At 72.6% G+C, this 55,948-nt stretch carries 61 protein-coding genes (1 of these 61 only partly in view); 27 read left to right on the forward strand and 34 right to left on the reverse strand.

Going from position 1 to position 55,948, the window contains the following annotated elements:
- Positions 1–261: 261 nt before the first annotated feature.
- The 3 genes from EV190_RS03245 to EV190_RS03255 form a co-directional block, all read right to left on the reverse strand.
- On the reverse strand, positions 262–1,353 hold the full coding sequence (locus EV190_RS03245) for a chaplin (protein ID WP_133739865.1): 1,092 nt from the start codon (positions 1,351–1,353) through the stop codon (positions 262–264).
- Positions 1,354–1,881: 528 nt separating this feature from the next.
- A complete protein-coding gene (locus EV190_RS03250) occupies positions 1,882–3,327 on the reverse strand; it encodes a catalase (RefSeq protein WP_133739866.1) in 1,446 nt (481 codons plus the stop codon).
- 89 nt (positions 3,328–3,416) lie between these two features.
- On the reverse strand, positions 3,417–3,875 hold the full coding sequence (locus tag EV190_RS03255) for a Fur family transcriptional regulator (protein ID WP_133739867.1): 459 nt from the start codon (positions 3,873–3,875) through the stop codon (positions 3,417–3,419).
- A 267-nt stretch (positions 3,876–4,142) separates the two neighbouring features.
- On the opposite strand from EV190_RS03255, the gene EV190_RS03260 reads away from it, so the two are divergent.
- Complete coding sequence (locus tag EV190_RS03260; RefSeq protein ID WP_133739868.1) at positions 4,143–5,288, forward strand: CapA family protein; 1,146 nt, start codon at positions 4,143–4,145, stop codon at positions 5,286–5,288.
- A 43-nt stretch (positions 5,289–5,331) separates the two neighbouring features.
- On the opposite strand, the gene add is transcribed toward EV190_RS03260, so the two are convergent.
- A complete protein-coding gene (add, locus tag EV190_RS03265; protein ID WP_133739869.1) occupies positions 5,332–6,360 on the reverse strand; it encodes an adenosine deaminase in 1,029 nt (342 codons plus the stop codon).
- A 749-nt stretch (positions 6,361–7,109) separates the two neighbouring features.
- On the opposite strand from add, the gene EV190_RS03270 reads away from it, so the two are divergent.
- Together EV190_RS03270 and EV190_RS03275 are read left to right on the forward strand one after the other, a co-directional pair.
- A complete protein-coding gene (locus EV190_RS03270) occupies positions 7,110–7,691 on the forward strand; it encodes a TetR family transcriptional regulator (protein WP_133740153.1) in 582 nt (193 codons plus the stop codon).
- Between the two features lie 300 nt (positions 7,692–7,991).
- A complete protein-coding gene (locus EV190_RS03275) occupies positions 7,992–8,864 on the forward strand; it encodes an alpha/beta hydrolase family protein (protein WP_133739870.1) in 873 nt (290 codons plus the stop codon).
- Positions 8,865–8,874: 10 nt separating this feature from the next.
- Here EV190_RS03275 and EV190_RS03280 read toward each other — a convergent pair whose 3' ends face one another.
- A complete protein-coding gene (locus EV190_RS03280) occupies positions 8,875–10,236 on the reverse strand; it encodes an FAD-dependent oxidoreductase (protein ID WP_133739871.1) in 1,362 nt (453 codons plus the stop codon).
- A 231-nt stretch (positions 10,237–10,467) separates the two neighbouring features.
- Here EV190_RS03280 and EV190_RS03285 point away from each other — a divergent pair, with 231 nt between their 5' ends.
- On the forward strand, positions 10,468–11,094 hold the full coding sequence (locus tag EV190_RS03285) for an HD domain-containing protein (RefSeq protein ID WP_133739872.1): 627 nt from the start codon (positions 10,468–10,470) through the stop codon (positions 11,092–11,094).
- A 1-nt stretch (position 11,095) separates the two neighbouring features.
- On the opposite strand, the gene EV190_RS03290 is transcribed toward EV190_RS03285, so the two are convergent.
- Both EV190_RS03290 and EV190_RS03295 read right to left on the reverse strand, forming a co-directional pair.
- Positions 11,096–11,848, reverse strand: a complete 753-nt coding sequence (locus tag EV190_RS03290) for a sulfite exporter TauE/SafE family protein (RefSeq protein WP_133739873.1) — start codon at positions 11,846–11,848, stop codon at positions 11,096–11,098.
- A gap of 254 nt (positions 11,849–12,102) precedes the next feature.
- Complete coding sequence (locus EV190_RS03295; protein WP_133739874.1) at positions 12,103–12,888, reverse strand: ABC transporter ATP-binding protein; 786 nt, start codon at positions 12,886–12,888, stop codon at positions 12,103–12,105.
- Between the two features lie 157 nt (positions 12,889–13,045).
- Between EV190_RS03295 and EV190_RS03300 the strand changes: the two genes are divergently transcribed.
- The 4 genes from EV190_RS03300 to serB all read left to right on the forward strand — a co-directional run bounded on the left by EV190_RS03300 (position 13,046) and on the right by serB (position 16,596).
- Complete coding sequence (locus tag EV190_RS03300; protein ID WP_133739875.1) at positions 13,046–13,834, forward strand: hypothetical protein; 789 nt, start codon at positions 13,046–13,048, stop codon at positions 13,832–13,834.
- 119 nt (positions 13,835–13,953) lie between these two features.
- Positions 13,954–14,589 (forward strand): DUF1707 SHOCT-like domain-containing protein, encoded by a 636-nt coding sequence (locus EV190_RS03305; RefSeq protein ID WP_133739876.1) that lies wholly within the window; start codon positions 13,954–13,956, stop codon positions 14,587–14,589.
- Between the two features lie 35 nt (positions 14,590–14,624).
- Positions 14,625–15,251 (forward strand): DUF1707 SHOCT-like domain-containing protein, encoded by a 627-nt coding sequence (locus tag EV190_RS03310; RefSeq protein ID WP_133739877.1) that lies wholly within the window; start codon positions 14,625–14,627, stop codon positions 15,249–15,251.
- A 115-nt stretch (positions 15,252–15,366) separates the two neighbouring features.
- Entirely contained in the window at positions 15,367–16,596 is a 1,230-nt protein-coding gene (gene serB, locus EV190_RS03315; RefSeq protein ID WP_133739878.1) for a phosphoserine phosphatase SerB, read from the forward strand.
- Positions 16,597–16,598: 2 nt separating this feature from the next.
- Here serB and EV190_RS03320 read toward each other — a convergent pair whose 3' ends face one another.
- The 5 genes from EV190_RS03320 to EV190_RS03340 form a co-directional block, all read right to left on the reverse strand.
- Complete coding sequence (locus tag EV190_RS03320) at positions 16,599–17,075, reverse strand: SixA phosphatase family protein (protein WP_133739879.1); 477 nt, start codon at positions 17,073–17,075, stop codon at positions 16,599–16,601.
- 224 nt (positions 17,076–17,299) lie between these two features.
- On the reverse strand, positions 17,300–19,663 hold the full coding sequence (locus EV190_RS03325; protein WP_133739880.1) for a sodium-translocating pyrophosphatase: 2,364 nt from the start codon (positions 19,661–19,663) through the stop codon (positions 17,300–17,302).
- Positions 19,664–20,351: 688 nt separating this feature from the next.
- The gene (locus tag EV190_RS03330; RefSeq protein WP_243742302.1) at positions 20,352–20,831 is read right to left on the reverse strand and encodes a DUF309 domain-containing protein; all 480 of its coding nucleotides are present in this window, start codon (positions 20,829–20,831) and stop codon (positions 20,352–20,354) included.
- Entirely contained in the window at positions 20,824–21,741 is a 918-nt protein-coding gene (locus EV190_RS03335; RefSeq protein WP_133739882.1) for an alpha/beta fold hydrolase, read from the reverse strand. The genes EV190_RS03330 and EV190_RS03335 overlap by 8 nt, the downstream gene beginning before the upstream one ends.
- Positions 21,742–21,763: 22 nt before the next feature.
- Positions 21,764–22,198: a phage holin family protein gene (locus EV190_RS03340; protein WP_243742303.1), complete on the reverse strand. Its 435-nt coding sequence runs from the start codon at positions 22,196–22,198 to the stop codon at positions 21,764–21,766.
- 140 nt (positions 22,199–22,338) lie between these two features.
- Here EV190_RS03340 and EV190_RS03345 point away from each other — a divergent pair, with 140 nt between their 5' ends.
- The 10 genes from EV190_RS03345 to EV190_RS03390 all read left to right on the forward strand — a co-directional run bounded on the left by EV190_RS03345 (position 22,339) and on the right by EV190_RS03390 (position 29,983).
- The gene (locus EV190_RS03345; protein WP_133739884.1) at positions 22,339–23,139 is read left to right on the forward strand and encodes an oxidoreductase; all 801 of its coding nucleotides are present in this window, start codon (positions 22,339–22,341) and stop codon (positions 23,137–23,139) included.
- A 921-nt stretch (positions 23,140–24,060) separates the two neighbouring features.
- Positions 24,061–25,149: a septum site-determining protein Ssd gene (gene ssd / locus EV190_RS03350; RefSeq protein WP_133739885.1), complete on the forward strand. Its 1,089-nt coding sequence runs from the start codon at positions 24,061–24,063 to the stop codon at positions 25,147–25,149.
- Positions 25,146–26,345, forward strand: coding sequence for a TadA family conjugal transfer-associated ATPase (locus EV190_RS03355; RefSeq protein ID WP_133739886.1), 1,200 nt, complete (start codon positions 25,146–25,148; stop codon positions 26,343–26,345). The genes ssd and EV190_RS03355 overlap by 4 nt, the downstream gene beginning before the upstream one ends.
- Positions 26,342–27,106 carry a type II secretion system F family protein gene (locus EV190_RS03360; protein WP_341770510.1) on the forward strand — a complete coding sequence of 255 codons (765 nt, stop codon included), beginning with the start codon at positions 26,342–26,344 and terminating at the stop codon, positions 27,104–27,106. Before EV190_RS03355 ends, EV190_RS03360 begins: the two co-directional genes overlap by 4 nt.
- A gap of 276 nt (positions 27,107–27,382) precedes the next feature.
- Positions 27,383–28,129 (forward strand): type II secretion system F family protein, encoded by a 747-nt coding sequence (locus EV190_RS03365; RefSeq protein WP_133739887.1) that lies wholly within the window; start codon positions 27,383–27,385, stop codon positions 28,127–28,129.
- 184 nt (positions 28,130–28,313) lie between these two features.
- The gene (locus EV190_RS03370; protein ID WP_279536602.1) at positions 28,314–28,514 is read left to right on the forward strand and encodes a DUF4244 domain-containing protein; all 201 of its coding nucleotides are present in this window, start codon (positions 28,314–28,316) and stop codon (positions 28,512–28,514) included.
- A complete protein-coding gene (locus EV190_RS03375) occupies positions 28,507–28,887 on the forward strand; it encodes a TadE family type IV pilus minor pilin (protein WP_133739888.1) in 381 nt (126 codons plus the stop codon). The genes EV190_RS03370 and EV190_RS03375 overlap by 8 nt, the downstream gene beginning before the upstream one ends.
- Positions 28,888–28,897: 10 nt before the next feature.
- Positions 28,898–29,086, forward strand: coding sequence for a hypothetical protein (locus EV190_RS03380; protein WP_133739889.1), 189 nt, complete (start codon positions 28,898–28,900; stop codon positions 29,084–29,086).
- 1 nt (position 29,087) lies between these two features.
- Complete coding sequence (locus tag EV190_RS03385) at positions 29,088–29,606, forward strand: Rv3654c family TadE-like protein (RefSeq protein ID WP_133739890.1); 519 nt, start codon at positions 29,088–29,090, stop codon at positions 29,604–29,606.
- Positions 29,606–29,983, forward strand: coding sequence for a hypothetical protein (locus tag EV190_RS03390; RefSeq protein ID WP_133739891.1), 378 nt, complete (start codon positions 29,606–29,608; stop codon positions 29,981–29,983). Before EV190_RS03385 ends, EV190_RS03390 begins: the two co-directional genes overlap by 1 nt.
- Before the next feature lie 333 nt (positions 29,984–30,316).
- On the opposite strand, the gene EV190_RS03395 is transcribed toward EV190_RS03390, so the two are convergent.
- Positions 30,317–32,602, reverse strand: coding sequence for a DEAD/DEAH box helicase (locus EV190_RS03395; protein WP_208112997.1), 2,286 nt, complete (start codon positions 32,600–32,602; stop codon positions 30,317–30,319).
- Positions 32,603–32,819: 217 nt separating this feature from the next.
- On the opposite strand from EV190_RS03395, the gene EV190_RS03400 reads away from it, so the two are divergent.
- Both EV190_RS03400 and EV190_RS03405 read left to right on the forward strand, forming a co-directional pair.
- The gene (locus tag EV190_RS03400) at positions 32,820–33,167 is read left to right on the forward strand and encodes an STAS domain-containing protein (RefSeq protein WP_133739892.1); all 348 of its coding nucleotides are present in this window, start codon (positions 32,820–32,822) and stop codon (positions 33,165–33,167) included.
- A 17-nt stretch (positions 33,168–33,184) separates the two neighbouring features.
- Positions 33,185–33,733 carry an ATP-binding protein gene (locus EV190_RS03405; protein WP_133739893.1) on the forward strand — a complete coding sequence of 183 codons (549 nt, stop codon included), beginning with the start codon at positions 33,185–33,187 and terminating at the stop codon, positions 33,731–33,733.
- 179 nt (positions 33,734–33,912) lie between these two features.
- On the opposite strand, the gene EV190_RS03410 is transcribed toward EV190_RS03405, so the two are convergent.
- From EV190_RS03410 to nth, 3 genes are read right to left on the reverse strand one after another with little or no spacing between them, the layout of a single operon-like run.
- Positions 33,913–35,091, reverse strand: coding sequence for a MarP family serine protease (locus tag EV190_RS03410; RefSeq protein ID WP_133739894.1), 1,179 nt, complete (start codon positions 35,089–35,091; stop codon positions 33,913–33,915).
- A gap of 15 nt (positions 35,092–35,106) precedes the next feature.
- Positions 35,107–35,742: an NUDIX hydrolase gene (locus EV190_RS03415; RefSeq protein WP_133739895.1), complete on the reverse strand. Its 636-nt coding sequence runs from the start codon at positions 35,740–35,742 to the stop codon at positions 35,107–35,109.
- Positions 35,743–35,771: 29 nt separating this feature from the next.
- Positions 35,772–36,545, reverse strand: coding sequence for an endonuclease III (gene nth / locus EV190_RS03420; protein ID WP_133739896.1), 774 nt, complete (start codon positions 36,543–36,545; stop codon positions 35,772–35,774).
- Positions 36,546–36,793: 248 nt separating this feature from the next.
- Between nth and EV190_RS03425 the strand changes: the two genes are divergently transcribed.
- Entirely contained in the window at positions 36,794–37,477 is a 684-nt protein-coding gene (locus EV190_RS03425; protein WP_133739897.1) for a Crp/Fnr family transcriptional regulator, read from the forward strand.
- Between the two features lie 67 nt (positions 37,478–37,544).
- On the opposite strand, the gene EV190_RS03430 is transcribed toward EV190_RS03425, so the two are convergent.
- From EV190_RS03430 to EV190_RS03455, 6 genes are all read right to left on the reverse strand, one after another.
- Positions 37,545–38,804: an RNA polymerase sigma factor gene (locus EV190_RS03430; RefSeq protein ID WP_133739898.1), complete on the reverse strand. Its 1,260-nt coding sequence runs from the start codon at positions 38,802–38,804 to the stop codon at positions 37,545–37,547.
- An 84-nt stretch (positions 38,805–38,888) separates the two neighbouring features.
- Positions 38,889–39,323: a YciI family protein gene (locus EV190_RS03435; protein ID WP_133739899.1), complete on the reverse strand. Its 435-nt coding sequence runs from the start codon at positions 39,321–39,323 to the stop codon at positions 38,889–38,891.
- A gap of 174 nt (positions 39,324–39,497) precedes the next feature.
- Positions 39,498–40,307 (reverse strand): MBL fold metallo-hydrolase, encoded by an 810-nt coding sequence (locus EV190_RS03440; protein ID WP_133739900.1) that lies wholly within the window; start codon positions 40,305–40,307, stop codon positions 39,498–39,500.
- A 35-nt stretch (positions 40,308–40,342) separates the two neighbouring features.
- On the reverse strand, positions 40,343–41,260 hold the full coding sequence (locus EV190_RS03445; protein ID WP_166655373.1) for an NUDIX hydrolase: 918 nt from the start codon (positions 41,258–41,260) through the stop codon (positions 40,343–40,345).
- Between the two features lie 49 nt (positions 41,261–41,309).
- Entirely contained in the window at positions 41,310–41,771 is a 462-nt protein-coding gene (locus EV190_RS03450; RefSeq protein ID WP_133739901.1) for a RidA family protein, read from the reverse strand.
- Between the two features lie 2 nt (positions 41,772–41,773).
- Positions 41,774–41,944: a DUF4177 domain-containing protein gene (locus EV190_RS03455; RefSeq protein WP_133739902.1), complete on the reverse strand. Its 171-nt coding sequence runs from the start codon at positions 41,942–41,944 to the stop codon at positions 41,774–41,776.
- A 108-nt stretch (positions 41,945–42,052) separates the two neighbouring features.
- Between EV190_RS03455 and EV190_RS03460 the strand changes: the two genes are divergently transcribed.
- Positions 42,053–43,084: an ArsA-related P-loop ATPase gene (locus EV190_RS03460; protein ID WP_243742306.1), complete on the forward strand. Its 1,032-nt coding sequence runs from the start codon at positions 42,053–42,055 to the stop codon at positions 43,082–43,084.
- Positions 43,081–44,226: an ArsA family ATPase gene (locus tag EV190_RS03465; RefSeq protein ID WP_133739904.1), complete on the forward strand. Its 1,146-nt coding sequence runs from the start codon at positions 43,081–43,083 to the stop codon at positions 44,224–44,226. Before EV190_RS03460 ends, EV190_RS03465 begins: the two co-directional genes overlap by 4 nt.
- A 122-nt stretch (positions 44,227–44,348) precedes the next feature.
- On the opposite strand, the gene EV190_RS03470 is transcribed toward EV190_RS03465, so the two are convergent.
- Positions 44,349–44,657 (reverse strand): WhiB family transcriptional regulator, encoded by a 309-nt coding sequence (locus EV190_RS03470; protein WP_133740158.1) that lies wholly within the window; start codon positions 44,655–44,657, stop codon positions 44,349–44,351.
- A 468-nt stretch (positions 44,658–45,125) separates the two neighbouring features.
- On the opposite strand from EV190_RS03470, the gene EV190_RS03475 reads away from it, so the two are divergent.
- Positions 45,126–47,522, forward strand: a complete 2,397-nt coding sequence (locus EV190_RS03475) for a penicillin-binding protein (protein ID WP_133739905.1) — start codon at positions 45,126–45,128, stop codon at positions 47,520–47,522.
- 58 nt (positions 47,523–47,580) lie between these two features.
- Here the strand turns inward: EV190_RS03475 and EV190_RS03480 are convergent, their stop codons facing one another.
- Entirely contained in the window at positions 47,581–48,033 is a 453-nt protein-coding gene (locus EV190_RS03480) for a GatB/YqeY domain-containing protein (RefSeq protein WP_133739906.1), read from the reverse strand.
- A 118-nt stretch (positions 48,034–48,151) separates the two neighbouring features.
- On the opposite strand from EV190_RS03480, the gene EV190_RS03485 reads away from it, so the two are divergent.
- A complete protein-coding gene (locus EV190_RS03485) occupies positions 48,152–49,087 on the forward strand; it encodes a metallophosphoesterase (RefSeq protein ID WP_243742307.1) in 936 nt (311 codons plus the stop codon).
- Between the two features lie 90 nt (positions 49,088–49,177).
- On the opposite strand, the gene EV190_RS03490 is transcribed toward EV190_RS03485, so the two are convergent.
- The 10 genes from EV190_RS03490 to gvpO form a co-directional block, all read right to left on the reverse strand.
- Entirely contained in the window at positions 49,178–49,525 is a 348-nt protein-coding gene (locus EV190_RS03490) for a gas vesicle protein K (RefSeq protein WP_243742308.1), read from the reverse strand.
- 6 nt (positions 49,526–49,531) lie between these two features.
- Positions 49,532–49,801, reverse strand: coding sequence for a gas vesicle protein (locus tag EV190_RS03495; protein WP_243742309.1), 270 nt, complete (start codon positions 49,799–49,801; stop codon positions 49,532–49,534).
- Positions 49,798–50,625 carry a GvpL/GvpF family gas vesicle protein gene (locus tag EV190_RS03500; protein ID WP_133739907.1) on the reverse strand — a complete coding sequence of 276 codons (828 nt, stop codon included), beginning with the start codon at positions 50,623–50,625 and terminating at the stop codon, positions 49,798–49,800. Before EV190_RS03500 ends, EV190_RS03495 begins: the two co-directional genes overlap by 4 nt.
- A complete protein-coding gene (locus EV190_RS03505; RefSeq protein ID WP_394345485.1) occupies positions 50,622–50,993 on the reverse strand; it encodes a gas vesicle protein in 372 nt (123 codons plus the stop codon). The genes EV190_RS03500 and EV190_RS03505 overlap by 4 nt, the downstream gene beginning before the upstream one ends.
- A gap of 36 nt (positions 50,994–51,029) precedes the next feature.
- A complete protein-coding gene (locus tag EV190_RS03510; protein WP_133739908.1) occupies positions 51,030–52,076 on the reverse strand; it encodes an SRPBCC family protein in 1,047 nt (348 codons plus the stop codon).
- A complete protein-coding gene (locus tag EV190_RS03515) occupies positions 52,069–52,653 on the reverse strand; it encodes a hypothetical protein (protein WP_166655362.1) in 585 nt (194 codons plus the stop codon). The genes EV190_RS03510 and EV190_RS03515 overlap by 8 nt, the downstream gene beginning before the upstream one ends.
- Positions 52,654–52,673: 20 nt before the next feature.
- Positions 52,674–52,925, reverse strand: coding sequence for a gas vesicle protein GvpG (locus tag EV190_RS03520; protein ID WP_133739910.1), 252 nt, complete (start codon positions 52,923–52,925; stop codon positions 52,674–52,676).
- A 10-nt stretch (positions 52,926–52,935) separates the two neighbouring features.
- Positions 52,936–53,676, reverse strand: coding sequence for a GvpL/GvpF family gas vesicle protein (locus tag EV190_RS03525; protein WP_133739911.1), 741 nt, complete (start codon positions 53,674–53,676; stop codon positions 52,936–52,938).
- A complete protein-coding gene (gene gvpJ, locus EV190_RS03530; RefSeq protein ID WP_243742310.1) occupies positions 53,673–54,122 on the reverse strand; it encodes a gas vesicle protein GvpJ in 450 nt (149 codons plus the stop codon). The genes EV190_RS03525 and gvpJ overlap by 4 nt, the downstream gene beginning before the upstream one ends.
- Before the next feature lie 137 nt (positions 54,123–54,259).
- On the reverse strand, positions 54,260–54,544 hold the full coding sequence (gvpO, locus tag EV190_RS03535) for a gas vesicle protein GvpO (protein WP_133739913.1): 285 nt from the start codon (positions 54,542–54,544) through the stop codon (positions 54,260–54,262).
- A 272-nt stretch (positions 54,545–54,816) separates the two neighbouring features.
- Here gvpO and EV190_RS03540 point away from each other — a divergent pair, with 272 nt between their 5' ends.
- Both EV190_RS03540 and EV190_RS03545 read left to right on the forward strand, forming a co-directional pair.
- On the forward strand, positions 54,817–55,845 hold the full coding sequence (locus EV190_RS03540; protein ID WP_133739914.1) for an NAD(P)-dependent alcohol dehydrogenase: 1,029 nt from the start codon (positions 54,817–54,819) through the stop codon (positions 55,843–55,845).
- 29 nt (positions 55,846–55,874) lie between these two features.
- Positions 55,875–55,948: the 5' portion of an amidohydrolase family protein gene (locus tag EV190_RS03545; protein ID WP_133739915.1), read on the forward strand. 976 nt of this gene lie beyond the right edge of the window; 74 of the gene's 1,050 nt are visible here — the first part of the coding sequence; the start codon lies at positions 55,875–55,877; its stop codon lies beyond the right edge, outside the window.

The following is a 55,948-nucleotide window of genomic DNA, read 5'->3' on the forward strand; positions in this document are numbered from 1 at the left end:
GTTTGGGGGGCTGGGTGTTTGTTGGCGCGGGTGGGGGGCAGTCGGGCGGGGGGGGGGCCCCCCCGCCCACCCCCCCCACGACCGTCAACGGACCCCTCACGCAACGGACAGCATGGGCGCGGCCCCGACCCCCGCCCGCCGTCGCCGCCCCCGTCACCGCGCCACGCACGAGGACACCCCGACGATCCGGCCGGCGGATTCCCGGCGCCGAACCGCCCCCGGCCGGAGCGGCCGGGAGCGGGCTCGGATCGGGCGGGGCCGCTACTCCTGCGACGCGGCCGCGGCCGCCTTCTTCCTGCGGCTCAGGTACATCGCCGCGCCGCCGCCGCCCAGGGCCGCGACCGCGGCGGCGACCAGTCCGCCGAGGGCGACACCGGTCACCGGCAGGCTGCCGTCCGCAGCGGGCCTCTCGTCGGCCTCGGCCTCCTCGCCCCCGCGGTCGTCACCGGGGCCCTCCGAGTCGTCTCCGGGCTCCTCGCCGTCGGAGTCCCCGGGCTCCCCGGGCTGCTCCGGGCCCTCCGAGTCGTCTCCGGGCTCCTCGCCGTCGGAGTCCCCGGGCTCCCCGGGCTGCTCCGGGCCCTCGCCGTCCCCGGGCTCCCCGCCGTCGGTGATCTCCTCCATGCACTCGGTCTCGGCCAACGACAGCACGGTGACCGCGTTGCCGCAGACGTCGACCGCGGCGTCCACCGGGATGTTGACCTGGTTCCCGCTGGCCACGCCCCCCGAGCCGTCGGACGCCTGCCCGCCGCCGCCCTCGTTGTCGGACGAGGCGCTGATCGCGTCGACGACCGTCTCGCACTCGGCCTTGGAGACGCCCAGGACCCCGATGGAGTTGCCGCAGACCTCGACCGCGATGTTCACCGGGATGTTGATCTGGTTCCCGCTGGCCACGCCCCCCGAGCCGTCGGACGCCTGCTCGTTCTCCGAGGAGCCGGCGATCTCGTGGACCACCTCGGTGCACTCGGCCTTGGACAGGCCGCCGACCGCGACCGAGTTGCCGCAGACGTCGACCGCGGCGTCCACCGGGATGTTGACCTGGTTCCCGCTGGCCACGCCCCCCGAGCCGTCGGACGCCTGCCCGCCGGCCGCCTGTCCCTCGTCACTGGCGGCGTAGAGGACCCGGGAGACCTCGGTGCACTCGGCCTTGGACAGACCCAGCGCGGCCAGGGCGTTGCCGCAGAGCCCGGCCTCGACATCCACCGGCACGTTGACCTGGTTCCCCCCGGCCACACCGCCCGAGCCATCGGTGATCTGGTCCGCGAACGCGAAGGGGGAGAAGGGGGAGAAAGCGCCCACCAGGCCGACGGTGAGCGCGGCGGTGGAGGCGGTGGCGAGCATCTTCTTCTTGCGCATGTTTCGGCACGACCTTTCGCCCATCAAAAACTTTGAGTGAGCAATCAAGGACGGAGAGTCACCGCGAGCGGATCGGTGAATCGCCGCCCGACTAACGAGAAGCGTGGATCAGCACCCGAAGGGCGCCGGGGACCGGCCCGGTCGATCAGCAGCGCAGGCCGTCCGGAATAGAGAGCGGAAAACCGCTCCCACCTGCTGACGAACGGCAACGCTAGCAGCCTTTCGGACGACTGGAAGGGCTTTGGACAGAATTCCCGTAAATCCTGGAACACAGTCGGCCAAGTTCCTAAAATGTCCGCTTTGACCGGCCATGACGCGGCAACGGCAAAACAGGCCCCCGCACACGGAGAAGGATGGAATTCCGATTCTCGGGCCTCCCGGCAACCCAATAAGAGGGGAATTCATCGCATTTCCACAAAACCCGTCAAACCCCCCGGGGCGTCCGTGCCTCCCCTCGGACGCGAAGAACCCCGGTCGGGATCCGTGGATCCCGACCGGGGTTCGCCGACAGCGGGCTCTGCCCGGGTCCTAGCCCTGGACGCCCAGGCCCTTGGCGACGCCGCCGCCCAGGTCCGGGTGGACGTTGGTCCAGTACTCGACGACGCGCCTCTTCATGTCCGCCGTGACCTCGGGGGCCGAGGCGTGGCCGACGATGTTGCCCACCAGGTTGGCGCGCTCGGAGTCGGTCAGGACCTTCTCCCACAGCGCGCGCGGCTGGGCGAAGTCGTCGTCCTCCTTGTGCAGCTCGTAGGCCGAGCGCACGATCTCACCCGCGACGTGGTAGTCCGCGCCCGTGAACAGCTCCTGGTCGGCGACCGGGCCGCCCACGGTGTTCGGGGCGTAGACCGGGTCCGGGCTGGCGTGGAAGGCCATCGCACCGTCACGGTTGTAGCTGTGCACCGGCGACAGCGGGCGGTTCACCGGCAGGTGCAGGAAGTTCGGGCCGATGCGGTAGCGCTGGGTGTCCGGGTAGGAGAACAGGCGCCCCTGGAGCATCTTGTCCGGGCTGGCGGCGATGCCGGGAACCATGCTCGACGGCTGGAAGGCGGACTGCTCCAGCTCGGCGAAGTAGTTCTGCGGGTTCCGGTTCAGCGTGAACCTGCCGATGGTGATCTCGGGGTAGTCCTCGTGCGGCCAGACCTTGGTCAGGTCGAACGGGTTGAACCGGTAGTCGGCGGCGGCCTCGAAGGGCATGACCTGGACGTTGACCGTCCAGGAGGGGTACTCGCCCTTCTCGATCGCGTTCCACAGGTCGCGGCGGAAGGCGTCGGGGTCCTCGGCCTCCAGTGCCTTGGCCTCGCCCGCGGTCAGGTTCTCGACGCCCTGGTCGGTCTTGAAGTGGTACTTGACCCAGAACTTCTCACCGGCCGCGTTGTACCACATGAAGGTGTGGCTGCCGAAGCCGTGCATGTGGCGCCAGTTCTTCGGGGTGCCGCGGTCGGTCATCACGAAGGAGACCTGGTGGGCCGACTCCGGGTTCAGCGTCCAGAAGTCCCACTGGTTGTTGTTGTCGCGCAGCTGGTTGTCCGCGCGGCGCTTCTGCGAGTGGATGAAGTCGGGGAACTTCGAGGGGTCCCGGATGAAGAAGATCGGGGTGTTGTTGCCGACGAGGTCGTAGTTGCCCTCCTCGGTGTAGAACTTCAGCGCGAAGCCGCGGGGGTCGCGGGCGGAGTCGGCGCTGCCCAGCTCACCGGCGACAGTGGAGAAGCGCAGCAGCAGCGGGGTCTTCTTCCCCTTCTGGAACAGGCCCGCCCGGGTGTACTGGCTGACGTCCTCGGTGATCTCGAGTTCGCCGTAGGCGCCGCCGCCCTTGGCGTGCACCACGCGCTCGGGGACGCGCTCGCGGTCGAAGTGCGCCAGCTTCTGGATCAGGTAGTGATCCTGCAGCAGCAGGGGGCCGTTCGGGCCGACCGACTGCGAGAGTCCGTCGTGCGGTGCCGGGATCCCGGCGTCGTCCGTGCTGTAAGCAACCACTGCTCACACCTTTCTGATGAAGCTCGGCCTCGAAAAACATGCGGGTACCGCCCTCCGGGGAGGCCGGTGGTCATCGGGTGGGTCCCGGTTCACGCGCCGCGCGGAGTGGCTCCGGGGGTTCTGGCGTCCGGGGCCGCGCCCGCGGACCGGCACTCGGGACAGACGCCCCAGAACACCACTTCGGCTTCGTCGATGTCGTAACCGTGCGTCTGCGACGGCTCCAGGCACGGGGCCCGGCCGGTCACGCAGTCGACGTCGGTCACCTCTCCACAGCGACGACAGACCAGGTGGTGGTGGTTGTCCCCGACCCGGGCCTCGTAGCGCGCCGGTGAACCGGCGGGTTCGATGCGGCGGAGCAGCCCGGCGCCCGTCAGGGCGTGCAGGCTGTCGTAGACCGCCTGGGTCGACACGTGGCCGACCCGCTCCCGAACGGCACGCGCGACACGGTCGGCGTCCAGGTGGTTTCCCAGCCTGATCGCGTCGAGGATCGCCAGCCGGGAGGCGGTCACCCGCAGCCCGGCCGCGCGGAGAGCGGCGGCGTCGTCCATGGCCTCACTCTAGGGCATTAACTGGAATGGTTCAAGAAAACGAACTCTTACAGACAAGCGTCCGCCGACGGAACATTCCCTTTCCCCCCATGGCGACACAGGGAGAAGTTATGATCACCGGCAGTCGCGACCGCCGGCGTCCCCGATTCGGAGGAGGAAAGCCCGGCATCCGTAACGAGTAAGACTCATGGCCCGGCCCCTCTCAACGGAGGACCGGCTTCGGGCGTCCTACCGACACCGGCCGAACCAGCCCCCCAGGAGACCCTCGTGATCCCCCGGACTCCCCCGTTCGTCCCGTACGGCCCCCCACTCCGCCTCGGCGCGCTGCTCCTGGCCACCGCCCTCGCGGCCACCGCCTGCGACACCGATGTCGGCGCGCCCGTCGCCGCGGACCAGCCCCGGGACGGCGCCCCCGCGGAATCCGCGGCGCCCGCCCCGAGCGAGTCCGCCGGGGAGCCGTACACCGTCGCCATCGGCGGCGACGTCATGTTCGAGGGGATGCTCCGCCAGCGGCTGGACGCGGACCCAGCCACCGCGGTCGGCCCGGTCTCGACGGTGTTCCGGGAGGCCGACGTCAGCGTGGTCAACCTGGAGACCGCTGTCACCGGCGGGGGCACCCGGGCGCCCGGCAAGCAGTTCGCCTTCCGGGCCCCCGCCACCGCGTTCACCGCCCTGGACTCCGCCGGGATCGACGTGGCGACCCTGGCCAACAACCACGGTATGGACTTCGGGGCCGACGGCCTCGCCGACACGCTCGCCAACGCCGAGGCCGCGGGATTCCCGCTGGTCGGGGCAGGCGATGACGCGGACGAGGCCTACGCGCCGGAGGTCTTCGAGGTCAACGGGAACACGCTGGCGGTCATCGGCGCCACCGACGTCATGGACGAGCACCTGACGGCCGAGTGGACGGCCGGCGACGGCAAGCCCGGTCTGGCCTCCACCAAGGGCGAGGCGCTGCCGCGCGCGCTCCAGGCGGTCGAGGAGGCCCGGGCCGAGGCCGACGCCGTCATCGTGTTCCTGCACTGGGGCCGCGAAGGCGACCACTGCCCGCTCCCGCACGCCCCCGACCTCGCCCGGCAGCTCATCGACGCGGGCGCCACCGCCGTCGTGGGCGGGCACGCGCACGTGGTCGGCCCGGGCGGCTACATGGGCGGCTCCTACGTGCACTACGGCCTGGGCAACTTCGTCTTCTACAACTTCGACGGCCCCACCGCCGAGACCGGCGTGCTGCGGCTGACCCTCCAGGGGGACGAGGTCCTCGACAGCGAGTGGCTTCCCGGCGAGATCCAGGGCGGTGTGCCGGTCCTGCACGAGGGGGACGCCGCCGAGCAGGGCGTGGCCTCCTTCGAGGGCTACCGGGACCGGTGCGGCGGAGCCGGCCTGACCGCCGAGCCCGACGGTTCGAGCGCCTGACCCCCTCCGGGGCGGTGGAGGGCCGCGCCCTCCACCGCCCCCGTCACGCCCCGGCCAGGACCGCGTCGATCTCGGCGGTCAGCCCCCGCTTGTCCGCGTCGTCCAGGTACGAGGCCGCCACGCCGTTGCGGGCCAGGAGGGCCAGGTCCGCCGCTCCCAGGCCGAGGGCGTGCGCGGTCCGGTACTCGTTCAGCAGGTCGGTTCCGAACATGGGCGGGTCGTCGGAGTTCAGGGTCACCACCAGGCCCGCCTCCAGCATGCGCGGCAGCGGGTGCTCCTCGATGGTCGAGATCGCGCGGGTGCGCAGGTTGGAGGTGGGCGAGACGTCCACCGGGATCCGCGCCTGCCCCAGGTGGTCGACGAGACGCGGGTCCTTCATGCTGTCGATGCCGTGCCCGATCCGCTCGGCGCCCAGCACGGTGACCGCGTCCCACACCCGCTGCGGGCCGCCGTTCTCCCCGGCGTGCGGAAGGCTGTGCAGCCCGGCGGCGCGGGCCCGGTCGTAGATCCCCTTGAAGGGGACGCGGTCCACCTCGATGCCGCCCACCCCGAACCCCACGACGCTGGAGGGCCCGTCGGCGAGCACCGCGTCCAGGGTCCGCTCCCCCGCCTCCACCCCGAAGTCTCCGGGGAAGTCGGGGATCCAGCGCAGCCGGATCCCGTGCTCGCGCTCGGCCTCCCTGCGGCCGTGCTCGACCCCGGCGAAGACCACGGACGCGGGGATGCCGCGCATCAGGTGGTTGTAGAGGCTGATGTGCAGCTCGGCGTACCGGACGTTCTGCGCGGCGAGCCGGGCCGCCACGTCGGCCGTGAGCAGCGCGAAGTCCTCCTCGTCGCGCAGCACCTCCACCGAGGCGATGTACACGTCGATGAAGTGCGGGAAGTCCCGGAACTCGTAGTACGCGTCGACCTCTTCGAGCGAGCGCGGCAGCCCGGCCACGTCGTGCTTGCGGACCAGCCGGAGGAAGGTCTCGGGCTGCATCGAGCCTTCCAGGTGGACGTGGAGCTCTACTTTGGGCAGCTCTCTGATGAACGCCTCGATTCCGGAGGCGGGAACGGCGGTGCTGTTCATACGTGGACGCTAGTGAGACAGGGCGTCCTCCCCAAAGCGAATCAGACGTTCTTCACAAATAATTGTCAGAAACGGGCCCCGGTCGGCTCCGGAGCGGTCCCCCGGCACCGGGTGCGGGCGCCGGCCGCCCCGGTCACGTGAATCGGGTCCGGTCGCGTCCGCCCCGGCAGGCCCGCCCCGGGCCGCGGAGCCGGTTGATTGGGAATCGACGGACGGAAAAGGCCGGGAGCGGCCGCCACCCCGACTCCCCCGCCGAAACAGCGACGGTGGTCGCGCCATCCGCGCCGGTCCCCTGTCCGCTATCCGGCCGACGCCTTGGCGGGAGACGGTTCGAACCGCTACCTCCCCACCCCCACCTGCTAGAACGCGATAGTCGAACCCTCATTGGAAACCCGCGGGAAATCGGGACGCGCCGGATCGGGGTATTCCGACGAGAGCGGCTCCGTGGTTCTTCCCAACGGGGTTGCTTCGCTATCCCGACCGGAAGTGGCCAAAAGCGTCCACACCGCCCCGGCCGAGCTCGAAACCGGAATATTACGGGAACCAATTGAATTCGGAAAGGCATCATAGAAGACGTGACGACTACTTCCCGAACCTCCTCGACCACCGCTCCCGCGCAGCGTCACGGCTCCAACGCCGACGAACGCCCGGGGGACAACGCCGAGAACACTCGGAAAAACCGGGTCGCCTCGCCGGACCAGTCCCTGGCCAACGCCCCGCTGCGCCGGCTTCCCGCACAGCAGCGCAGCATGGCGCGCGTCCAGCGGATGCTGGACGCCTGCGCCGAGCTCCTCGACGAGGGCGGCTACACCGAGCTGTCCACGACCAGGATCGCCGAGCGCGCCGGGGTCGCCATCGGCTCGGTCTACCAGTTCTTCCCGGACAAGAAGGCCATCACCCAGGCACTGGGGCTGCGCTACCTGGACACCTTCACCCTGCGGGTCGCCAACCGGCTGGCGGAGGAGTCCTTCGGGCACTGGACCGAGGCCGTCGACGCGATCGTCGACGAGTACATCGACATGCACCGCAACGAACCGGGCTTCCGCAGCCTGCACTTCGGCGACGTGGTGGACATACGGCTGCTCGACTCGGACAACGAGAACAACAGGGTCATCGCGGGAAGGCTGCGAGATCTGCTGATCTCCGTCGCGGGGGCGTCCGACGGTGAGAAGCTGGACCGAGCGATCGTCGTGGCGGTCGAGGCCTCGGACGCCGTACTCAAACTGGCCTTCCGCGACGACCCCGACGGCGATCCGCGCCTCATCGCCGAGGCAAAACTGCTGGTCCGCGGATATCTGGAGCAGCTTTTCGGCCCGAGGCCGAGAAGATGACAAAGGTTTATGACAAAATAGGACACACCGGAAAAGAACGGTAAAGTAGCACCGATCCGGATCCGGTCGGAGGCCCCGCGGGCCCCGTCCGACGCGCCCGGACACGGCGCGGACCGCTCCGATCCGGAAGCACGGCGCGCGAGCCGCCACGGGGAGACCCGCACCGCTCCGCGCCCGTCGCGCTCCCTTCGCCGACCGCATCCTTTTCTCGCCCACTACGCGCGCCGAGGTTCGCAACGCGTGGCGGCACACCGCCCTCCGTGGTCGGCGCAGCGCGTTTGAACAGGGGAGGAACCCTCAGTGGTAGCCGACAGCACACTCGCCGACCCGTTGACCGGGACCGCCGCCGGGGTTCCGTACCTCGCGGTCCCGCCGGTCGACACCAGCCGTCCCGCGCCCATGGTCATCGGGCTGCACGCCTTCGAACCGCCGCGCAGCGAGGCCGCGATGGCCGGAGCACTCCCGCTCTTCGGGCTGCACGCCTGGAAGTTCTACTTCGGCCTCCCCCTCTTCGGACACCGCCTGCCCCAGGGAGGCGTCCCCGAGGTGAACCGGCTGGGTCAGACCGACTACCTGATCCAGCTGTACGGACCGGTCGTGGAGCAGGCCGCCGCCGAACTCGACCGCACCGTCGCCGAACTGCGGAACACCTTCCCGGTCGCGGACGGCCCCGCCGGCCTGATGGGCGTCGGCGCGGGCGGCGCCGCGGCCCTCCTCGCGCTCGCCGAGGGAGACCTCCCGATCAGCGCGGTGGGCGTGGTCAACCCCGTCATCGACCCGACCCAGGTGCTCGCGGCCCGTGCGCGCCGGCTCGGCGTCACCTACCACTGGAGCGAGAAGTCCCGCGAGATCGCCACGTGGCTGGACTTCGCCGACCGGGCCGACGAGCTCTCCGCCCGCACCCCCCGGACGCCTCTGCTCATCGTCAACGGCGGGCACGACGAGATCATCCGCCCGAGCCACGGCCGGCTCCTGCACGACGCGCTGGCCGCGTACCACCTGCCGCACACCCTGCGGCACATCGTGATCCCCGACCTCGCCCACACGATGGGACCCGAGCCCGGTCTGGAGCCGGGCCCGCCGACCCCCGGCAACGTGCTGGCCGACCGCGCCCTCGCCGAGTGGTTCCACCTGCACCTGGGCACCGGCGCCGAGGCGACCGTCCGGTTGTGAGTCCGGCGGTTCAGTACGCGCGCTCGGCGAGCTTGCGGGCGGCGATGAGCACCGGGTCCCACACCGGGGAGAACGGCGGCGCGTAGGAGAGGTCCATCCCGGCGACCTCCTCCACCGTCATCTCGTTCCACAGCGCGGTGGCGAGCACGTCCACCCGCTTGGCCGCGTTCTCGGCCCCCACGATCTGGCCCCCCAGCAGCCGGCCGGTGCGGCGCTCGGCGAGGAGCTTGACGGTGACGGCCCCCGCGTCGGGGTAGTAGCCGGCACGGGTGGTGGAGTCGACGGTCACCGTCTCGAACTCGAAACCCGCTGAGCGCGCCTCCGCCTCGTTCAGCCCGGTGCGCGCGATCTCCAGGCCGCAGAGCTTGGTGGCGGCCGTTCCCACGACCCCGCCGAAGCTCGCGTAGCCGCCGCCGATGTTGGTGCCCGCGACCCTGCCCTGCTTGTTGGCGTGCGTACCCAGCGCGATCGCCACCGGCGCGCGCGAGACGCGGTGGAAGGTCTCGACGCAGTCTCCCGCCGCCCAGACGTTCTCGTCCGACGTGCGCATACGCCGGTCCACCACGATCCCGCCGGTCGGTCCGATCCGCAGTCCCGCGGCGCGGGCCAGGTCGCTGTCGGGGCGCACGCCGAGTCCGAGGACCACGACCTCCGCCTCGTACACCGCGTCGGCGGTCGCCACCGCGCGCACCCGGCCCTTGTCGGTCTCGAACCCGGTCACCCACGCCCAGGGCCGGAAGACCGCGCCCATCTCCGTCATCGCCTCGCGCACCAGCGCGCCCATGTCCGCGTCGAGCGTCCCCATCGGTTCGGGGCCGCCGTCCAGCACGGTGACCGCGATCCCCCGCTCCAGGAACGCCTCGGCCATCTCCAGCCCGATGTACCCGCCCCCCACGACCACCGCGCGGCGCGGACCGCGCGTGTCCAGGTACTCGCGCAGCCTGATCCCGTCCACGAGGGTCTGCACCCCGAAGACGCCCTCGGCCCTGGCCCCGGGCAGCTCGGGACGGTTCGGCACCGCCCCGGTGGCGACCACCAGGTGGTCGTAGCGCTCCTCCCGCTCGGTTCCGGCCGCGTCGACCGTGTGGACCGTCCGCTCCTGGAGGTCGATGTCCGTGGCCTCGGTCCCGGTCCGCACCAGAATCGAGAAGTCGCGCGCGAAGGTCTCGGGGTCGCGGGCGATCAGGTCCTGCGGACTCGATACGGTCTTCCCGACCAGGTAGGGAATGCCGCACGCCGAGTAGGAGGTGTAGGTCCCACGTTCCAGCGCGAGGATCTCCAGGTCCTCGGGGCCGCGGCGGCGGGCCTGCGAGGCCGCGCTCATCCCCCCGGCATCCCCGCCGATGACGACCAGCCGCGGTCTGTCGTTCATCCGTCGCTCCATGGCTCCTCCTCTGCCCGATGCCTCCCCGTCAGGATGCCCGCATTGCATGGATGTCTGTGGCGTGGGACCCGGTGTTTTCCTCTGGTATCCACCATCGTGATGAATAATCGCACGTGTCCCCCGCTCAGCGGCCCGTTCCCGCCGCGCGCCCGCGCCGGGGCCTACGGCCTCTCCCCCGCGGGACTCGCGTGCGACAAGTTTTCTAGGAGGGCGACTCACGTGACCGAGCCCGCACCGGTGTTCACCAGCGGCGTTGATCATGAACGACTCACTGCCCAGCTCCGGTTCGTCCTGGAGGTCGACAAACTCAAGCGGATCCTGCGCCGCAACCTGCTCGTCGACGGTTCCCGCAGGGAGAACGACGCGGAGCACTCCTGGCACCTGGCGGTGGCCGCGCGGGTGTTCGCCGAGTACGCCCCCGAGGGCACCGACATCGAGCACGTGGTCGAGTTGCTGCTGCTGCACGACGTCGTCGAGATCGACGCGGGCGACACCTTCGTCTACGACACCGCCGCGTCGGAGTCGCAGGCGGAGCGCGAGCGGCTGGCGGCGGACCGCATCTTCACGCTGCTGCCCGAGGACCAGGCGATCCGGGCACGGGCGCTGTGGGACGAGTTCGAGGCCCGTGAGACGTCCGAGGCGCGCTTCGCCAAGGCGGTCGACCGGCTCGCCCCGATGCTCGCCAACTGGCACACCGACGGCGGCACCTGGAAGCAGTTCGGGGTGACCAAGGAGCAGGTGCTCGAGAAGGTGAAGATCATCTCCGAGGGCTCGGAGGCTCTGGGCTCCTACGCCCTCGCCCTGATCGACGACGCGGAACGGCGCGGCTACCTCCGCAGGGGCTGACTCACCGCAGCAGCAGCTGCACCACCGCGGTGAGGCCGATGACCACGACCAGGACGCGCAGCGCGACCGGTTTGAGCCTGCGGCCGAAACGCGCCCCCAGGTATCCCCCGACCACCGATCCGACGGCGATGAGGCACACGACGGGCCAGGACGGGGTCGCGAAGAGGATGTAGAAGACGGCCGCGGTGGAGTTGACGACGAAGGTCAGCGCGTTCTTCAGGGCGTTGACGCGCTGGAGCTCCTCGTCCAGGGAACTGCCGATCAGGCCGATCAGGATGATGCCCTGGGCCGCCGCGAAGTAGCCGCCGTACACACCGGCCCCGTAGATCCCGAACGGCAGCAGGGGGCCGCCGTTCGGGCGGGCCGGGCGGCGCGCGCGCAGCCAGGCGTTGATCCTGGGCTGGAACACGATGAGTACACAGGCCAGCAGGATGAGGACCGGGACGACCACCGCGAACACCCGCTCGGGGAGGTTCAGCAGCAGGACCCCGCCGGTGATCGCCCCCAGGAAGGACATCGCGCCGAAGCGCAGCAGCCGGGTGCGCTGCCCGGCGAGCTCCCTGCGGTAGCCGATGGCGCCGGTGAGGGAGCCGGGCGCCAGCCCGACACTGTTGGAGACGGTGGCGACCACCGGTGGGAAGCCGAGCGCCAGCAGCACCGGGAAGGTCAGCAGCGTCCCCGATCCGACCACCGCGTTGATGCCGCCCGCCCCGATCCCCGCCCCCAGGACCGCAAGCGCTTCCCACCAGTTCATCCGTGGCCTTCGTGGTCGTTATCCGGCCCGTGCCGGAAGACTGCGTCCAGGCTACGGAGCACGTCCGCGGGGCTTTCGTCCGGGTTCGGGACCACCGGGGCCGGTCCGGGGGCCCGGTGCGGGTCCCCCGGCCGGCCCTCGGAGGCGGGCCGCCTGGTCGCGCGTGTCCACCCGTTCGCGGATCCGGTCCGCGAACGGGGTCCGGGCTCCGGCCGTCCGGGGCGTCGGTCGGGCGCCGCTTCGCCGGATGCGGCTCAGACGGCGCGCGCGGACCAGCGGTCCCCGTCGTTCTCGACCTTGAGTTCCAGGCCGAAGGTCGCGCTGAGGTTGTCGGCGGTCATCACGTCCTCCAGCGGTCCCGCGGCCACGACCCCTCCCCCGCGCAGCAGCAGGGCGTGCGTGAAGCCTGGCGGGATCTCCTCCACGTGGTGGGTGACGACGACCATCGCGGGCGCCGCCTCGTCGCCCGCCAGTCGGCCGAGTCGGCGCACCAGGTCCTCCCGGCCGCCGAGGTCCAGGCCCGCCGCGGGCTCGTCCAGCAGGAGCAGCTCCGGGTCCGCCATCAGCGAGCGCGCGATCAGCACCCGCTTGCGCTCCCCCTCCGAAAGGGTCCCGAACCTGCGGTCCTCCAGCTGAACGGCGCCCCAGCGGGCGAGCAGCGCGCGGGCCCGCGCGTGGTCGGGGGTGCCGTACTGCTCCTTGCCGCTGCCCAGGTAGCCGTAGGCGGCGCTGACGACGAGCTCGCGGACCACGCTGTCGTCCTCGATCCGGCCGGCGACCGCGGAACTGGCGAAACCGATGAGCGGCCGCAGCTCGAACACGTCGCTGCCGCCGAGGCGCTCCCCCAGCACGTCGACCGTCCCCCGGGTGGGGTGCAGCTGCGTGGCGGCGATCCGCAGCAGCGTGGTCTTGCCCGCCCCGTTGGGGCCGATGACCACCCAGCGCTCGTCCTCCTCGACCGTCCAGTCGACCCCGTCCAGCAGTTCGGCCCGACCGCGGCGTACCCCGACGCCGCTCATGCGCAGCACGTGCCCGTTCATCGCTCTCCTTCGTCACACCCGACTAGCGAACATACTGGACTCCGGGTTTCCGCCGGAGCCGGGTTCCCGCGGGGTGACGCCCCTTCCGGGGACGCGACGCGGCCCCGGTGGCGCGAACCCCTGACGAACCGGTGGACATGGCTAATACTGTGAACCGATGCTTGAAGAACTGTCATCGGCACCCCTGGTCGCCTGGGGCAACGCCTGGCTGGCCGGTCAGGTGGGACTGGACGACGCCGTCGACGCGGTGGAGCGGCGGACCGGACCGCACCTGGTCGGAGCGGTGGCCGACCCGTCCCTGCCGTTCGAGCCGGGCGCGCCGCTGCGCAGCGCGCTGGCCCGGTTGCGCGGCCTCGGACTGGCCGCGTTCCGCCTGAGCCTCCCCGTTCCCGGTGACCCGCTCGGCCTGGTGGGCACCGCGGAGCTCAACTCGGCGGCCATCGAGGCCCGGGAGGCGGTGCTGGTGCGCCTGGCCGACCGCCAGGTCGGGCTCGTGCCCCGCACCGACCTGCGCGGCTCCTCGTACCGGGGCGTCTCCTGGACCCCTTACCCGGCCGCCGACTCCCTCCCGGAGGCGGTCCAGCTGGCCGAGTCCGAGCACGGGCTCAACATCGCGATCCGGGAGTCCACCGCGCTGTTCGGCCAGGTCGACGACGTCGCCTCCTGGGGGCCCGAGGTGGTCGGGGCGCTGGCGGAGCTGCGCGACGCCGGACGCGCCCCCACCGAGGGGCTCGCCCCCGGCTACCCGCAGCGGGCGCACCGCCTCGCCGCCCTCGCCGACCGGCTGGCCGTCGTCGTGCGTCTGGCCGGCGCGGACGAGGGCCGGGGGCTGAGCGGCTCCCAGATGGAGTCCCGCCGCTCCGCGCTGCGCCTGCTCGACCGTGCGGTGCGGCGCGCCCGGGTCGCCGCCTACTGCGCGGTCCTGGAGCGGCCGCCGGGACCGTGAACGGCCCGCCGCGGCGGCGCCCGGTACAGGAGCGTCAGGGTCTCGGGGTCCCCGTATCGGGGAGACATCAGGGTCGTTTCCCGATCCACCCGCCGTCCCGCACGGGGATACTTGTGACCATGGCGAACATCGCGAACCAGCCCCAGCCCCCGAAGCCGAACCTCATGCGCGCGTCCGACGCCGACCGCGACCGCGTCGCCCAGGTCCTCGCCGACGCCCTCGCCGACGGTCGCCTCGACCAGGAGGAGCACGCCGAACGGCTGGAGTCCTTGTACTCCGCCAAGACGCTGGGCGAGCTCGTCCCGATCACCGCCGATCTCGGCACCGCGCCCGCCTCTCCGGCGACCGGCCGGATCTCCGAGGACCTCGCGCCCTCCCCCGACGGCGCGGAGAACATCACCGCCGTCTTCGGCTCCGCGGAGCGGACCGGCCGCTGGCTGGTCGAGCCGCGCACCAACGTCTCCGCGCTGTTCGGCAGCGTCGAACTGGACCTGCGCGAGGCCGTGCTGTCCCAGCGCGAGGTCGTCGTCCAGTGCGGGGTGGTGTTCGGCGGGCTCGAGGTGGTCGTTCCGCCCGGCGTGCGCGTCACGAACTCGACCACGGCGATCTTCGGCGGGGCCACCCTCAAAGGGCTCGCCTCGGACGTCCCCGCGGACGCGCCGGTCGTCCGGCTGACCGGAGCGCTCATCTTCGGCGGCGTCGAGGTCAAGACGCTCGCCCCGGGCGCGAAGAAGAAGTTCGGCTTGTCCTGCTGACGGTTTCCCGGAGAGTCGAGTTGAGGAACCAGAACATGGAGCCAGACCGCATCCGCGCGTCCGACGCCGACCGCGACCGCACCGCCGCGCGGCTCCGCGACGCGCTCGCCGAGGGCCGCATCGGCCACGACGAGCTGGAGGAGCGCCTGGACGCGGTCTACCGTGCCAGGACCCTGGGCGAGCTGGCCCCCGTCACCCACGACCTGCCCCCCGCCGCCGGCACCGGTCCCGCTTCGCCCGCCGAGCCGGTCGGCATGACCGTCTCCTCCGAGGAGGCCCGGCGGCTGGCCGCCGAAAGCCAGGGCAGGGAGACCGTCTCCGCCGTGTTCGGCGGGGTCGAGCGCGCGGGCCGCTGGCTGGTCGAGCCGCACACGAACGTCTCTGTGCTGTGCGGCGGGATCGAACTCGACCTGCGCGAGGCCGTGCTGTCCCAGCGCGAGGTCGTCATCCAGTGCGCCGTGGCCCTGGGCGGGCTGGAGATGGTCGTCCCGCACGGCGTCCGGGTCGTCAGCTCGGTGAACGCGATCCTGGGCGGTGTCGACATGTCCAAGGTCGACAACGTCACCGACCCGAACGCCCCCACCATCCGGCTCACCGGCACCTGCCTGCTGGGCGGTGTCGAGGTGCGGACCAAGGCCCCGAAGAAGAAGCGCAAGTGGTAGGCCCGTTTTGCCCGGCAACGCCCCGACCCCTGATGACCAGCGGGTTAGCGGCTGAGGAACGTTCGGTGACCTGGTCTACGCCACTCCGGGACGGCGGAGTACCTTAGACCCCGTCATGACTCTTGCGAATTCTGTGCCCAAAACGCTCCTGGTGACGGTGACCGGCCGCGATCGTCCCGGTGTGAGCGCCCGACTGCTGAGCACCCTGTCGGTCTTCCCGGTGATCCTCACCGACCTCGAGCAGGTGGTCATCGGCGGTCGCCTGGTCCTCGCCTCGCTCCTCGAGGTCGACGACCGGGCCGCGCCCGGTGTCAGCCGCGAGCGCATGTTCGGCGAGATCCGCAGCGCCGTCGAGAAGACCGTCGTCGACCTGGACATGGAGGTCGACTTCGCCGAGGGCGGCGAGCGCGTGGGCTCCAGCGGCGACGGCAGGCTCGACGTCACGATCCTGGCCGACCCGCTGCGTCCGTCGGCGCTCGGCGCGATCGCCTCGTGCGTGGCGCGCGCGGGGGCCAACATCGACCGGATCGAGCAGCTCGCCAACTACCCCGTGACCGCCGTCTCGCTGGCCGTGTCCGGGGCCGACACCGAGCGCCTGCGCGCGGACCTGGCGATGGAGGCGGTCACCCAGTCGATCGACGTGGCGGTGCAGGCCGCCGGTCTGCACCGGCGCTCCAAGCACCTGGTGGTCATGGACGTGGACTCCACCCTCATCCAGGGTGAGGTCATCGAGCTGCTGGCCGAGCACGCGGGCTGCGGCGACGAGGTCGCCCGGGTCACCGAGGAGGCCATGCGCGGTGAACTGGACTTCGAGGACTCGCTGCGCCGCCGTGTCGCCCTGCTGAAGGGGCTCGACGCCGACGTGCTGGACGACGTGCGCGAGAAGCTGGTGCTGACCCCGGGGGCCCGCACGCTGGTGCGCACCCTCAAGCGCCTGGGCTACGAGTGCGCGATCGTCAGCGGAGGGTTCACCCAGCTCACGGACACCCTGGTGGAGCGGCTCGGCATCAACTACTCGGCGGCGAACACCCTGGAGATCGTCGACGGCAAGCTCACCGGCGGGCTGACCGGTCCGATCATCGACCGCAAGGGCAAGGCGATCGCGCTGGAGCGGTTCGCGGCCGAGGCGGGAGTGCCGCTCAGCCAGACCGTCGCCATCGGCGACGGCGCGAACGACCTGGACATGCTCCAGGCCGCGGGGCTGGGTGTGGCCTTCAACGCCAAACCCGTCGTCCGCGCCAAGGCCGACACCTCGGTCAGCGTTCCCTACCTGGACACCATCGTCTTCCTGCTCGGCATCTCCCGCGAAGAGGTGGAGGCCGCCGACCGCGAGAGCGCCGACTGAGGTCAGGGCCGCTCCAGTATCCGCGCGGTCCCCGTTCCGGGGGCCGCGTAGAGCCAGTCGACGTCCAGATCGACCACCGCGACCGACGCCGGCGGGAAGTGCGGATACCCCCCGTCGCCGAACGCCGCCGCCAACTGCGCCATCGTCGGGTTGTGCCCGACCAGCAGCAGGGTGCGCACGGCCGGGTCGACCCGGCCGACGAGTTCGAGCGCGGTGTCCACCCCGGCCGAGTACAGCGACGCTGTGACGTCCGTCTCCGGTTCGGTCGGCAGCCCCTCGGCGACCAGCCGCCAGGTCTCGCGGGTTCGCCTGGCCGCCGAGCAGATGACGTGCTCGGGGACCAGCCCTTCGCGCGCCAGCAGCGCTCCCACCGCTCCGGCCTGGGCGCGCCCCGTGTCGGTGAGGTCCCGTTCGACGTCGGCCAGGCCCGGGGCGTTCTCGGCCTTGGCGTGCCGCATGACGATCAGCCGTCGGTTCATGGCGAGAGCACCGTCGCCACGACGGCCAGCAGGCCGATGAACGCCAGCATCACGCCGACGATGACGGCGAGTCCTTTCATACCGCTCATGCGCAGAGTCTGCCATGGGTCCGGCGCCGGCTCCGACGAGGTACCGGTTCCGGGGACGGGTGCGGACGCGCCGGGAAGCGGTCCGTACCGTTCCCCGGCGCGTCCGCTGACGGGTCGGCGCCCGTCAGCCGGGTGTCACTCCTTGGCCACGCTCTCGCCCCGCCGGGCCGTGCCGTTCACGCTCGGCTCGGGCTCCGTGCCCTCGCGGAGTCCGGGGTTGCCGCCCTCCGACACGGCGGCCGGGGACGGAGCCGGGCCGTCCGACCCGCGCCGCTTGGACCACAGGATGGCGCCGACGATGACGAGCACCGCGACGGCGCTGACCCCGATCCTCAGCACGGGGGCGTCCGCGTAGATGACGACGCTGGGCGCGATGATCAGGGCCACCAGGTTCATCACCTTGAGCAGCGGGTTGATGGCCGGACCGGCGGTGTCCTTGAACGGGTCGCCCACGGTGTCGCCGATGATGGTGGCCTCGTGCGCGGCCGACCCCTTTCCGCCGTGGTGGCCGTCCTCGACCAGCTTCTTGGCGTTGTCCCAGGCCCCGCCCGAGTTCGCCAGGAACACCGCCATGAGCGTGCCCGCGGCGATGGCACCGCCCAGGAACGCGCCCAGCGGGGCGTATCCGAGGGCGAAGCCGACCGCGATGGGGGTGAGCACCGCCAGCAGACCCGGGGTGATGAGTTCGCGCAGCGAGTCCCGGGTGCAGATGTCCACCACGCGGCCGTACTCCGGCTGCTCGGTGCCGTCCATGATCCCCGGCCTGGTGCGGAACTGCTCCCGGACCTCCTGCACGACGCGGCCCGCCGCGCGGCCCACGGCCATGATGGCCAGCCCGGAGAACAGGAACACCACGGCCGCGCCGATGATCACGCCGACCAGGACGTCGGGCCGGTCGATGGAGAGGCTGAAGGCCTCCGCGCCGAGTTCCGCCTCCACCGCGGTGCGGAACGCGCCGAACAGCGCGGTCGCGGCGAGCACCGCGGTCGCGATCGCGATGCCCTTGGTAATCGCCTTGGTGGTGTTGCCGACGGCGTCCAGGCTGGTCAGAACGTCGGCTCCGGTGCCTTCCACGTCCCCGGACATCTCCGCGATGCCCTGGGCGTTGTCCGCGACCGGGCCGAAGGTGTCCATGGCCACGATCACGCCCACCGTTGTGAGCAGTCCCGTTCCGGCCAGCGCCACGGCGAACAGGCTGATGGTGATGTTGCCCGCGCCGAGCAGGAAGGCGGCGTAGACCGCGCCCGCGATGAGCAGGGCGGAGTAGACGGCCGACTCGAGTCCGACCGAGATCCCGGACAGGACCACGGTGGCCGCGCCCGTCTCCGAGCTCTCCCCGATCTCGCGGACCGGACGGCGGGTCGTCTCGGTGAAGTAGCCGGTGAGCAGCTGGATCGCCGCGGCCAGCACGAGGCCGATCAGCACCGCGCCGATCGCGATGTAACGGGGGTCTCCGTCCAGGGCCGCGATCTCCTCCGAGACCCCGTTCAGTTCCGCGAAGCTGCCCGGGAGGTAGAAGAGGGCGGTGCCCACCACGAGCACGGCGGAGATGACCGCCGAGATGAAGAAGCCCCGGTTGATGGCCGCCATGGCGTTCTTGTCGCGGGCGCGGGGGGCGACCACGAAGATGCCGATGACCGCGGTGATGACGCCGATCATCGGGACCAGGAGGGGGAACACCAGCCCCCCGACCCCGAACGCGACACGGCCCAGGATGAGCGAGGCCACCAGGACCACCGCGTAGGACTCGAACAGGTCGGCCGCCATTCCGGCGCAGTCGCCGACGTTGTCGCCCACGTTGTCCGCGATGGTCGCGGCGTTGCGGGGATCGTCCTCGGGGATTCCCTGCTCGACCTTGCCCACCAGGTCCGCGCCGACGTCGGCGGCCTTGGTGAAGATGCCGCCGCCGACGCGCATGAACATCGCCAGCAGCGCCGCGCCGAAACCGAAGCCCTCAAGGACCAGCGGCGCGGAGCCCTGGTACGCCAGGACCACGACCGCGGCGCCGAGCAGGCCCAGTCCGACGGTGAACATCCCGGCCACACCACCGGTGCGGAAGGCGATACGCATGGCCTTGTGCTCGGCGCCCGCCCGCGCGGCCGCCGCCACTCGCACGTTTCCGCGCACGGCGAGCCACATTCCGACGAAACCGGTCAGCGCGGAGAACGCCGCACCGACCGCGAAGAACAGCGAACGCCCATAGCGGACGGCGTCCGATTCGGCCGGCAGCAGCAGAAGCAGCAATGGAATCGCGACGACGAAGACGATCAGGGTGCGGAACTGGCGTTTCAGATAGGCCGCCGCTCCCTCTTGCACGGCCCTGGCGATGTTCTGCATTCGCTCGGTGCCCTGGTCCGCGGCGAGGACCTCACGCACCAGCGTCCCCGCGACGGCCAGCGCGAGCAGCGCCACCGCCAGGACCACGATGACAAGCGTGAAGTCCATGCCTTCCAGGACGAGCCCCGCGCCGCTCTCGGCGGCTAGGTTAAGCCCGGTCAATCCGTCCTCCTCCAGACGGGCAGGGCCCCGCGAGCGCGCGCCGCCGCCCGGAACGGGGCCGGGCGGATCGCCCGAAGGCACATCTGGCGGGGTCTTGCCGGTGCCACCACAGATCAGGAAAAGCTCATCGTTACCGTTGTGTCAACAATCACGATGTGCCGGGAGTCTACGCATCGCTACCCCGAAAAGTGAGGGTCCAAAGAAGCTTTTCGCGGAAGTCCTTGGATATGTGATCTTCCGGTGACCCACAAAAAGCCGCAATCCGCCGCACAGTTGGATTGTTTTTTCTTTTCCCCAAAAACAGTAATTTATGCCAATAATAAGGATAAAAGGTTCATAAGTTTCAGAAACCGACGTCCGCCCGGCCGGCGCGGGGGTGGAAGGGTTTCGTTGACGGTCTTGGGCTTTCTGCCCGTTTCGGGGCCGGGAAGGGCGGAAAGCCCATGATCATTCCGGGTGGGGGCGGAACCGCCCTCGAATGTCCGGTGATCTGCTGTTTCCCCCGAAATCAAGGTTCTCGGGGAAAACAGCAAGATCACCAACGGAAACCACGCGAAACGGACACCGTGGGCACGGTCTCGACCCGTACCCGCCGTCGCCGCCCGCCGTGACCCCGCGATCCGCGTGACAGGAGGCCGAAAGGCCACCAAAGCACCGGCACGCGAACCACCCCCGCGCCGAAGGTTCCCTAGTCGCGGGTGAGGCGAAGCCCGGCCGGGTCGACCCGGTCGCCGTGACCCGCCTCGACCTCCCCGGCCACCGCCCGCCCGTACGCGGCCACCCCGAGGGCGTCCACCCCGTGCGGGGCGGCCCCGCCGTACTCGGCGACCCGGTCCGCGCCCCGGCGCAGCAGCCTGGCCGCGCCCTCGGCATTCCCCCGCTGCGCGTGCGTCAGGCCCACCGCCACCTGCGCCAACCCGCGCCACAGCTCCCGCTCGGACTCCACGGCCGACTTCCACACGGCTTCGAGCACCTCGTGGGCGTGGAAGGCGTACCCCTCGCCCAGCAGCCGCTGCGCCTCGGCCAGCCCCTCGTCGGGCGTGAACACCGCGTCGTCGGGGACCCGGGGGACCCCGGGCGAGCCGTACGGCAGCGGCCGCCCGTAACGGTCCCGGGGGCGCTGGTTCTGGGCCTGTCCGCCCACGTTGCGGTCCCGGTCACTACGCATCAGAATCCACTCCATCGTTGTCGAGCCACTCCATGAGCAGGGCGTTGACCTGCTCGGGCCGTTCCTGGTGCGGGAAGTGCCCCGCCCCCGGCACCAGCCGCCACCGGTAGGGCGCCGCCACGTACCGCTCCGAGCCGCGCGCCGCGGCGGGCAGCACGAGAGGGTCCAGCGCCCCGTGCACGTACAGCGTCGGAACAGTGCAGGGCCGCCGCATCCGGCGCAGGTAGCGGTACCCGTCCGGACGGAACCGGGAGCGGAACAGCCAGCGGTGGTACTCGAGCGAGCAGTGCGCCACCATGGGGATCCGGAAGGCGTCCCGGCAGCGCCGCTCGGTCTCGGCGTCCGGCCAACCAGGCCCCGACCAGCCGCGCAGCATCCGGGCGACCGGTTCGGCGTCGTCGGCCACGAGGCGGCGTTCGGGCACCATCGGCACCTGGTGGCCGAGCAGGTGGCGCGCCGCCCAGCCCTGGCGCCCCTCCAGCATCGCCTCGCGCATCCGCAGCGGGTGCGGCATCGACAGCACCGCCAGGCGGCGGACCGCCCCGGGGAAGCAGGCGCTCATCGTCCACGCGGCCAGGCCGCCGATCCCGTGCCCGACCACGACCGCGTCGACCTCGCCCAGGGCCCGGACCAGGCCGGCCGCGTCGGACGCCGCCGTCAGGAGGTCGTACCCGCGCGGCGTCTTGTCGCTCGCGCCGTATCCGCGCAGGTCCACCGCCACCGCGCGGTAGCCCGCCGCGGCCAGCGCGGGGATCTGGTGCCGCCAGGCCCACCAGAACTGGGGGAAGCCGTGCAGGAGCAGCACCAGCGGTCCCTCACCGGCCTCGGCCACGTGGAACCGGGTCCCGCCCGCGCTGACCGTCCGGTGCGTCCACGGGCCGTCGACCAGGGCGACCGATTCGTCGGACATCGCGGTCGGCCCCGTCGGTACTTCAGAGTTCGGCGGCGTGCTCGCGACGCAGCACGGCCTTGGTCCTGGCGAGGGACTCCCTGGTGCGGGGCATGCGCTGGATCGCCTTGTACGAGCGGATCCCGAAGAAGCCGAGGACGACGGCGACGAGCGTGTAGAAGCCGGTGACGATCAGGAAGGCCGCCCATTCGGGAAGCCCTCCCGCGACCAGGCCGAAGGCGATGGTCACGGAGGCCAGAATGAGGATCAGGTGCGCGATCAGGGCGGCGACCACGAGCAGACCGGTCCCCTTGGCGACCCGCCGGACATCCGCGGCGAGTTCCACCTGGGCGAGCTCGATCTGCAGGCTCACCAACTGGGAGAGGTTGCCGGTCACCTCGGCGGTGAGATCCCCCAGCGAACGCTCGGTGGCGCCGAAGTCCACCGGTTCCCCGCCACCCGTCTTGGTTTCGGACACCGAGGCGGCTCCCTTCATTCGGACACACGTCCTTGGCATCCTTGCACAGATCCCTCCGGCCGCTCCTCACGCCTCCCGGAAGAACCGCGTGTCCCGCCCGGCCGTCCACCCGTTCACCCCCGCGACGTAGGGTTCGTAGCGTGAGTGCTGCGTCAGCCGATCCCCTGCTGCGGATCGCGGAACTTCCCGGAGTCGCCGAGGCCGTCCAGGAGACGCGCGACCTCGTCGACCTACTTATCGGCCAGAGGGTGCTGCGCCGCCGCGGCAGCGACGTCTCCATGGAGGCGGCGCTGCGCGGTGCGCGCGCCTCCGCGGTGCTCGAGGGCGCCGACGCCGCACTGGAGCGGGTGCGCGCCGGAGAGAGCGAGGACCCCCGGGTCAAGGGCGCGCTGCGCGTCTCCGGCGAACTGGGTGTCCTGGTGGAGACCTGGTCCAGGGCCCCACGCCAGGCACTGGCCCGGCTGCACATGCTGGCCGCGGCCGACGCGGTGCCCGCCGAGGCCCTGGGACGCCCCCGGGCGGACGGCGAGGACGCGACGGACCCGCTCGGCGTCGGCGCGCCGCCGAGCGCCGCCGAGGTCGCGGCCCGCCTGGACGCGCTCGGCTCCCTGCTGACCGCGCGGACCACCGCTCCCGCGCTGGTGACCAGCGCGATCGTGCACGGCGAACTCCTGGCGCTGCGCCCCTTCGGCTGGGGCGACGGCATCGTGGCACGGGCCGCGGAGCGGTTGACCCTGCTCGAACGCGGCCTCGACCCCAAGTCGCTGGTGCCCACCCAGCTCGGGCACGAGGAACTGCGCGCGGAGTACGTCGCCGCGCTGCGCGGCTACCGGGCGGGCACCCCCGAGGGGGTGGCCGGATGGGTCGTGCACTGCGCCCGCGCGGTCGCGGCGGGCGCCCGGGACTCCCTCGCCACGTGCGAGGCGCTCAGGCGCGCGTGAGCAGGACCGCCACGGGAGGCGCCGGAGGAATCACCGCCCGCGGATAAGCGAAACGGTACTCCGCGTCCCATTTCTCTCCGGAACCCCCGGTCACCGTTTCGGTCCGATGGATTCGTCACGGACGGACGGCGCCGGCGGATTCCGCGCGGGGCGGACAAAGACGAACGGCACCCCGCCCATCCCTGTACCGGGACGGGGCGGAGTGCCGCCGCGGACACGTCGGGCCAGGTTAGCAAGCGTGCAATATCTATAGTCTGACCAGGCAGAACCTGATCTAGACGAGCCTCTCGCGGCTTGATGACGCGTGGGTTCCCGGCTGCCGTGCCTGGTGGGTTCCACCCACCAACTACTTCCTTTGTACGCCTAGTCACACGACTTGAAAAGAGTCTCAGAGGGTCATTTTCGAACAAGGCCGCAAACCAGCGTGATAACGTTGCGTATAAGTTTTATTACTTGAGGGCAGGCGCGTCGAGCGCGTGTCTCACAAAGTTCCTCCCATCTTCCATCCAGGTGCGCGGCGGTACTCGCGTCCGCGCCGACCGGGACGGGTCCGCGCCGGTCGACCGCGCACCGCGACGGCCCGTCAGCGGGCGGCCTTCGGCTCCCGCGATCGACCTCACTGGATAACGGAACCGGCTCTACCCCCCCGGAGCCGGGCCGTAGGACGGCCCCCGCTCTCCCCCCGGCGGGGGCCGTCACCTCTTCCCCTCCGGTCACCGGATCCCTCCCCGGAGAGGGCCCCGCTCCCGTCTCCGGCGCCGCAGGCGACCGCGGCCGCGGGACCGGCGGAAGGCACAGGTACAGGCACCGGCACCGGGAGCCTCTGCGGGACGCGTTGTCCACAGGCCGGAGATCCGGCTTTCCCCGGCCTACGGGACCAGGCGAACGTGGAGACACCACTCCATCGCCCCGGAGGCCCCGATGACCGAGACCGATCCCGCACACCCGCTGGTCGTCACCGACGACGCGGACCTCCTCGACGACCTCCTGCGCCTGGCGGCCGCGGCGAACGTCGAGGTGACCGTGGTCCACGCGGCCGCGCGCAGCGGCCGCTACTGGGCCTCCGCCCCGCTGGTGGTCGTGGGTGCCGACCTCGTCCACGCGCTGGCCCGGCTCGAACCGGCGGACAACCCGAACGTGGTGGTCACGAGCCGGGGCCCGGCCCGTCCGGACCACTCGCTCTACGCCGACGCGCTGCGCGTCGGAGCGCGCGACGTCCTGCCGCTCCCCGACGCCGAGGCCCGCCTGGCCGACCTGCTCGCGGAGTCCGCCGAGCGCGCCCCCGGGCACGCGCCCCTCGTCGCGGTGATCGGCGGACGCGGCGGTGCCGGGGCCAGCCTGCTCGCCGTGTCGCTGGCCCTGGCCGGGCGGCGTGCCCGGCTGCGCACCGCGCTGCTCGACGCGGACCCGCTCGGCGGCGGGCTCGACCTCCTGCTCGGCGCGGAGCACGCCCCCGGGTCCCACTGGGAGGAGTTCAGCGGGCGCCGGGGCCGGATGATCTGGTCCGCGCTGCGCGACGCCCTGCCCTCGGCGCACGGGATCTCCCTCATGACCTGGACCGCCCGCCGACCGAGCTCGCCCGTCCCGCCGACGGCGATGCGCGCGGTGCTCACCTCCGCCACCCGGGGCGCCGAACTGGTGGTCGCGGACCTGCCCCGGTCGCTGGACCCCTCCGCCGAGGAGGTGCTGCGGCGCTCCACCGTCACCCTCCTGGTGCTGCCCGCCGACGTGCACTCGGTGGTGGCCGCGGAACGGATCATCCCGCTCCTGCGAGACCTCGTCCCGGACCTGCGCCTCGTCGTGCGGGGAGCCTCCCCCGCCACGCTGTCGGTCGAGGCCGTCACCGAGTCCCTCGGCCTTCCCATCGCGGGCGAACTCACCGACGAGCCCGGCCTCGCCAGGCTCCTGGACCGCGGCGACACCCCCGCCCGGGACCCGCGCTCCCCGCTGGCGGCCTTCGGCGACTCCTTCGTCGCCGGACTCCGCGCCGACCTCGCCCTCTCCGCGTGAACGGGGAGCAGCCGGTCCCCGGCGCCGCGGGCGGACCCCTGCTCGAGGCGGTCCGGGCCCGCCTCGTACGCGAGGAGTCCGAACCGACGCCCGCCAGGGTGGCCGCCGCCGTGCGGGCCGAGGGCGGGATGCTGGGCGACGCCGAGGTCCTGGCGATCGCCCGGACCCTCCGCGCGGAGCTCACGGGGGCCGGCCCCCTCGAGCCCCTGCTGGCCGCCCCCTCCGTCACCGACATCCTGGTCAACGGGCCCCAGGACGTCTGGATCGACGACGGCGACGGACTCCGCCGGGTCGAGGGGGTCCGGTTCCCCGACGAGGAGGCGGTCCGCCGCCTGGCCCAGCGGCTGGCCGCACAGGCCGGGCGGCGGCTCGACGCGGCGGTCCCCTGGACCGACGCGCGCCTCCCCTCGGGAGCGCGGTTCCACGCGGTGCTGGACCCGATATCCCCGGACGGCACCCGCCTGTCCCTCCGGCTGCCCCGGCACCGGGTCTTCTCCCTCGCCGAACTGGTCGACTCCGGCGCGCTGCCGCCTTTCGGCGCGCTACTGCTGCACGCCCTGGTCGAGTCCCGGTCCGCCTTCCTGATCTGCGGTGGGACCGGGACCGGGAAGACCACCCTGCTGTCGGCGCTGCTCTCCCTGGTCGGCCCCCGGGAGCGGCTGCTGCTCGTGGAGGACTCCGCCGAACTCCGGCCCGAGCACCCGCACGTGGTCCGTTTGCAGTCGCGGCCGCCCAACATCGAGGGCAGCGGCGGCGTGGACCTGCACCAACTGGTCCGCCAGGCGCTGCGGATGCGCCCCGACCGGCTCATCGTGGGGGAGGTCCGCGGGGCCGAGGTCGTCGACCTGCTGAACGCCCTCAACACCGGCCACGAGGGCGGGGGCGGCACCGTCCACGCCAACACCGCCGCCGACGTCCCCGCCAGGATCGAGGCGCTGGGATGCGCGGCCGGCCTGAGCCGCGAGGCCGTGCACAGCCAACTCGCCGCGACCCGCGCCCTGATCGTGCACCTGGTGCGCGACCGCGGCGGCGGGCCGCGCCGGGTCGCGCAGCTGTGCGTACTGCGCCGCGGGGCCGACGGCCTGGTCCGGGCGGTTCCCGCGGTCACCTTCCCCCGCAACGGCGACCTCGTACGCGACGAGGCCTTCGACGAACTCCACGACCGGCTCGCGCCGCTCCCCGGGGAGAAGGCGTGATCTCCGCTCCCGGGTGGCTGGCGCCACTCGCCCCGTACGGCGGGGCGCTGCTGCTGATCGGCTGCGTCGGCTGCGTCGCGGTCTGGTCGCTGCCCTCGGCCGCCGAACTCCGGCTGCGCCTGCTCACGCCACGGCCCGCGGGCGGAACCGTCCACAGCCTGTGGACGACGATCGGCCGGGCCACCGCGCGGAGGCCCGGCCGGCTCCGCGCCCGCCGGCTCCGCGCCTGCGTCGAGCTGTGCCGCGCCCTGGCCGCCGAACTCCGGGGCGGCGGCGCCCCCGCCACCGCCCTCGGAGCCGCCGCCCGTGAAACCGACCCCCTGCTGGCGTCGGAGCTCTCGGGAGCGGTGGCGCTCGCCGGGGCCGGGCACGACCCGGTTCCCGCGCTGCTCGCGGCGGCCGAGCGCCCAGGAGCCGCGGGTCTGGCCCACCTCGCCGCGTGCTGGCGGGTCGCCGCCTCGTCCGGGAACGGCCTCGCGACGGCGGTGGAACGGCTCGCCGAGGGCCTCACCCAGGAGGAGGCGCTCCGACAGGAACTCTCCGCCCAGCTCGCCGGGCCGCGCGCCACCGCCCTGCTGCTCGCGGTGCTCCCGCTGCTGGGGCTGGTGATGGCCGGCGCGCTCGGCGGCTCCCCGTTGTCCTTCCTCCTGACCACCGCGCCGGGTCTGGCCTGCCTGACCGCCGGGGGCGCGTTGAACGCCCTGGGACTGTGGTGGACGCGTCGGATGGTGAACAGGGTACTGGCAGCGGTACGAGCGTGACCGGGAAAGGGACCGACGGAAAACACGTCTCCCCCGGGGAGACAACCCGTGCCCCCGAGGCCGGATCCGGACGGCCGGCGTCCCGACCACGGGGATTGACCGCGATCGTCCGTTTTCGCGGTCGTCCCGGATGGGAACAGCGGGCACCGCCCCTCCCACACCCGTTTTTCCGGGAAGGAGTCCCGAGTGGCACCCCCGGGAGACCCCGATCCCCGGGTACGGCACCGCCTCCCCGCCCTGTCCCTGTCCCGACCCCCGGAAAGGCGGACTCCCCGGATGGACCTGTTCGAGGCCGCGCTCGTCGGCATGGCCGCGCTGGCCGGTGCCCTGCTCGCCGGGGACGGGCGGTCCGTCGCCGAGCACCGGCTCGCCGCTCTCTCGCCGAAGCCCCGGCGGCCGTCCCGCCGCCAGCCCCGCCGGGTCCCCGTCGGGCTCCGCGTCCTCGTCGCGTGCGCACCGCTGGGCACGGCCTGCCTGCTCCTGGGAGCGCCGATCGGCCTTCCGGCGGGGCTGGCGGCGGGCGCGCTGGTGTGGTGGCGGCTCGGCCGCGGCGATCCCGCGGCCGCGCGCGGACGCGCCGCCGAGAGCGCGATGGCGCTCCCGCTGGCGGTGGACCTGCTGGTGGCCGGACTCCGCTCGGGATCCGACCCGATCGGGGTGGTGGCCGCGGTCGCGCGGGCGGTGGGCGGGCCGCTGGGGACCGAACTGGGCGAGGTCGCCCATCGGCTCCGCCTCGGCGCGGACCCCGCCGAGGCATGGCGGGAGCTGCGCGGACCCGCCGAACTGGTGACGCTGGGCAAGGCCATCGCGCGCGCGAGCCGCACCGGCGCGCCCCTGGCGGACGTCCTGGAACTGCACGCCGCCGACTGCCGCCGCGCCGCACGGGTCAGGGCGCTGGCGCTCTCCCAGCGGGTCGGCGTGGCCGTGGCGGCCCCGCTGGGCCTGTGCTTCCTCCCGGCCTTCGCCCTCATCGGAGTCGTCCCGCTGGCGGCCGGGCTCGTCTCGGACCTGGTCCTGTCCTGACCCCGGGGCTGCTCCACCCGGGGAAACCCCGAATCCGCAACTCTCTCCTCACCGCCTGTGGACAGAGACGAGCGGTTGTCCACAGAAAAAGAACCCGGCTTTCCGCGCCCGCCTCCCCGGCGCACCCTGGTTTCAGGCCGGTCGTTCGGAACGACCACCCGGGCCCGTCCCAAGGAGGTTCCCCTTGTCCGTCCCCACCGTCCCGCTGTCCCGCCTCCTGCCCGCCACCCGCGACCGCGACCTCGGGATGGCGACGGCCGAGTACGCCCTGGCCACGGTCTCGGCGTGCGCGTTCGCGGCCGTGCTGTACCTCATCCTCACCAGCTCCGAGATCAGGGACCTCCTCACCCGGATGGTCGTCGACGCGCTCCAGGCGGGTGGGTGAGTTGCCCGGCACCCGCCCCCGCACCCGCCCCCGTCGCGACCGCGGAACGGTCACCGCGGAGATCGCCGTGGCCCTGCCCTGCCTGGTCGTCGTCCTGGCCGTCGCGCTCGCCTGCGTCCAGGCCGCCACCACGCAGCTCGAATGCGTGGACGCCGCCCGGATCGGGGCACGCGCGCTCGCCCGGGGCCAGGACCCCTCGGCGGTCAGGTCGCTGGTCTCCCGGGTCGGACCGCGCGACGCCGTGGTCGAGCTCTCCCTCTCCTCCGGTTTCGCCCACGTGTCGGTCACCGCGCCGGTCCGGATCCTCTCGGGGGCGTCTCCGCCGTTCCGCGTCGGCGGCACGGCCTCGATCCCGACCGAACCCGACAGCTGAGGAGCCCCCGTTGCGACACCGCCGCTTCTTCCCGTTCGACGACCCCGGCTACCGGCGCCCGCTCCGCGAGGTCGTCTACCGGGGAGTGCGCATCCGCGCCCGCCCCTACTACATCGTCCTGCGCTGGTGCGTGCGCCGTCCGTTCCACCGGTTGCGCACGTGGGCCGACGCCCGCCGGGGCCTCGACGGCGGCCGGTGAGATGCGCGTCCACCCGGCGGGATCTCCCTGGGGCTCGGACCGCGAACGCGGCTCCGGGACCATCTGGGTGCTCACCCTGTGCACCCTGGTCTGGTTCAGCACGATCGCCGTCATCCTGGTCGTGAGCGTGCGGACCGACCGGCACCGCGCGGCCACCGCCGCCGATCTGGCGGCGCTGGCCGGAGCCCGGGAAGCGGCGGAGGGCCGCCGGCATGCCTGCGGACTCGCCCGGCACACCGCCTCGGCGAACGGGGCGCGGCTGACCCACTGCACGCTTTCCGGGCTCACTCTGGACGTCGGCGTCGACGTACCGGCGCGGTTGTGGCCCGGCCGCGTGTCGGCCCGCGCCCGCGCCGGCCCTCTCGGAGCCGCCTCCGCCCCCGAGCCGCCGCTCCCCGACCAGGCGGCCGCCCATTCCCCGCCCGCCGCTCCGGGGCATCCTCCCCCGGGGCGGTGGGCCACCGCCGACGGAGCGGCCCCGAAGCGCCTCCCCGAACCCCACGACGGATTGGAAGCGTGATGCCCCCTCCCACCCGGTCGCCCGGACTCGCGGCCGCCGCCGTTGCCGCGGTCGTCGTCTGCTGCTGCTCCCTCACCGCGACCGGGGAGGGAACGGCTCTCCCCGGTGCCTCCTCCGCAGTGGCCTCCGTCCCCTCCCCCGGGGAGAGCGGCACCGGAACGGCCCCGGCCGCTCGGGCACTGCTCGAACCCGCCGCCGAGACACGGTACGGCGGCCTGCCGCCGCCCGCTCCCGGCTCCTCCGCCGGCCGGGTCGCCGGGGCCGTCGCCACCTGGGTGCTCGTGGCGGCCGCGGCACTGACGCTGGCGATGCGCCTGAGCGTCGGCTGGCCCCGCTTCCCACCGAGGTACCGAGGCCGCCGCCGGACCCGCCCGTGACCCAACCACCCCCGGAGTCGCATCCGATGCCGTCATCAGGCCGTTTCACCTACTGCCCCTGCTGCCTGTGGGCCCGCCCGGTGCCCCGCAGCGGACACTCCGCCGCCCCCCGGGCCGTCCGGCGGCGCGGTCCGCGTCCGCTCCGGGGGCCTCTGGCCCCGCGCCGGGACCACCACCCCGCTCCCCCCGAACCGCCCGCCGAGGACCGGCCCGAATGACCCGCCGGACACACCCCGGGGCGTCCCGCGATGCCCCGGCTACCGCACGGCGCGGGGAGGGGTCCTGATGCCGCCGCCCCGGGGGCACCGGTTCCCCGGCGCCCCGCGCGCCGGTTCAGGACGGGGCCAGCAGCGCGTCCAGGAGGCGCAGGGCGCCGGGTTTGCTGAGCGGGTCGTTCCCGTTCCCGCACTTGGGCGACTGGATGCACGACGGGCAGCCGTCCGGGCACTCGCAGGTGGCGATGGCCTCGCGGGTGGCGCGCAGCCAGGCGCGGGCGGCCGCGTAGCCGCGTTCGGCGAAGCCCGCGCCGCCCTCGTGGCCGTCGTAGACGAAGACGGTGAGCAGACCGGTGTCGGGGTGCAGCGCGGTCGAGACGCCGCCGATGTCCCAGCGGTCGCAGGTGGCGAACAGCGGCAGCAGGCCGATCGCGGCGTGCTCGGCCGCGTGGGCGGCCCCGCGCGGCTCCACCCCCTCGGCCCGGAGTCGCTCCTCCGCGTCCCGGCCGACCGTCCACCACACCGCGCGCGAGTGCAGCACCCGCTCCGGCAGGTCCAACGGCTGCTCCCCCAGCACCGAGCCGGTGCGCAGGTCCCGTTTGAGGTAGGCCACCACCTCGCGGGCCACCCGCACCTCGCCGAAGCTCACCGTCGCCCCGCCCCACGCCTCCTCGCGCAGGGTCCTGCGGATCTCGATCTCGGTGACCTCGCGCGCCCACGTGCTGTGGTCGGGGTTCTCCCCCCGCACCAGGGCGACGCCGGCCTCCAGGTCGAGTTCGTCCACCACGTAGGTCAGCCCCTGGTGGAGGTAGACCGCCCCGGTGTGCACGGTCGAGTGCGCCGCCGCCTCGTCGATGGTGCCCAGCAGCAGGCCGCTGCCGTCCTCCACGATCTGCACCGGCGGCCCGCCCGAGCCCCTGATGTCCGCCAGGTCCGGGGCGCGGTCCCGCCGCGTCCAGAACCAGCCCCGGGGCCTGCGCCGCAGCATCCTCCGGGCCACCAGGTCGGCCAGCACCTCCTCGGCCGCCGGACCGAAGACCGTCAGGTCCTCCGGCGTGAGGGAGAGTTCCGCGGCCGCCGCGCACAGGTGCGGGCCCAGGACGTACGGGTTGTCCGGGTCCAGCACGGTCGCCTCGACGGGTCGGCCGAAGATCGCCTCCGGGTGGTGCGCGAGATAGGTGTCCAGCGGGTCGTCCCGCGCGATGAAGACCGCGAGCGCGTCCTGTCCACCGCGTCCCGCCCGTCCCGCCTGCTGCCACAGCGACGCCCGGGTGCCCGGCCAGCCGGTCAGCAGGACCGCGTCCAGTCCGGTGACGTCCACCCCCAGCTCCAGCGCGTTGGTACTGGCCAGGCCCAGCAGTTCGCCCGAGCGCAGGGCCCCTTCCAGTTCCCTGCGCTCCGCGGCCAGGTAGCCGCCCCGGTAGGCCGCGATCCGGTGCGCCAGGTCGCGCTTCCCGGCGTCGGCCAGTGCCCGCTGCGCCGACATCGCCACCAGCTCCGCGCCCTGGCGCGAGCGCACGAACGCCAGCGTGCGCACCCCCTCGCCCGCGAGGGCGGCCAGCAGGTCCGCGGCCTCGGCCGTCGCGGTGCGTCGCACCGGCGCCCCGTTCTCGCCCTTCGACCCGGTCAGTTCCGGCTCGACCAGGGCGAAGTCCAGCGCCGCGCGGGGCGAGGCGTCCTCGGCGACCGCCGCCACGGGCAGCCCGACCAGCCGCTCGGCGGTCTCGGCGGGCGCGGCCGAGGTGGCCGAGGCCAGGATGAACACCGGTTCGGACCGGTACCGGGCGCACACCCGGCGCAGGCGCCGCAGGATCTGCGCCACGTGCGAGCCGAAGACCCCCCGGTAGTGGTGCGCCTCGTCGACCACCACGTACCGCAGTCGCCGCAGGAACCCCGACCACGCGGCGTGCCGTGTCAGGATCCCGCGGTGCAGCATGTCGGGGTTGGTCAGCACGTAGTTGGCGTGCGCCCGCACCCAGGCCCGCTCCTCGGGGACGGTGTCACCGTCGTAGGCGGCGGCCCGCATCCCGGGCAGGGCCAGTTCCGCCAGCGACCGCCGCTGGTCGGCCGCCAGGGCCTTGGTGGGTGAGAGGTAGAGCACCGTTCCGCCCTCGGCGACCGCGTGTGCGCACGGCAGCAGGAACGCGACCGATTTTCCGGAGGCGGTGCCAGTGGCTATGATCACATTCTCGCCACCGTAGGCCAGGTTCGCCGAGCGGACCTGGTGTGACCAGGGAGCCGGTACCCCTGTCTCGACCAGTCGCTCCACCACCGCAGGCGCCGTCCAGTCCGGCCAGTCTTCCCTTACCCCGGGACTACTCGCCAGACGTTCCACATGTGTCACCTGCGAAGGGCGGGTATGTTCACGCCACAACCGTTGGAGGATCGGTTCCCAGCGGTTCAACCCGGCACCCTCCTGTTGGGTCGCGCGCCTTCACTCGGGACGGCAGCTGATGTTTGACGGTTTCAGTGTGACATCCGGGGTAAGACTCGCGCGGTGGCGTGGTTTTCTTGTGCGTAGCAAGCAGATGGCAAGGCCAGGCGTGGTTGAATGCCGCCCTGTGGGGTAACGCCCGGCAGAGATCCCTCGCGAGTTTTCGCGGTTCGGCGCTGGAGGACTAGTGGATTTGAAGCTTGATCACTACACCGAGGACGACACCGAGATCGTCGTCGTCGAAGGTGAAATCGACGTCTATACGGCGCCTCGGCTGCGTGAGCTCCTGATCGACCTGGTGAACAAGGGCAACTTCCACCTCGTCGTGAACATGGAGAAGGTGGAGTTCCTCGACTCGACCGGTCTCGGCGTGCTCGTCGGCGGCCTCAAGCGGGTGCGGGCGCACGACGGCACCCTCGACCTGGTGTGCACCCAGGAGCGGATCCTGAAGATCTTCCGCATCACCGGTCTCACCAAAGTCTTCGGCATTTACGAGTCGGTGCGGGAAGCCATCGACAAGCGTAAGTCGAAGTAGTCACGTAAGCACAAGCGATGGCAATCGTTCAGCTCACGATCAGTGCGCTGCCCGCACACGTACGCACCGCCCGCCTCATGGCCACGGCCGTGGCCAGGCGCGCGGGCATCAACGAGTCCACCCTTGACGAGGTCCGTCTGGCGGTGGGCGAGGCGTGCTCGCGCGCGGTGGAGGCGCACCGGGCGCACTGCCCGGAGCAGCCGATCCAGTTGGAGCTCATCGACAGCGCCGGCCCCGGTGGTCCGAGCGGTCCGGTGGCGCCCGACCGGATCAACGGCAACCGGTCGGGCCGGTTCGAGGTGGTCGTCTCCGACCGGGCTCCCGCCAAGGAGCCCGACGAGGGGTCCCCGCTCAACGGCTTCGACAGCGACGCACACGCCTACATCGGCGAGCACACGCCTCCGGGCGGGGTGACCGGGCTCTCACCCGATGTCGGCCTGGCCGTCATCCTGGGCCTGGCCGACGAGGTGAGCATCGAGCCCAACGAGGTCGGCACGGTGGTCCGCATGAGCTGGCCGCTGCACAAGGGCGGGGTCGAACCCACCGGCGCGCACGGCATCGGCTGACACGGCACACGCACCCGCGGGCGCCTCCCCACGACCGGGGAGGCGCCCGATCGTCCGTTGCGTGAGGGTTCCGTTGACGGTCTTGGGCTTTCCGCCCTTCCCGGCCCCGAAACGGGCGGAAAGCCCAAGACCGTCAACGGAACCACCGGCGCGCGAACCATCCCCGCGCCGGAGACTCCCTAGTCACACTCCTGTGTCGAGACCGGGGTGGTGGCGTCGGCGCCCGTCCGCGCGTTGGCCTGGACCTCCTCGGCGGTCAGCACGTACCCGGTCTCGTCCTCGTTGGTGGCGGCGGCGAAGACCACACCGTAGACGGTGCCCTGGGGGGAGAGCAGCGGCCCGCCGGAGTTGCCGGGCCGCACGACCGCGCGCACCTGGTAGATCTGGCGGCTCACCTGCTGGGAGTGGTAGAAGTCGGGCCCCTGGGCGGTCTGCTCGGCGCGGACGCGGGCCGGGACGACCGTGAACCCGTTGTTGCGCGGGAAGCCCGCGACCACGGCGTCGTCGCCCTTCTCGGCGTCCTGCTCGAACTCCAGCGGCGCGAGGTCCAGCCCCGGCACCTCGAGCACCGCCAGGTCCTGCTGCGGGTCGTACAGGACCACGGTGGCGGCCAGCTGCTCGCCCGTCCTGGTGAGGATCCTCAGCTCCTCCTCGACGCCCGCCACGACGTGCGCGTTGGTCATGACGCGCTCGTGCGCGTAGACGAACCCGGTTCCCTCCACCCTGCGCTGGCAGGACGGCGCGGTCCCCAGCACCTTGACCACGCTCTGGCCCGCCACGCGCAGCTCCTCGGTGCTGAGCGCGCTCGGATCGGGCTCGGCGACCTCGGCCGGCTCGCTGGAGCCCAGGCCGCTGAACACCTGCGGGAAGGCGCTCTGGTCGACGACCTTGCGGAAGGTGGAGAACCACGTCTGCGCGGAGTCGGGCATGACGGCGTCCACCGCGTGCAGGATCCGCGAGTTCTGCACCTGACCGGCGACCATCGGGATCGCCGAGTTGGCGACCGCGCTGCCGATCAGCCAGGTGACGAGCAGGACCGACAGCCCGCTCACCACCGCGCCGCCCATGGCGTCCACGATCCGCGCCGAGTTCCAGGTGACCCTGTTGCGGATCAGCGCTCCGAGGTAGGAGGCGAGGAACTGGCCCACCGCGGCGGCCAGGAACACCACCGCTATGGCCAGCAGCGCCTGCTGGGTGGGGTCCTCCACCAGCGCCTGGATCACCGACGGCGTGCCGAGCGCGGCGAGCACCCCGCCGCCGATGAAACCCGCGAAGCTCAGGATTCCGACGATGAAGCCCTGTCGGTAGCCGGAGATCGCGAAGACCACGACGAGCACGACGAGGATCGCGTCCAGCACGACTCTCCCATCCTCCTAAGGTGCGCCAACGCCGCCGCGACCGGTGCGCGCGATCACGTCGACCACCTCACCCGCCCCGCTCGGCCACGGCCGTTCCCAACCACCCAATACAAGCAGTTGGTTCAGTATCCCCGCCGTAAAGCCCCAGACCAGCATGTCCCGGACCCGGAACGCGGGGGCCGTGCCGCCGTCCGGGTGGCGGGTCCTCAGCCGGTTGGCCGGGTCCACGAGTTCGGCGACGGGCACGCGGGCGACCGAGGCGACCTCCCCGGTGTCCACGGCGCGCACCTCCGAGGGGGTGTGCCACCAGCCCATGACGGGGGTGACCCGGAAACCGGTGTTGGGGATGTAGAGCTCCGGCAGCGTCCTGAGCACCTGGACGCCGTCGCGGACCACACCGGTCTCCTCCTCGGCCTCGCGCAGGGCGCAGTCCACGGGCCCCGCGTCGGCCGGGTCGATCGCGCCGCCGGGGAAGGCGGGCTGGCCCGAGTGTCGCCGCAGCCCGGTGTTGCGCTGGATGAGCAGGACGTCGGGGCCCAGTTCGGTCTCGCCGAACAGCACCAGGACGGCCGAGGCGCGTCCGCCGCTCGCCGGCGGCCGCATCACGGCGGGCACCGGCATGCGCCGCGCCGCGTCCGCGAGGGACGTCATCCACCCGGGTGTCCGCGTATCGGGCCGCGTCACGAGAACGGCCCCGTCCGCACGAGGCCGCGCGCCGTCGCCTCGTCCACGGGCCCCTCGCCGAACGCGGGGCACAGGCGGGCGATCTCGCACGCCCCGCAGGCGGGGCGCCGCGCGTGGCACACCCTGCGGCCGTGCCAGATGAGCCGGTGCGACAGCATCGTCCACTCCTTCGGGGGGAAGAGCCCGGCGATCTCGTGCTCGACCTTGACCGGGTCGGTCTCCCGGGTCATCCCGAACCGGCGGACCAGGCGCCCGAAGTGGGTGTCCACGGTGAGTCCCGGGACGTCGAACGCGTTGCCCAGCACCACGTTGGCGGTCTTGCGTCCGACCCCGGGCAGCGTTACCAGGTCGGCCAGCCGTCCGGGCACCTCGCCGCCGTACTCGTCGCACAGCCGCCGCCCCAGGCCGATGATGCTGTTCGCCTTGGCGCGGTAGAAACCGGTGGAGTGGATGATCCCCTCCAGCTCCTCCCGGTCCGCGCCGGCGTAGTCGGCGGCGGACCGGTAGCGCGCGAACAGCGCGGGGGTCACCTTGTTGACCCGCTTGTCGGTGCACTGGGCGGACAGGATCGTGGCGACCAGGAGTTCCAGGGGGTCGGTGAAATCAAGCTCACAGTGCGCGTCGGGATAGAGCCGGGCCAGCTCCCGGTTGACGCGTCGGGAACGTCTCACCAGTGCGAGACGCGTCTCACCCGTCGGGGTGTCGCGCCCGGCCGGGGCGACGCCGCTGGTCGCTGTCGCGGAAGAGGAGGTGGGTACGTCACGGGGCACGGGTACCAGAGTACGGACCCCGCCCCTCCCCGGACGCGACTCGGGTCCGATCGGCCGAACCCCGCCCTGATTCCGTTCACGGGAGTGGGGATGGCGGCCACGCGCCTTGGAACAATTAGGATCATGGTGCTGACGTCGGCTGTGACGGGCTGGTCGTCCCCCAAATGACAGGCCAGGATAACAAGCTGGTTTCACAGCTGGTGCGATATGCGTCACACTGTTGACGGTCAGGCTGCGAGGAGGAAGTGGTGGACGAGACCAACGAGGTGCTGAGCAGAGCCCCTCTGTTCGAGGCACTCGACGAGGACGGCGCTGCGGCGCTGCGCGCCTCGATCACCGAGGTGCGACTCGGCCGGGGCCAGACGCTCTTCTCCGAGGGCGAGGAGGGTGATCGCCTCTACGTGATTCTCAGCGGGAAGGTCAAGCTCACCCGCACCGCCGTCGACGGGCGCGAGAACCTGCTGAGCGTGCTCGGGCCCGGAGAGATGTTCGGCGAGCTGTCCCTGTTCGACCCCGGCCCGCGTACGGCCAGCGCCGTCGCGGTCACCGACACCGTGCTCGCCGGGCTGGGCCACGACGACCTGCGCCCGTTCATCGCGCAGCAGCCGGAGGTCGCCGTACACCTGCTGAAGTCGCTGGCGACCCGGCTGCGCCGCACCAACGACGTCATGGCCGACCTCGTCTTCACCGACGTTCCCGGCCGCGTCGCCAAGGCGCTGCTCGACCTCGCCGAGCGGTTCGGCAAGGAGGGCGAGGACGGCCTGCACGTCCACCACGACCTCACCCAGGAGGAGCTCGCCCAGCTCGTGGGCGCCTCCCGGGAGACCGTCAACAAGGCGCTGGCGGAGTTCGCGCTGCGCGGGTGGCTCCGGATCGAGGCCAAGGCCGTGGTCCTGCTCGACATCGAGCGGATGCGGCGCCGGGCGCGCTGACCCCGCGTTCGACCGGGCCCGGCCGTGACGGCCGGGCCCGTCGCCGTGCCCGCGCCCTCCGGGGGCGTCAGCGCGCGCACGCGGCGGCGCGCTCCGAGAGCAGCGCGCGCTCGCGTTCGTTGCGCGTGAGCGACGCCGCGCGCTCGAACTCCTCCCGCGCCTCGTCGAGGCGGCCGAGCCTGGCCAGGAGGTCGCCGCGCACACTCGGCAGGAGGTGGTAGCTCTTGAGCGACGGCTCCGGGAGCAGGGCGTCGACGATGTCCAGGCCCTCGGCCGGACCGAACGCCATCGAAACCGCCACCGCGCGGTTCAGCTCCACGACGGGCGACGGCGCGCGCCTCGCGAACTCCCCGTAGAGCGCCGCGATCCGCGCCCAGTCCGTCTCCTCCGGGGTGCGCGCCCGCGCGTGGCAGGCGGCGATCCCGGCCTGCATCGTGTACGGGCCGGGCTCACCGCCCAGCGCCTCGGCGCGTCCGAGCGCCGCGAGGCCGCGCCGGATGAGCAGCCGGTCCCAGCGGCCGCGGTCCTGGTCCAGCAGCAGGACGGGTTCTCCCGACGGGCCGACGCGCGCGGCGGTCCGCGACGCCTGGATCTCCATCAGCCCGACCAGGCCGTGCGCCTCGGGCTCCCCGGGCATGAGCCCGGCCAGGACGCGGCCGAGCCGCAGCGCGTCCTCGCAGAGGCCCGGCCGGATCCAGTCGTCGCCGGCGGTCGCCGAGTAGCCCTCGTTGAACACCAGGTAGATGACCTCGAGTACGGACGACAGCCGGTCGGCGAGTTCGGCGCGCGGCGGCAACTCGAAGGGGACGCGCGCCTTGGCCAGGGTCCGCTTGGCCCGGACGATCCGCTGCGCGACGGTCGGTTCGGGGACCAGGAACGCGCGCGCGATCTCACCGGTCGTCAGACCGCCGAGCAGGCGCAGCGTCAACGCGACGCGCGCCTCGGTGGACAGGACCGGGTGGCAGGTGATGAACACCAGGCGCAGGAGGTCGTCCTGGACGTCCTCGAGGACCGCGTCGAACTCCGGTTCCGCCTCCTGGCGCCCGGTCTCCAGCTCGTGCCCGAGCACCTCCAGCTTGCGCGCGAACCGCTCCTCCCGGCGCAGCCGGTCGATCGCGCGGCGCTTCGCGGTGGCCATGAGCCAGGCGCCCGGATTGTTCGGGACCCCCTCCCCGGGCCACTGCTCCAGCGCGGCGACCAGGGCGTCCTGGGCGAGTTCCTCGGCGATGCCGACGTCGCGCACGACCCGGGTCAGGCCCGCGATGAGTCTCGCCGACTCGATCCGCCAGACCGCGTCGATGGCGCCGTTCGTCTCAGAAGCCGTCACAGTCGCCCATCAGAGCATCCCCGGCGGCGGGCCGCAAACACGGCGGGGCCCGCTCCGCACCCCGGAGCGGGCCCGTCCCCGGGACTACGGCCTGGCGGCGGCCGCCCGCTCGGCGGCCTCGGCGCGCATCTCCCGCTCGCGCTCGATGATCGCGGGGTCGATGACGTCGGCCGGGAAGTCCGACACCTCGACCACCTGGCGGACCTCCAGCACCACGCCGGGGCCGAAGGGGGCGCGCGTGGCCCACTCGACGGCCTCCTCCCTGGTCTTCACCTGGATCAGCCAGAAGCCGCCCACCAGCTCCTTGCTCTCCGTGAAGGGCCCGTCGACCACGGTCCGCCCCTCCTCGGAGAACACCACCCGCGCGCCCTTGGCGCTGGGCAGCAGCCCCTCGCCCGCGAGCAGCACCCCGGCCTTGCTCATGGCCTCGTTGTACTTGCCCATCTCGGCGAACATCTCGGACGTGGGGGCGGGGGCGGGGACGCTCTCGTCGACCGTGAACAGCATCATGAACCGCATGTCGTGTCTCCTCGTTGGCTCTGGTTCCGGAGCGGGGTCCCGCCGGGCTCGTCGCGCCCTGCTCGTCCCCGCCTCTACTCAAGCGTCGAACGGGGAACCCCCGGATCGACACATCGTGCCGACTTTTTCAGAAGAATTTCCCGAAGGCCCTGGAGACTTCTCCGACCTGCGGAATCACTCCGGAAGAAGTTCCGGCGGCACGTCACCGCGCTTGATCAGGTACCGCAGTTGCGCGCGCACCGACTCCGCCGCGGCGGCCCGCAGCGGACCGTCCACGTCCGCGTAGACCCGCGCCAGGACCGCGTCGACGGAGTCGTCCCCGGCGTCCACCGCGCCGAGGACCTCCCCCAGCCGGTCCTCGCGGTGCCGGATGTAGTAGTTCAGCTTCACCAGCGGCTCGGTGCAGATGGGCCCGTGCCCCGGCAGCAGGGCGCGCGCGTCGGTGGCGGCCGCCAGGTCCCGCAGGCGGGCCAGGGAGTCCAGGTAGTCGCCGAGGTCGCCGTCACCGGTGATGACCGCCGTGCCGCGGCCCAGGACCGTGTCGCCGGTGAGGATGACGTCGTCGGCCGGCAGGTGGAAGCTGACCGAGTCGGTGGTGTGCCCCGGTGTGCGCAGCACCCGCAGCGCCAGTCCGTCCGCCTCAACGGACTCCCCTTCGGCGAATCCGTCGCCGCCGATCCGCTGCCCCGGGTCCGCGGCGCGCACCGGGGACCCGGTCAGCTCGGAGAAGTACCTGGCCCCCTCGGAGTGGTCGGGGTGCCGGTGGGTGAGCAGGGTCTGGGTCACCTGCGCGCCCTGCTCCTGCACCATCCGCGCCACCCGTTCCAGGTGCCGCTCGTGGTGCGGACCGGGATCGACCACGACGACGCTGCGCGCGCCGGGCTCCCGCAGCACCCAGGTGTTGGTGCCGTCCAGTGTCATCGGGCCGGGGTTCGGGCACAGGACACAGCTCGCGCGTAGGGTTCCGGAACCGTCGATCCTCATCGCACCTCATTTCGCGGCATGCCGACAGGGGGATATCAGAGCGGATAGTCGACGCCGTCGGGAAGCACCAGCGTGAGCTCCCCGGCGACCTCCCGGAGTTCGGGTGTGATCGGGACGACCTCGCGCTCGGTCGCCAGCACGTCCTCGGGGGCCGCGCGGCCGACGAGGTCCTTGAGGTTGGCGACGGTGGGCGCCATCATCGCCAGTTCGCCGGCGCGCCGGAGCCGGATCGCCTCGGCCGGGCGCAGCCACGTGACGTGGTCCGCCTCCCCGCCGACGTCGCGGGTCTGCTGGCCCTCGGGCAGCACGGCCGCGAAGAAGCGCGTGTCGAAGCGGCGCGGCTCCACGGTCGGGGTGACCCACCGCGACCACGGCCGCAGCAGGTCCGAGCGCAGCACCAGGCCGCGCCGGTCGAGGAACTCGGCGAAGGACAGCGTGTGGTCGACGAGGGAGCGCCGGTCGGCCTCCCAGTCGTCGCCCCGGGTGTCGGCGACGACCTCGTGCTCGGAGGCGCCCGCCAGCAGCACGCCGGACTCCTCGAAGGTCTCCCGCACGGCGGCGCACACCAGGGAGCGCGCCAGCGGCTCGTCCTCCCCGAGCCGGCGGGCCCACTCCGCGGGCGGCGGACCCGCCCAGCGGACCCGGTGGTCGGCGTCCCGGGGGTCCACCGAACCGCCGGGGAAGACGTACACGCCGGGGGCGAACCGCATCGAGGGGACCCGCCGCAGCAGGTACACCTCCAGCCCCCCGCCTCTCCCGCGCACCAGCATCACGGTGGCGGCGTCACGGGGCTCGGCGGGGGCGACGCGCCCGGAGAGGACGTCGCGGACCCGCGGGGGCACCTCACCACCGAGGTGGCGGGCGACACCCGGCCCGGCCGGACCCGCGGCGACCGAGGGGGCGCTCCCGGGGAGCGCCCCCTCGTCCCCGCTCGGACCCGGCGGAAGACTCATCGACACGGAACATCCTCCCGGGGTTCTGCGTCCCGGCCGGGGTGTGCTGCTATCCGACCTCGACGATCATCTCGACCTCGACCGGAGCGTCCAGCGGCAGCACCGCCACGCCGACCGCGCTGCGCGCGTGCGTCCCGGCCTCGCCGAACACCTCGCCCAGCAGGTCGCTGGCCCCGTTGACGACCAGCGGCTGGCCGGTGAAGGAGGGGTCGCTGGCAACGAACCCGACCACCTTGACCACCCTCCTGACCCGGGACAGCTCGCCCACCTCGGCCTTGACCGCGGCGATGGCGTTCAGCGCGCACACCGCCGCGAGCTCCCTGGCCCGCTCGGGGGTGACCTCGGCGCCCACCTTGCCGGTGTCCGCGAGCACCCCCTCGACGAACGGGAGCTGGCCGGAGGTGTACACGTGGTCGCCGCTCCGCACACTCGGCACGTAGGCGGCGACCGGCCTGGCGACCTCGGGGATGGAGAGCCCCAGCCCGGCGATGCGCTCCTCGGGGGTGGCCACGGTCACTTCTCGCGCTTCAGGTAGGCCACCAGCTGCTGGTTGCGCGGGTCGCCGTCCACGGAGGGGCCGGGGATCACCGAGACGAGCTCCCAGCCGTCCTCGCCCCAGTTGTCCAGAATCTGCTTGGTCGCGTGCGACAACAGCGGCACGGTCGCGTACTCCCACTTCGTCATGGCGCCACCTTACCGACTGGACCGCCGGGTTTCCCGTCCGGCCGACCGATGCGGGAACCGCGTCCGCCGTCCCCGGGCCGTCCGGCCGCCGCGCATAAACTCCGTTGGGTGAGCGCACGCGATCGCGATTGGGATGGGGTCCGCCTCCACGTCGTCACCGGCAAGGGGGGAACCGGCAAGACGACTCTGGCCGCCGCTCTGGCTCTGGCACTGGCCTCGGGCGGGAAGAAGGTGCTGCTGGTCGAGGTCGAGGGGCGTCAGGGCATCGCCCAGCTCTTCGACTGCCCGCCGCTGCCGTACGAGGAGCGCCGGGTGGCCGTGGCGGCACGGGGCGGGGACGTCCACGCGCTGGCCGTGGACGCCGAGGCCGCCCTGCTGGACTACCTGGAGATGTTCTACGGGCTGCGCCGGGCCGGGCAGGCGCTCACCCGGTTCGGGGTGGTGGACTTCGCCACGACGATCGCGCCGGGCATGCGCGACGTGCTCCTGACCGGCAAGGCCACCGAGGCGGTGCGCCGCCGGGTCAGACCCGAGCGGGCCGCGCGGCGCGGCGCCCGGGACGAGGCCCGCGCCCCGTTCGTGTACGACGCGGTGGTGCTGGACGCCCCGCCGACCGGGCGGATCGCGCGGTTCCTGAACGTCAACGCCGAGGTCGCGGGGCTGGCCAAGGTCGGCCCGGTGCGCAACCACGCCGACCGGGTGATGGAGGTCATCCGCTCCCCCGAGACCGTGGTGCACTTCGTGACCATCCTGGAGGAGATGCCGGTCCAGGAGTGCCTGGACGGAATCGCCGAGGTGCACAAGGCGGGCCTGAACGTGGGGGGCATCATGGTCAACATGGTGCGCTCCCCGCTGCTGGACCCCGCCGGGCTGGCCGAGGCCGCCGACGGCGCGGTCGACGTCGAGGCGATCGCGCGCGGGCTCAGGGCCGCGGGGCTGGACCGGCCCGAGCAGGTCGCGCGCGAGCTGTCCGGCGAGGTCGTGGAGCACGCGCGCCGGCTTCGGGCCGAGACCGCCGCGCGCGAGCGGCTGACCGCGCCGGGACGGCCGCGCTACGCCCTCCCCCACCTGGGCGAGGGCGTGGACCTGGCCGGGCTGTACCGGCTGGCCGAGGCGCTGCGCGAGCAGGGGGCGGCATGAGCCCCGCCCTTGACGTGGACGCGCTGCTCGACGACCGCGGCACCCGCATCATCGTGTGCTGCGGCTCGGGCGGCGTCGGCAAGACCACGACGGCCGCGGCGCTGGCGCTGCGCGCCGCCGAGCGCGGTCGGCACGCCGTGGTGATCACCGTGGACCCGGCCCGCCGCCTCGCGCAGTCGCTGGGGCTGACCGAACTCGACAACACCCCCCGGCGGGTCCCGGTGGACGGCGGGGCCGCGGGGGATCCGCCCGGGTCGCTGCACGCCATGATGCTCGACATGAAGCGCACCTTCGACGAGATCGTGAAGGCGCACGCCGATCCCGAGCGGGCCGCGCAGATCCTGGAGAACCCCTTCTACCAGTCCCTCTCGTCCAGTTTCTCCGGCACGCAGGAGTACATGGCGATGGAGAAGCTGGGGCAGCTGCGGCGGTCCGACGCCTGGGACCTGATCGTCGTGGACACGCCGCCGAGCCGGTCCGCGCTCGACTTTCTGGACGCGCCGAAAAGGCTCGGACGGTTCCTGGACGGGCGGCTGATCCGGTTCCTGAGCACCCCGTCCAAGACCGGGGCGTTCCGGCTGCTCGGAGCCGGTTTCGGTCTGGTCACCGGGGTGGTCGCCAAGGTCGTCGGCGCGCAGCTGCTCAAGGACGTGCAGTCGTTCGTGACGGCGTTCGACGCCGTGTTCGGCGGCTTCCAGGAGCGCGCCGACCAGACCTACCGGCTGCTGCAGGCCCCGGGGACGGCGTTCGTCGTGGTCGCCGTGCCCGAGGGCGACGCGCTGCGGGAGGCGTCCTACTTCGTCGAGCGGCTCGACGCCGAGCGGATGCCGCTCGCCGGCCTCGTGCTGAACCGGACGCACCGCGCGCTCGCGCCGCGGCTGTCCGCCGCGCGCGGCACGGCGGCGGCGGAGGCGCTGGAGGAGTCCGGCGACCATCCGCTCGCCGCCTCCGTCCTGCGGCTGCACGCCGAACGCGTTCAGACGCAGGCCAGGGAACTGCGCCTGCGGGAGCGCTTCACCACGGCGCATCCCGGGATCGGCGTCGTCGAGGTCCCGGCGCGTCCGGAGGACGTGCACGACATCGACGGGCTCCGCGGGATCGGGCGCTCGCTCGCCCGAACCGAACCGGCGGACCCGCTGTGACCCCGCGGCCCCGCGCCCGCCCTGGAACCGGGCGGGCGCGGGGCCGCGGTGAGAAGCCCTGCCATCGGGGTTCCGACCGTCCCGTGATCCCCCTCCAAAGATCGTCGGGACGCCTTCCCCGGTCAGCCCGAGACGAACTCGTCGCTGTCGGAGCCCACCCGCTGGTACTGCCGGCGGGCGTGCTCAAGAAGGTCGCGCCACGACGTGACCTCCGGCCGCCGGCGCAGCAGCGCTCGGCGCTCCCGCTCGGTCATCCCTCCCCAGACACCGAACTCGATCCGGTTGTCCAGCGCGTCGGCCAGGCACTCGGTCCGGACCGGGCAGCCCCGGCAGATGAGTTTGGCCCGGTTCTGCGCGGCTCCCTGGACGAACAGCGTGTCCGGATCGGTTTCACGGCATACCGCTCGCGCGGTCCAATCAGTGATCCACATGTGCCCCACTCCCAAGATCATCATGTGTCGTGCTCCTGTTGTGCGGCCGACGGGCGCGGTCGTCGGCGGGGCGGAGGAGTGTTCCAGACGTCGCCCGCGAGTGCGCCGGGCCGGTTCAGGGGCCGGCAGGGGGCGCGGGGGGCTCGCTGGCGATGTACTGTCCCTTGCATCTCCGCTGGTGAAGAAATTACGGTTCGTGGCCGACCGCCAACAGGCCCCATTAGGCCCATTTCTGATATAGCCCGGGTGGGCCATTAAAGACTTGAAAGCTAGTCACTCTACGAACACATAGAGTGACAAAATGCTAGTGGAAGGTGATCCCCGACCAACCCCGTGATCATGGAAAGATAGGTCTTAGGGTCTGCGGTTATGGCATGACCGAAACGGGCGAGGTAGCCGCCCACGGCGGCGGTTCGGCGCCGGTTTCCTTGCTGCCGCACGTAGTCTGGACGGGTGGGTCAAGGGACATTGCTGCAGAAAATCGGTCAGTTGCTCGGAGTCGGCGTCGTCGCCGGCGTCCTGGTCGCCGCACTCGCCTTACCGGCGTTCGGCGGTATCGGCATCACCGCGCGCAACGTCGCGACAGGCTTCCTCAACATGCCGAGCGAACTGGAGACTCCGCCTCCGCCGCAGCGCTCGATCATCTATGACGTCGAAGGCGGCGTGATCGCGGAGATCTACGACCAGAACCGCGAGCTGGTCGCGCTCGAGGACATGTCGCCGATCATGCAAGAGGCGATCATCTCCATCGAGGACAGCCGGTTCTACGAGCACGGCGGCATCGACATCACGGGCACCTTCCGCGCCGCCCTGCGCACCATCAGCGGAAGCACCCAGGGCGGCTCCTCGCTGACCCAGCAGTACGTCAAGAACGTGCTGATCGAAAGCGCCACCTCGCAGGCCGCCCAGGAGGAGGCCCGCGAGACCACGCTGTCGCGCAAGGTCCGCGAGCTGCGCTACGCGATCGCGCTCGAGCAGCGGATGACCAAGGACGAGATCCTCGAGGGGTACCTCAACATCGCCTACTTCGGCGACGGCGCCTACGGCGCGGAGTCCGCCGCGCAGCACTTCTTCAGCGTCGAGTCCAGCGAGCTGACCCTCCCCCAGGCGGCCACCCTGGCGGGTCTCGTCCGCTACCCCGAGCTCTACAACCCCCGGCTCAACCCGGAGCAGGCCCAGGAGCGGCGCGACGTGGTGCTCGACCGGATGGTCGACACCGGGGCGATCACCAAGGAGGAGGCCGCCGAGGCCAAGACCGTGGAGCTCGACCTCGACGTCACCACCCCGAGCAACGGGTGCGTGCCCAGCGACCAGCCGTTCTTCTGCGACTACGTGCTCCAGGAGATCGAGAAGGGCGAGGAGTTCGGCGACTCCGAGACCGAGCGCGCCCGCTGGCTGCGCACCGCCGGGCTCCAGATCCACACCACGCTCGACCCGGACATGCAGGAAGCCGGCCAGAAGGCCGTCGACAAGTGGGTGCCGCGCGAGAACGAGTCCCGCAAGGTGGCCGCCGAGATCTTCCTCGAACCGGGCACCGGCGCGATCCGGGTGATGGCGCAGAGCCGCAACTACGGTCCGGACGAGAGCAGGATCGGCGAGACCTCGATCAACTTCGCGACCAACGCCGACCGCGGCGGCAGCAGCGGCTTCCAGGCGGGGTCGACGTTCAAGGCCATCACGCTGGCCGCGGCCCTGGACGAGGGCCTGCCCTTCAGGACCTCCTTCACCTCGGGCAGCACGATCACCGTGACCGGGCAGCGCTCCTGCACCGGCGACCCCCTCGCGTCCTGGACGCTGAGCAACTCCAGTGAGAGCGGCGGGGCCGCCACGCACAACATGATCTCGGGCACCAAGGGGTCGGTGAACACCTACTTCGCGCAGCTGCAGAAGCGCGTGGGGCTGTGCGACGTGATCAAAATGGCCGAGAACCTCGGCGCGACCCGCGCCGACGGCCAGAGCTACGACAACCCCCGGACGAACGGGAACAACTCCTTCACCCTGGGCAGCGAGGAGACCTCCCCGCTGAACGTGGCCGGGGCGTACGCGACGTTCGCCTCGCGGGGCATCTACTGCGAGCCGCAGGCGATCACCCGGATCGAGGACCGCCAGTCCGACCGCACCATCGAGATCGAGCCCGAGTGCGAGCGGCGCCTCTCCCAGGAGACCGCCGACGGCGTGAACTACCTGCTGCAGCAGACCTTCAAGGGCGGCACCGCCTCGGGCCTGGGGATCGGCCGCCCGGTGGCGGGCAAGACCGGCACCACCGACGGGTCGGCGAGCGCCTGGTTCGCCGGGTACACCCCGAACCTGGCCGGCGCGGTGTTCGTCGGCGACCCGCGCGGCCCGAACCAGCACCCGCTGCGCAACGTCACGCTCGGCGGCCGCTACTACGGCGAGGTCTTCGGCGCGACCATCCCCGGTCCGGTCTGGCGGGACACCATGATGGGGTCCATCGACAAGATCGACGCGGAGAGCTTCGCGTCCGCCCCGTCCCGGTTCGGCTCCACCAGCGAACCCGCGCCTCCGCAGCGGGACGAGCCCGACGAGGTGAACGCGAGCCCCACCAGCGACCAGGGCGGCGTGCCGAACGTGGTCGGCCAGTCCCAGGACGCGGCGGTGGCCGCGCTCCAGGCGGCCGGGTACCAGGTGAACGTGTCCGACTTCCGGATCCCGTCGGACCAGCCCGACGGCTCGGTGGCCGCGGTGAACCCGGGGGCGGGCACCCGGCTTCCCGAGGGCGCCGTCGTCAACGTCTTCCTGAGCAACGGGAGCGGCGGCGGCAGCGGCGACGACTCCCCGGGAGGCGGCTGGGACTTCCCCGGCCGGGGTGACGAGACCACCTTCTTCCCGGCCCTGATGGACTAGGGGAACGCCGAAGGGCGGGCGACCAACGCGGTCGCCCGCCCTTCGGCGTTCCGGGGGCTCAGGCCAGCTGCCTGCGCACCTCGGCCGCCACACGGCCGCCCTCGGCGCGCCCGGCGACCTTGGGGTTGACGACCTTCATCACCCGGCCCATCGCCTTGGCGTCGCTCGCGCCGGTCTCCGCGACGGCCTCGGCGACCAGGGCGGCCAGCTCCTCGTCGGACAGCTGGGCCGGGAGGTAGTCGGCGAGGACCTCGCCCTCGGCCCGCTCGGCCTCGGCCTTCTCGGGGCGTCCGCCCTGGTCGAACGCCTCGGCGGCCTCGCGGCGCTTCTTGGCCTCGCGGGTGATCACCGTGACGACCTCGTCGTCGCTGAGCTCACGAGCCGACCGGCCCGCCACCTCCTCGTTGGAGATCGCGGTGAGCACCATGCGCAGCGTCCGGGTCCGCACCTCGTCCCGCGCCTTCATGGCTGCGGTGAGTTCGGTCTTCAGACGGGTCTTGAGTTCGGCCATGGAAGGGATCATAGGGTTTCCGCGCCCGGGACGCGGAACGGTTTTCCCCGGTGTCGGACACCGGACCCGTCGCGGTCCGCGGAACCGACCTCCTCCCGGGATCTGAAAGCATCGGAACATGACAGGTGTGGTGGACATGGGCAGAGCAGGCAGGGCGCTGCGCGGCGTCGGGAAGGCGGCGGCGGTCGCGGGAGCGGTCGGGGTCGCGGGGTTCGCGTACGCGTCGGTGATCGAACGCAACTGGTTCCGGCTGCGGCGCTACGAGATCCCGGTGCTGGCCCCGGGGAGCGCCCGGCTGCGGGTGCTGCACCTGTCGGACGCGCACCTGACACCGGGACGCAGGATGCTCATCGACTGGATCCGCGGCCTCGACGCGTACCAGCCGGACCTGGTGGTGAACACCGGGGACTCGCTGGCGCACCCCGACGCCGTGACGCCGTTCGTCGACGCCCTGGGGCCGCTGCTGGACCGGCCCGGCCTGTTCGTCTACGGCTCCAACGACCTGTTCTCGCCGCGGCTGAAGAACCCGGCCCGCTACCTGTGGCGCAGCAGCAAGACCGACTACAACAAGCGCACCGTCCCGGACCTGCCCTGGCGCGCGCTCGGGGCCGCGATGAGCGGGTCGGGCTGGCTGGACCTGAACAACCACAAGGGCCGTCTCAAGGCCGGGGGCCTGGACATCGCGGTGGCCGGGGTGCACGACTCGCACATCAACATGGACCGCTACGAGAAGGTGGCGGGCACCGCCGACCCCGCCGCGGACCTGCGCCTCGGCGTGATGCACTCCCCCGAGCCGCGCAACCTCGACCGGTTCACCGCCGACGGCTACGACCTGCTCCTGGCCGGGCACACCCACGGCGGCCAGGTGTGCCTGCCGTTCTACGGCACGCTGGTCACCAACTGCGGCATCGACCGCGCCCGCGCCTGGGGGCTGAGCCGCAACGGCGCGTCCTGGCTGCACGTCTCGGGCGGCATGGGCACCTCCCCGTACGCCCCGGTGCGCTTCTGCTGCCGCCCCGAGGCCGCCCTCCTGGACCTGGTCCCCCGCTCCTAGCGTCCCGCGTCCGGTGATCGTGACCTTTTCGGGGTCTCAACCGCCTTTGAGGCCCCGGAAAGGTCACGATCACCGGGAAGAACGCACGCCCTAGCCGTCGGTCGGCAGCAGGGTGCCCAGCGGGCCCAGGTCGAGGTTGAGGTCGGCGGCGGTGAGGCCGTAGCGCTCCCGGAGCTCGGTCATCCTGTCCTCCAGCAGCATGAGGGTCATTCCGACGCGCTCCTCCTGCTCCTCCGTGAGGTCCCCCTGGTCGACCCGGCGCAGCGCCTGGCGCTCCATGAGCTGGCGCACCAGCTCGACCACGGTCAGCACGAGCCGGACGAGGTCGCGCTCCACCGTGTCGGCGTCGGAGGCGAGCCGGTCCGCGCCGCCTCCGGGCCGCGCCTCCAGAGCGCGGGCGAGCCGGGCGAGCGTGTGGTCTCCGGTCTTCTCGGACACGTCCGCCTACCTCCCGCGTCCCCGCGGCGCGGCCCTCCGCGGGGCCCGGTCCCCCCACGGGGAGGGCACGTCCTCGTTGACCGAGGAGACCAGGGCGCGCAGCGACACCCGGACGAGGTCGACCTCGGCGATGGAGATGGTGACGTCCCCGCTGATCACGACCCCCTTGGCGAGCAGCCGGTCGAGGAGGTCGACCAGCGCGACCTCCCGCTCGGCGAACACCGGCGCCCCGGCGGCCGCCCGGTCCACCGGTCCGGGGGCGTATCCGCCGCTCACGCGGGCTCCCCCGGTCCCACCGGGTCCGGTGCGCCCGCCGCCGCCCCGCCCGCGAAGGAGTAGGGCGCCCAGGGGCCCGAGAGCTCGACGCGCACCCCCGCCGCGAGGTCGCGCCCGAACTCCCGCACCGCGCGCAGGAACCGCTCGCCGTCCCCTCCCCGCGCCACGAGGTAGGCCGCGTTCAGCACGTTCTCCCCGGACGCGCCGGAGAGCCTGCCGTCCTGGGGGCGGTGGCGCTCGCCCGCCTCGGCCAGCTCCCGCAGCCGCTCGTCCAGCCGCCGCGCCAGCTCCGCGGCCGCGCGCCAGGCGTCCTCGCGGCCGTGCCGCTGCTCCCTCCTGCGGTTCAGGTAGGCCCGTCCGGCGCCGACACCGGCGGGGGCCCGGGGCTCGTCCGGGGTCGGCCGCGCCGCGGCGCGGTCGGGGTCGGCGTACACCTTGACCCCCCACTCGACGCGGCCGTCGAGCCGCGTCAGGACGGCGCCGAAGCGCTCGCGGTTGCCGCGCAGCACCGCGCGCACCCGGTCGTCGTCGCGGTAGAGCGTGGACAGCCGCAGCGGCATCGCGACGGCGGACCGCGCGACGGCGTCGACGACCGCGTGGTGGGCCCGCGCCGTCGCCTCCAGCCAGGCGCGGTCCTCCAGCCGCTCCGCCAGCGCGTCCTCGTCGAACTCGTCGAGCGGGACGGCGCTGACGGCCGCCGCCAGGCCGTCCTGGACGACGAGTCGGACGGGGGCGCCGCCCACGCCGCGCGCGCCCGTGAGCCGGTCCTCGTCGAACGGCCTGGTCACGGCGTAGACGTAGCTGGCCGTGCGCGTCCCGTTCACTCCCGGCCTCCCCGTTCCGCGCCGACCCCGTCCGGCTCCCGCGCGCCGCCCCGCTCCAGTTCGGCGACGCGCTCCCTGAGCCTCTGGTTCTCCTCCGTGATCCGCTTGTGCCTCGCCTGGGAGGACAGCGCCTCCTCGTTCTCCCACCAGTCGATGCCGACCTCCTTGGCCTTGTCCACCGAGGCCACCAGCAGCCGCAGCTTGATGGTGAGCAGCTCGATGTCGAGCAGGTTGATCTGGATGTCCCCGGCGATGACGACGCCCTTGTCCAGGACCCGCTCCAGGACATCGGCCAGGTTCGCGGGCGTTCCGGACCGGTAGGTCCCGGCGGCCCGGACCTCGTCGCTCCACGGCACCGGTCCGGTCACGCGGGCGCCCCCCGCTTCCGGCGGCGACCGCCGGGGTCAGCGGCGCCCGCGGCGCGGGCTCTCCTGCGGTTCTTCCTCATCCTCGGCCTCCTCATCGTCCTCCTCCGGCTCCTCCCCGCCCTCGGGCTCCTCCTCTTCCTCCTCGTACTCGCCCTCCCCGGGCTCTCCCTCGTACTCGTCCTCGTACTCGCCCTCCCCGGGCTCCTCCTCGTACTCGTCCTCGCCGCCGCCGCGCTCCTCCTCGGCCAACGCGTCCTCGTGCTCGCGGACGACCTCGCCGTCGCGGATCTCGCCGCGCCACCCCTCGACCTCCTCGGAGGGGGAGCGCATCATCACGTGGCGGCGGAAGTGCTTGAGGTCGAGGCGCAGCCTGCGGCCCTGCGCCCGCCAGATGTTCCCGGTGCGCTCGAACAGGCCCTTGGGGTAGTACTCGACGACCACCAGGATGCGGGTGAGGTTCTCGCCCAGGGCGTGGAAGGTCACCACGCCCTTCGTGGTGCCCTTGCCGCCCTCCGAGGTCCACGCGATGCGCTCGTCCGGGATCTGGTCGCTGACCTTGCCCTCCCAGCTGCGCGCGGAGAGGAAGACCTTCATCTTCCAGTTGGAGGAGACGTCGTCGTTCCTCTCAACGCTCTGCACGCCCTTGGTGAACTTGCTGAAGTCGGGGAACCGGGTCCACTGGTCGTAGGCGACGCGGACGGGGACGCCCACGTCGATGTTCTCGACGATGTTGGTGGCCTTGACGCTGCCGCCGCCCCCTCCTCCGCCGGTGAGCCTGCTGATCAGGTCCGACGCCTTGTCCTTGACGGTGTCCTTGACCTTCTCCTTGCCCGCCTCGGCCACCGCGCCGGCCACTCCCTTGCCCTCGGCGAGCTTCCTGCCGCCCTTCAGCAGCGATCCGACGCCTTCCCCTTCGGCCATGCGCTCGGCGCCCTCGCCCAGCCGGCGCGTGGTGGAGCGCACCGCGTGGCCCGCCTTGGCGGAGACGTAGCGCTCGGCCTCCTTGAGCAGCCGCTCGGTCCCCGGGTTGCGGCCCGCCGCCTCGCGGAGCCTGCCGAGCGGGCCGGTGCCCTCGTCAGCCATCGTCGCCCCCCCTCTTCCCGGTGCTCCCGCGGGTGGCGCGCGGGCGCGTGCTCCGGCCGGGCGCCGCCCGGCCGGTTCCCCCGCTGCGGCGGCCCGTCCTCCCCGACGCACCGGCCGGACGCGCCTTCTCCTCGGGCTCGTCCCCGGCTCCCCCGGCCCGCTCCGGCTCGGCCTCCCCGGCCTCGGCCTCGTTCCCGGGCTTCTCCTCCCCGGACCCCTCCGGCTCCTTCCCGGCCTTCTCCTTCCCGGCCTCCTCCGGCTCCTCCTCCCGGTCGTCGGGGTGGAGCAGCCGCTCGGTGCGCCGGTTGAGGGAGTCGGCCACGGTGTCGGCCATCTGCGAGACCACCGCGCCGGTGGCGGTGCGCGCCGCCTTCACCAGCTCCTCCCTGGCCTCCCCCCGGATCTCGTCCACGACCGGAAGGCCCGAGAGCTCCTTCTTCAGGTCGTCGAGCAGCTGCTGGGGTTTGATGTCGAACCGCCTGAGGACCAGCCACATCCCCAGCCCGGCGGCCATCTTCGCCTTCTTCTTCCTTCCGAGCACGTAGCCGGCCGCCATCGCCAGCAGGACCTTTCCCATGTCCATCGCCCCTTCGTCCGTCAGTCCGGTGGTCCGCCCCGAATCGCCTCCGCCTCCTCGAGCCGGGCCAGCAGCTCGTCCTCCGCGCGGTCGAACCCGGCCTCGTCGATCTCGCCCTCGTCGTAGCGGGCCCACAGCTCGGCCAGCTCCGCCCTGATCACCGCCGGGTCGTAGAACTCCCGCTCCGCCGCGTCGAGAACCTGCCGGGCCACCCAGGGAACGGCCCTGAGCGGCGCGAACGGCGCGGTCAGGATCATGCCCACCAGGCCCACGCGCCCCTCCTCACCCTGCGGCGGCGGGCCGCCCGGCGGCCACGAAGCTGTAGGGGCTCAGCGGGCCGTGCAACCGGATGTCCGCGAGGCCGTCCAGCGCCTCGCGGAGCCGGTCGACCTCTCGCTCCACCGCGCCGACGCGGTCCCGGTCGACCAGGATCGACAGGTTGAGCGAGCAGCCGTTGACGAGAGGGCCGAGGCTGACCCGCTCGGCGTGCCCGCGCAGGGCCCCGGTGACGCGGTCCGCGTCGCGGCGGCACCGCGCCTCGACCGCGCGCGCCACCGACTCGCCGAAGGCCAGCCGGTCCCCGATCCCCGCGCCCGCCGCCCGCAGCTCCGCGCAGGTCTCCCGCAGTCCCTCGTCCTCCCGGAGCACCTCGCGCAGCACCGCCTCCTCGCTGTGCGCGGCCCTGACGTTCAGTTCGACCCGCCCCCGCAGCTCCTCCAGCAGGGAGCGGTAGTGCCCGGCCCCCGCCCGCAGCTCTCCGGCCACCGCCTCGTCCGAGGGCGCGACCGTCCCGAAGCGCATGGGCAGCACGGTGCCCTGGCCGCCCAGGCGGTCCAGCAGCGCCTGGTGCGCCAGGACGTCCCGCCGCTTGGCGCGCACCCGCTCGGGCGCGGTGCTCACCACGGCGGCCAGCCCCGCCTCCCCGACCACCCGGACCTCGGACCCGGGCGCCCCGATCCCCCGCAGGCCGTCCAGCCCCAGGGGGTGGGAGTCCGCGACGATGCCGTAGACGCAGGTGCTCACCGTGCGTCCTCGTCGTCCGGCCGGGGCCGTCGGGCGCGGACGCGCGGCTTGGCCTTCTCCTCGTCCGACGCGCTCCTGGCGCGCTGACGCGGCTTGGCCTCCTCCTCGTCCCCGTCGTCCTCCTTGCGGGAGCCCTTCGGCCTGACGATGTCGCCGACGGCCTCGGCCGCCCCCGACAGCGCGCCCCTGCCCTTGCCCTGGGCGCCCTTCTCCGTGATGTCCCCGATCATCTCCGGCAGCGTCTGCGCCTTGGAGTTGTGGGTCAGGTCCAGCCGGTTGGTCATCTCCGCGAAGCGGAGGTAGGTGTCGACGCTCGCCACGACGATCCGGACGTCCACGGTCAGGATCTCGATCCCGATCAGCGAGACGCGGGCGAAGACGTCGATCACGATCCCCTTGTCGAGGATCAGGTCCAGCACGTCGTAGAGAGTCCCGGCCCGGGACACAACGGGTGTCCTGACGGTTTCCGCAACCACAGACATATCCGAATCGCCTTCCGATCGTCGGGTTCATCCAGTCGGGCGGAGGAACCACCCGCCCCGTCGGGCCGGGGCGGGGACCGTTCGCGGCGCCCGCCGCCGCGTCAGACACGGTCGGGGCGCCCGCGCGTGTAGCGGCGGACCCGGCGGTACCGCTCGACCCTGCCCTCGTCGTCGAGGCCGACGACGTAGGTGGCCAGCAGGCTGACGGTGTCGGGGATCCTGGCCAGTTCGAGGACCTCCAGGGTGACCTCCCAGCCGTCGTCGGCGCGTTCGACCCCCGAGACGTTCTCGACCTCCACGCCCGCGAACTCGCCCAGCTGCTCCCGCGCGGACCTCGCGTAGTCGCTCGCCGTCCACTCCTCCCGCCCGCGTTCCCGCCGCGCCATCTCGCCCCCGCTCGTGTCGACGGGACCGGCCCTCCCCCGGGGACCGCTCCGCCAGGTCGGTCTAACCCGGGCCCGCCCGCGCTAAAGCGGTGCGTTGCCCAAGGAAGGCAAAAGAAGGGAAAGGCGGGTCGCCGCCCCCGCTGCGCACCTTCCGGCGTCTTCGCAGTTCAACGGCTTTCTCAGCATGAGATAACGCCTCTTGGCCACGGGACCGCCCTGTGGTCACATGAGTGAACCGGATCACACGACCCCGAGGCGTCCCGGGAGGGATCATGCGCGCCGTCCGAGTGCACGAGTACGGCGAACCGCCGTCGATCGACGCGGTTCCCGAGCCCCGCGTCGCCGGTCCGCTGGACGTGCTGGTCGAGGTGAACGCGGCGGGGGTGTGCCGCACCGACCTGCACATCGTCGAGGGGCAGTGGGCCGCGAAGAGCGGGGTGGCGCTCCCGTACACGATCGGGCACGAGAACGCCGGGACGGTCCGCGCGGTGGGGGCGGCCGTCGGCAACGTCGCGCCGGGCGACACCGTCGTCCTGCACCCGCTGGCCACCTGCGGGCTGTGCCGGGCGTGCCGGGCGGGCGACGACGCGCACTGCGCGGACTCCCGCTTCCCCGGCATCGACTGCGACGGCGGGATGGCCGGCCTGCTGCTGACCAACGCGCGCGCGGTCGTCCGCCTCGACCCGTCGCTGGCCCCCGTGGACGTGGCCGCGCTCGCCGACGCCGGGCTGACCGCCTACCACGCGGTGCGGAAGGCCGCGCCGCTGCTGCGGCCGGGCGCGCACGCGGTGGTGATCGGGGCGGGCGGGCTCGGCCACATCGGGCTCCAGGCGCTGACCGCGCTGACGGCGGCGGAGACCACCGTGGTGGACCGCTCCGCCGAGGCCCTGGAACTGGCGGCGGGGCTCGGCGCGGACCACACGGTGCTCTCCGACGGCGGGCAGGTCGCCGCCGTCCTGGACATCACCTCGGGCGCGGGCGCGCACGTCGTCCTGGACTTCGTCGGCGAGAACGGCACCGAGGCCGACGGCGTGGCGATGACCCGCGACGCCGGGAGCTACTTCGTGATCGGCTACGGCGGCCGGGTCGACGTGCCCACGATCGACGTCATATCCCGCGAGATCAGCGTGGTGGGCAACCTGGTGGGCTCCTACAACGACCTCGACGAGCTGATGACGCTGGCGGCGCGCGGCAGGGTGGCCCTGCGCACCCGCGCCTACCCGCTCGACGCCGCGCTCGACGCGCTGGCCGACCTGGACGCCGGGCGGATCCCGGGCGGCCGGGCCGTCCTCGTCCCCTGACCCGCCACCGGCACCGAAGAGGAGCACAGATGTACGAGAAGGACGGCGAGCGCTACTTCATCGTCGACGAGCACATCCACTTCTGGGACGGCACCCCGGCGAA

Origin of the sequence: Actinorugispora endophytica (genome assembly GCF_004363075.1) — a bacterium.
In the GTDB taxonomy this organism is placed as follows: Bacteria; Actinomycetota; Actinomycetes; order Streptosporangiales; family Streptosporangiaceae; genus Actinorugispora; species Actinorugispora endophytica.

Bases quoted from the DNA above. Each gene is read 5' to 3' on its own strand.
- EV190_RS03270 (WP_133740153.1), top strand. From the start codon at position 7,110: ATGGCGCGCGTCCAGCGGATGCTGGACGCCTGCGCCGAGCTCCTCGAC.
- EV190_RS03245 (WP_133739865.1), bottom strand. From the start codon at position 1,353: ATGCGCAAGAAGAAGATGCTCGCCACCGCCTCCACCGCCGCGCTCACC.
- gvpO (WP_133739913.1), bottom strand. From the start codon at position 54,544: ATGGCGCGGCGGGAACGCGGGCGGGAGGAGTGGACGGCGAGCGACTAC.
- EV190_RS03515 (WP_166655362.1), bottom strand. From the start codon at position 52,653: ATGGGAAAGGTCCTGCTGGCGATGGCGGCCGGCTACGTGCTCGGAAGG.
- EV190_RS03480 (WP_133739906.1), bottom strand. From the start codon at position 48,033: ATGGCCGAACTCAAGACCCGTCTGAAGACCGAACTCACCGCAGCCATG.
- EV190_RS03320 (WP_133739879.1), bottom strand. From the start codon at position 17,075: ATGAACCGACGGCTGATCGTCATGCGGCACGCCAAGGCCGAGAACGCC.
- EV190_RS03385 (WP_133739890.1), top strand. From the start codon at position 29,088: ATGCGCGTCCACCCGGCGGGATCTCCCTGGGGCTCGGACCGCGAACGC.
- EV190_RS03485 (WP_243742307.1), top strand. From the start codon at position 48,152: ATGACAGGTGTGGTGGACATGGGCAGAGCAGGCAGGGCGCTGCGCGGC.
- EV190_RS03330 (WP_243742302.1), bottom strand. From the start codon at position 20,831: ATGCGTAGTGACCGGGACCGCAACGTGGGCGGACAGGCCCAGAACCAG.
- EV190_RS03295 (WP_133739874.1), bottom strand. From the start codon at position 12,888: ATGAACGGGCACGTGCTGCGCATGAGCGGCGTCGGGGTACGCCGCGGT.
- EV190_RS03390 (WP_133739891.1), top strand. From the start codon at position 29,606: ATGCCCCCTCCCACCCGGTCGCCCGGACTCGCGGCCGCCGCCGTTGCC.
- EV190_RS03305 (WP_133739876.1), top strand. From the start codon at position 13,954: ATGGCGAACATCGCGAACCAGCCCCAGCCCCCGAAGCCGAACCTCATG.
- EV190_RS03435 (WP_133739899.1), bottom strand. From the start codon at position 39,323: ATGCGGTTCATGATGCTGTTCACGGTCGACGAGAGCGTCCCCGCCCCC.
- EV190_RS03335 (WP_133739882.1), bottom strand. From the start codon at position 21,741: ATGTCCGACGAATCGGTCGCCCTGGTCGACGGCCCGTGGACGCACCGG.
- EV190_RS03405 (WP_133739893.1), top strand. From the start codon at position 33,185: ATGGCAATCGTTCAGCTCACGATCAGTGCGCTGCCCGCACACGTACGC.
- EV190_RS03540 (WP_133739914.1), top strand. From the start codon at position 54,817: ATGCGCGCCGTCCGAGTGCACGAGTACGGCGAACCGCCGTCGATCGAC.
- EV190_RS03440 (WP_133739900.1), bottom strand. From the start codon at position 40,307: ATGAGGATCGACGGTTCCGGAACCCTACGCGCGAGCTGTGTCCTGTGC.
- ssd (WP_133739885.1), top strand. From the start codon at position 24,061: ATGACCGAGACCGATCCCGCACACCCGCTGGTCGTCACCGACGACGCG.
- EV190_RS03510 (WP_133739908.1), bottom strand. From the start codon at position 52,076: ATGGCTGACGAGGGCACCGGCCCGCTCGGCAGGCTCCGCGAGGCGGCG.
- EV190_RS03470 (WP_133740158.1), bottom strand. From the start codon at position 44,657: ATGTGGATCACTGATTGGACCGCGCGAGCGGTATGCCGTGAAACCGAT.
- EV190_RS03310 (WP_133739877.1), top strand. From the start codon at position 14,625: ATGGAGCCAGACCGCATCCGCGCGTCCGACGCCGACCGCGACCGCACC.
- EV190_RS03455 (WP_133739902.1), bottom strand. From the start codon at position 41,944: ATGACGAAGTGGGAGTACGCGACCGTGCCGCTGTTGTCGCACGCGACC.
- EV190_RS03465 (WP_133739904.1), top strand. From the start codon at position 43,081: ATGAGCCCCGCCCTTGACGTGGACGCGCTGCTCGACGACCGCGGCACC.
- EV190_RS03280 (WP_133739871.1), bottom strand. From the start codon at position 10,236: ATGAACGACAGACCGCGGCTGGTCGTCATCGGCGGGGATGCCGGGGGG.
- EV190_RS03365 (WP_133739887.1), top strand. From the start codon at position 27,383: ATGGACCTGTTCGAGGCCGCGCTCGTCGGCATGGCCGCGCTGGCCGGT.
- EV190_RS03445 (WP_166655373.1), bottom strand. From the start codon at position 41,260: ATGAGTCTTCCGCCGGGTCCGAGCGGGGACGAGGGGGCGCTCCCCGGG.
- EV190_RS03290 (WP_133739873.1), bottom strand. From the start codon at position 11,848: ATGAACTGGTGGGAAGCGCTTGCGGTCCTGGGGGCGGGGATCGGGGCG.
- serB (WP_133739878.1), top strand. From the start codon at position 15,367: ATGACTCTTGCGAATTCTGTGCCCAAAACGCTCCTGGTGACGGTGACC.
- EV190_RS03255 (WP_133739867.1), bottom strand. From the start codon at position 3,875: ATGGACGACGCCGCCGCTCTCCGCGCGGCCGGGCTGCGGGTGACCGCC.
- EV190_RS03300 (WP_133739875.1), top strand. From the start codon at position 13,046: ATGCTTGAAGAACTGTCATCGGCACCCCTGGTCGCCTGGGGCAACGCC.
- EV190_RS03415 (WP_133739895.1), bottom strand. From the start codon at position 35,742: ATGACGTCCCTCGCGGACGCGGCGCGGCGCATGCCGGTGCCCGCCGTG.
- add (WP_133739869.1), bottom strand. From the start codon at position 6,360: ATGAACAGCACCGCCGTTCCCGCCTCCGGAATCGAGGCGTTCATCAGA.